A 57671-nucleotide genomic window follows, 5' to 3' on the forward strand; every position below is an offset into this window, starting at 1 on the left:
GTGTTCCACCAAGTGATTCCGGGTGCCAACATGGGCTTCTGGTACCACTTCGGTATTCTGTTTGAAGCGCTGTTTATCCTTACCGCGCTGGATGCAGGTACCCGTGCTGGACGCTTTATGATGCAAGACCTGTTGGGGAATTTCTTACCTTTCCTGAAGAAAACCGACTCACTGGTTGCTGGTATTGTCGGTACCGCAGGTTGTGTTGGCTTGTGGGGTTACCTGTTGTATCAAGGTGTGGTGGATCCACTGGGCGGCGTTAAGAGCCTGTGGCCGCTGTTCGGCATCTCTAACCAGATGTTGGCTACCGTGGCGTTGGTCTTGGGTACTGTAGTGCTGATCAAGATGAAGCGTGCCAAGTATATTTGGGTTACGGTGATCCCTGCAGCCTGGTTGCTGATCGTTACTACTTATGCGCTGGGTCTGAAACTGTTCAGTGATAATCCAAAACTGGAAGGTTTCCTCTTCTTGGCTAAAGAGTACAAGCGCAAAATCGCCGAAGGTGGCGCTGACCTGACGGTAAAACAGATTGCCGATATGAACCATATCGTGATAAACAACTACACCAACGCGGGCTTGAGCATTCTGTTCCTGTTGGTGGTTTACAGTATCTTGGTTTATGGCATCAAAACCGCCATCGCGGCGCACAAAAATCCGAACCGTACCGACCAGGAAACGCCTTATGTGCCGATCCCAGAAGGTGGCGTGAAAATTTCTTCGCACCACTGATAATGATTTAAACGATACCCGATAGCATAAACATTAATTACGCCCCGTTTGTCCTGACCGCCATGGTTAGGGTAAATGGGGTATCATCAATGCGTCGGGTATTTTTTGTGGAGCTAACTCATGTTCGGAAACCTCGGCCAGGCGGGTAAATATCTCGGCCAGGCAGCACGTATGTTAATTGGTGTGCCTGACTACGATACCTACGTCCAGCATATGAAAGACAACCACCCAGACAAGCCGGCGATGACCTATGAGGAGTTCTTCCGTGAACGCCAAGATGCTCGCTACGGGGGTGATGGCAAAGGCGGTATGCGCTGCTGCTAACCCAGTGAGTCAAAAGGACCCATCATGAAACCCATCGCAGTCACCATCCTGACTGGTTTTTTAGGCGCGGGTAAAACTACCCTGTTACGCCACATTCTCAATGAAAATCACGGTTACCAAATTGCGGTTATCGAAAATGAATTCGGTGAAGTGCCGATTGATAACGCACTGATTGGCGACCGCGCCAGCCGCATTACCACACTGAGCAACGGTTGTATCTGCTGCAGTAAAGCCAACGAACTGGCAGATGCCCTGCTGGATCTGCTTGATGGTGTTGACCAAGGCAAATTGACGTTTGACCGGCTGATCATTGAATGCACCGGCATGGCCGACCCAGGGCCGATCACCCAAACGTTCTTCTCGCACCCGGTTATCTGTCAACGCTTCCTGTTAGATGGCATTATCACGCTGGTGGATGCAGTACATGCTGATCAGCAGCTTAACCAGTTCACTATTTCACAAGCGCAAGTCGGCTATGCAGACCGCATTCTGCTGACCAAAACCGATGTAGCGACAGATAACGACGCACTGATCCAGCGCTTACAGTTAATGAACGCCCGTGCGCCTATTTATAAAGCCACCCACGGTGACATTGACCTCAGCCTACTGTTCGACATTGAAGGTTTTGTGCTAAATGACAAACTTAATGTCACCCCGCCGACCCCACTGTTCCGCCGTATTCCGCAACCACAAAACAATATTCAATCGATTGTGGTGTATCACCAACAACCCCTGGAGCTGATGCAGGTCTCCGAGGTGATGGAAGGTCTACTGCTCAAATTCGCCGATAATCTGCTGCGCTATAAAGGCATTTTGTCGATCAAAGATGAACCACGCCGCCTGCTATTTCAGGGCGTGCAACGTCTGTATAACGCGGATTGGGATCGTGAGTGGTTACCGGAAGAAGAGCGTAAAAGCACGCTGGTGTTTATCGGTATCGATTTGCCGGAAGAAGAGATCCGTGCCGGATTTGCCGCACTGGAGTGACCCTATTGATTATGTGTTGTTAACCAACCGTCCTGCTTGATCAGACTTAAGAATAACCTCGCCTTATCACAGGCTAGCTGTTGTCTCTCCGGTACTTTATAGTCGCCAAAGGTAACCACCCCATTGACTACCGGAGAGACCTATGGTGACAGCGATATCCATCAAACTTGACGATGACCTGAAAAATCGCCTCCAACACTTGGCCAAATCTCGTCGCCGTTCTGCGCATTGGCTGATGCGCGAGGCGATTACACAATATGTTGAGCGTGAAGAGAAACGCGAAACCTATTTACGTGATGCACACAATGCCTGGGACGAATACCAGAGAACAGGCCTTCACCTCACCCAGGAAGAGGCCGACAATTGGCTGGCACAATTGGAGGCAGGTCAGGATGTGGAGCCGCCGGAATGCCACCACTGAACTGGACACCGCAAGCGCTGGCTGGTCATAAATAACAGAACCGTCGGATAAGACAAGCCGTTGTACTCGGTATCTACAACAATAAAAAAAATATATAGTTTGTTCTCTTCTGATAAATTTTAAAGGACGCTAAGTTTTGAAATACGCATCGGTGCCGTTAAACCAAAACCAAAATGGTTGGCTGAAAGAAAACACCTTGCCGAGCGCCTTCCCTCCGCTGATTGGTGATGCAGAAGCAGACTGGGTGGTGGTCGGTTCAGGCTTTGCGGGTGTCTCATTTGCCAGAAGGTTGGCCAGTCATCGCCCTGAACTGAAAATTATCGTTATCGATGCTGATTGTGCCGCTGAAAGCTCATCCGCCAGAAATTCAGGGTTTATTATTGGCCTCCCCCATAATATCGGCAGTTCAACCGCCGAACTTAAAAAAGCCCAATCTTATCGTTCCTTATTACAAGAAGGGATCAATCAATTAACTTCCTTGATTGAGCAACAGGGCATCGAGTGTGAATGGGAAAACGTCGGTAAATATCACTGCCAGGTTGATAGCAGCAATGAGCGGATATTGCAGGAATATACCGATAATCTCGATATGATGGATGAGCCTTACCAAGTATTGGTTCAAGAGGAGCTCCAGCAAAAATTAGGCAGCCGTTTTTATCATAAAGGGATCTACACCCCGAGTTCGATCCTGGTTAACCCCGCCAGCTTGATTATCGGTTTAGCCAATAACCTGCCAGAAAATGTGACTGTTTATAACCATACCCCGGTGATGCAGATCCGCCATGGTAAGGTGAAGCAGGTGGTGACGCCCTATGGCAGCATAAGAACCGCCAATATCATGCTGGCGACCAACGCCCTTTCCAGAGAACTGTCCCCGGTCACCAGCAAACAGGCAGCCATGGCGACATTTGCCAGTATCACCGCACCTTTAACCCCGGAGCAACGGCAAAAGCTGCCAGAAATGGGCAGTTGGGGGCTAACACCGGTGAACGCCATTGCCGGGGCAACATTGCGTTATACCCAGGACCACCGCTTCCTGATTCGCCAACATGTGGTTCCGGCGTTAAATGGCCGCATCACCGCCGCGCAAACCTATCAAGCCACCCTGATGCACAAAAAAATATTCAATAAGGTTTACCCGCAACTGACAGAGGTACCGCTGATTCGTACCTGGTCTGGCACCATTAGCGTCACCAGAAATGGCGCACCGGTTTGGGGAGAACTGCGAAAAGGCATATACACCGCTGGCGGCTGTAACGGGGCTGGGGTCTCTAAGCAAACCATCGCCGGCACACTCTTGGCTGATTATGCACTGGGGCATGACCACCCACTGATTGGTGCCATGCAAGAGCTGGGTAAAGCCAACTATCTGCCACCTTCACCGGTGTTGGATATCGCTATTGCGGCATCCCTGCTCAAAGAAAGAGTTTTGGGGCGCAAGGAAATTTGATTATAATCCCCGCAAGCTACAGCACACTATGCTATAGCTTGAGTAATAAAGACCGTACAATTAAAGGATTATATTAATGAGTGAATCACCTAAAGCTGCAGATATTCTCTATTCAGATTATATTAATTCATTGTCTCCTGATGTCAAAACTCATGTTGATGAGTTGCAAGTGATGATAAAAAACTCATCCAGAGATTATTATAATGAGCTTGGTGAGTGCTTGTTTTTTATAACGGATAGCCACCCTCACTACGAAGATGTGAAAGAGGTTTTTTATGATGCCTTTGTAAACTTATACACCAAAAACCCCTTATCACCACAAGAAATCCCGTTATTATTTATTGGGTTCCATGCTCTAAATCAAATTAGCCGCAAGAGATATCCATTAGGTTTCCTGTTAACTGACCAAGCTATCTATACACAAGACGATTTTAGCGTTTTCAAAGATAGCGCCCCAATCCCGAGATTTAATGCACTCCCGGCAAAGCATGATGATATCGCGATTTTTGTTGATATGCTTATTGGGAAGTTTAACCGTTGGAAAGACTGGGAGAATTTAGAGTTAAGTGCAGGAAAAATCATCAAGCCGAACGTTAGATTGGCTTTAATTAAGATGCTGGAAATGCTTCTTGATTATCACAGTAAAAACAATACATTACTGGAACATTCAGTTAAAGAAATTGAGCCTGCCGAATTTATTAAGAGTAGAAATCTGGAAGGTACGCTATTATTGGGTGACGACGCCACTGCAAGCAAAAAAATCAACAAAGTTATAAAGAAATTTAAAATCCCCACGGATGAAAAAATCAAGCTGGCACTGGTAGACTTTCCTTTCTTTGGCGGCCCCTATGGCATGGCTTTTACTGACAGCGCATTATATACAAAAGATTTACTAGAAGACCCAGTCAGAATACCTTTTGATAAAACAAGTCGACGTGACTTGTCTTATTACAACCAACAAAAAGGGTTGCGTTATAATAACGACCAAGAACTCTTTATCCCGGTGTATATTAAAGAGGGCATTAAAGATGATCTATTAGATTTATTGCGCCAGGAGATTAATAAAGTAGCGCGCTAATACCAAGCTTATAATACGATTAAGCGCCTTTCCAGTTACCTCGAATACGACTTAATAGCGCATAAAGGTAACTGGTTTTTTAAGCAACAACAGAGTAACAATTAACTCAGCGCTTTCGCCTTGAGCTGTAAGTACTCACTCTCGGTAATCACACCGTCATCCCACAGTTTCTTGGCATCAGTAATCTGCTCTGCTGGCGACTTCCCTGCCACTTCACGGATATAGTCATTGGTGGCAGAAACAGAACGTTGCACTTGCGCACGATGGCGCTCTGCCATGCCTTTGCCACGGGTAATCAGATAAACCAGTGACGTTAACAGTGGGACGAACAGCAACGGGATAATCCATGCGGCTTTAGCATAGCCGTTCAATTCATGATCACGGAAAAGATCAGAGACAATCTGGAAAATGATAAACAGATAAGCAATAAAAAAGAACAGTGAAAACGATGTAACCAGTATGTCCCAAAGGGTAAATAAATGTTCTGTCATCATAGCTCCTTACAGCTAGTAGGATAAAATCACAGCATCTTGATAGTTGATCGTTTTAATTATATGTCATATAAGCATTTTTTTCCATGTTAAGCCTTGGCAAGCAACACTATTGCCACGGCTACGGACACTGCCCATGGGGTTTTAACCCACAGTTCCCCCCCATACGATAGAAGATCAAATAGTATATAATTCATTAATTTACTGATTATTAAGAATTTTATTATATTAAGATGAATACAATATGAGGAACATCGCCTCAGCGATGAAATTAGCATCAGCGAAAACCTATCCAATGATTTTTGTCATTTTCCTGATTAACGGAATGTTGCGGGGGAACACACTGTGCTAGGATAATTTGCCACTATTTTGGGCACTGACGATCACTCTAACAGGATGTTCTTATGCATATAAATAATAGAAAGATTTTTGTCACCCTGGCAGCAACCTTATTCGCGGTAAGCAGCTATGCTGCTACGCCAAAATCAGTGGCTATCGTCTCCATCGTTGATCACCCGGCATTGAATGCCACGCGCGATGGTGTCATTGATGAACTCAAAGCCTCGGGTTATGACCAGGATAAAGTCAAGGTTGAATTCCAGAGTGCCCAAGGAAATATGGCCACCGCCGGGCAGATTGCCCGTAAGTTTATCGGTGACAAGCCCGATGCCATCGTAGCTATTTCCACCCCTGCCGCCCAGTCAGTGGTTGCCGCCACCAAAACCATTCCTGTGGTGTTTACTACCGTAACTGATCCCGTTGCCGCCAAACTGGTCAGCAGTTGGAAGCCCAGCGGCACCAACGTTACCGGGGTTTCAGACAGCCTTGCTATTGGTCCGCAAGTTGACTTGATGTTAAAAGTTAAACCCGATGCCAAACGAGTGGGAATGGTATTCAGCCCGGGTGAAGTCAATTCAACCGTGGTGGTCAAAGAGCTAAAAGAGGAGTTAGCCAAGCGCGGCATGACTCTCGTTGAAGCACCCGCCGCTCGTACCGTAGATGTGGCCCCAGCAGCCAAAAGCCTGGTGGGTAAAGTGGATGTGATTTATACCAATACCGATAATAATGTTATTTCTACCTACGAATCGCTGGTTGCGGTGGCGAATCAAGCCAAGATCCCGTTGATCGCCGGGGACAATAGCGTTGCCAAACGTGGTGCGGCGGCGGCGCTCGGGATGAGCTATTACGACCTGGGCCGGCAAACCGGTAAAGTCGTGGTGCGCCTGTTAAATGGCGAAAAGCCCGGCACCATCGCCCCTGAAGTTGGTAATAAACTCAGCTTGAGTGTCAACCCAGCAGCAGCGGCGAAACAAGGTGTCACACTACCTGCAGAATTAGTGCAATCAGCACAGGAAGTGATCAAGTAACTTTCTACGTTGATGGTTATTTTATACCCACACCCCCCCCAATTGCTGCGACCATAGCGGCACAGGGGGGAACTCCGGTATTTTACTAGGGATGGCCCACCCCATTGGGTGGGGTAAGGTTTTATGAGGTTTGCATGTCGTTAATTTCCCTGATGGGAGCATTGGAGATCGGTTTGATCTTTGCGCTGGTTGCGCTGGGAGTGTTGATTTCCTTTCGTTTGCTCGACTTTCCCGATTTAACCGCGGATGGTAGTTTCCCCTTAGGCGGAGCCGTTGCCGCCGTGATGATAGTCAGTGGTTTCAACCCTTGGTTAGCATGTGGGTTAGCGGCAATCGCTGGGGCTGGGGCGGGTTGTCTCACTGCTTGGCTGCATGTGCGGCTCGGCATCCTGCAACTGTTGGCCAGTATTCTGGTGATGATTGCCCTGTACTCCATCAATCTACGTATTATGGGCGCTCCTAATCTGGCCCTTATTGGCTTACCGAGTGTTTTCACCCCCTTTATCAGCACGGTTGAAGATAATGCCTGGCTGATTCAACCGCTCCTGCTACTGGTGATTGTTATCGTGGTTAAGCTGGCGCTGGATGCGTTTCTGTCATCGGAAGTCGGCCTTGCTCTGCGTGCTACTGGGGCAAACCCTCGCATGGCGCGCGCACAGGGGATTGCCACTGGCCGTTTGACGGTAATCGGCATGGCGCTTTCTAATGCGTTGATTGCCCTGGCAGGAGCACTGTATGTGCAAACTCAAGGCGGTGCGGATATCTCGATGGGGATCGGCACCATTGTCGTGGGTCTGGCTGCGGTGATCATCGGTGAAACACTGTTACCCGCGCGTAGCCTTTACCTGATCACCTTGGCAACCTTGCTGGGCGCACTGCTATACCGCCTGATGATTGCTCTGGCCTTGAACGCCGACTTTATTGGCCTGCAAGCCCAAGATTTAAACCTGATCACCGCCGTATTGGTCACGCTGGCACTGATCCTGCCGAAGTTAAAACAAAAACTAAAAAGCAAGCAAGGAAGACGATCATCATGATGCGTGCCGAACAGTTATTTAAAACCTTTAACCCCGGTACCCCACTGGAGAACCCGGTATTACGCGGTCTCTCTCTGAGCATTGAAACCGGGCAATTTGTTACGGTGATTGGTAGCAACGGTGCTGGGAAATCAACGCTGCTCAATGCGATCAGCGGTGATGTGACCCCCGACCACGGTAATCTGTTTATTGGCGAGCAGGATGTCACTACTATGCCAGCCTGGCGTCGTGCAGGTATGGTCGCCCGAGTATTTCAGGATCCGCTGGCGGGTACCTGTGAGGGGCTGAGTATTGAAGAGAACCTGGCACTGGCACTGCAGCGCGGTCAGCCTCGCGGGTTTCGACATGCCGTTAAAAACCAGCAACGGCAGTTGTTCCGCGACAAACTGGCTACGCTGGAACTGGGGTTGGAAAACCGCTTAGGTGACCATATGGGCTTGCTCTCGGGGGGGCAACGGCAAGCGGTCAGTTTGTTAATGGCATCATTGCAACCCTCTAAATTACTGCTGTTAGATGAGCATACGGCGGCGCTCGACCCTAAAACGGCTGCCTTTGTTTTGGCACTCACTGACCGTATCGTTGCCGAGCAACAACTGACGGTGCTTATGGTGACCCACTCCATGCGCCAGGCCTTGGATCACGGCCATCGAACCGTGATGCTACACCAAGGGCGAGTAGTACTGGATGTTAGCGGTAAGCAGCGGGAAAACCTGCAAGTTACCGACCTACTGGCCATGTTTGAAAAAACACGCGGTGAAAAACTGGACGATGACGGCTTACTGCTAAGCTAGGTGGGATGCAGGGACAAGCTCATGCGTGATTCTGCCATTAAGCGTAACCTGTCGCTCGAAAACTCGGGGGCTAACAGGATCACCATTGGCTTTGTCCCGCCACGCAGCCTGTTGCTTTCTGATGGTTACCACACCTGAAAACAACAGCCTGACTAAATTCGCCGTGATACTTTGTCGCTCCGCCATCTGAAAACCGGCAACAAGATCGATAGGGACATATCGAAAGGCACATAGAGAGCCCGGCGGCGAGTCCATACCTGACCAGACTGAGGATCATAATCGGTAGGTAATGTGATCCCTTCCGACTTAAAGGCACGAATACCACATGATTGCGCCGTCATAACACCACGACGCACATGGTCGTGGTGCCCAATCACTGCACAAGTGCCAAGATTGGCGGCACCTTGCGCTAGTACCACGGCCTGCTGAACCACACCCAAAGTACTCAGATACTCAATCTTCCCTGCCGGGGTAAGTTTCGGCTCAATGGAAACCACGTTGGCTAATTGATACTTATTTTCCAAAAAGCGGGCGATTTCCCACTGCGCATAGATGGGGACCGGTTGCTGACTATAGAGTTCATAAACCGCCTCCGCTAATTGTTCGTTAATCGGCCCAGGATCAGCCAGAGCTTCCTGTTCAACAGGTAAAACGCTATTGCCACTGTTGGCGTTGGGGCGATTGCCAAACGATAACGCCAGAATGGAAGTCACTTCATGGATAGGACATTCTTTGGGTTGCGAAATCAAACAGATACCAAAAATCATTGTTGCCGCCTGCTGTGCCAGTACATCATCATCCAATTCAAGCGCAAGTTTATGCTGCGTTGCTGTCAACGCAGTAGCGACAATAGCACCAACACCATAAGAACAGAAAGTCTGCGAGTCATCGACATCCTGATTATGAACCAGATTAATCAACGCTAACGAATTTGAGTTGCATGTAAGTGACAAGCCCAGTCTAGGTAGATCGCAAAATGAATACCGAACCCAGCCCCGACACCGTGGGCTCATTGCACTACCTGCCTCTGGATGCTATCAAGAAAGGCCAAGTGTTAACGATACAGGCCTTTTCACTAGGTCAACCGAGGGACAATAATGAACCGGACTCAAGCCCAGCAATTACTGCAAACTGCACTTGCCAATCCCACTGCTGAATTTCGTGATGGACAATGGGAAGCCATCGATGCTCTGGTTAACCAGCATCAAAAACTATTAGTCGTACAGCGTACAGGATGGGGTAAAAGCTCAGTTTATTTTATCAGCACCAGAATTTTCCGTAACCGAGGAATGGGGCCAACTATCATTGTTTCCCCTTTGTTGGCGTTAATGCGTAACCAGGTTGAGTCTGCTCAACGCTTGGGTTTAGTCGCTGAAACCATAAACTCAGCTAACACCGCTGATTGGCAGGCTATCACTCAACAGATCCTCAGTAATCAAATCGATTGCCTGTTGATCTCCCCTGAGCGACTGGCTAACGATGAGTTTATTGAAACTGTCTTGTCGCCGATTGCCGATCGCATTGCCTTAATGGTGATTGATGAAGCTCACTGTATTTCTGATTGGGGCCATGACTTCCGCCCTGACTACCGCCGTATTGTGAATATCCTGCGGCAATTGCCCGCCAATACACCGGTATTAGGGACCACAGCAACCGCAAATAACCGCGTAGTAGAAGATATTCAAACCCAGATTGGGGATATTCACATCCAGCGAGGAACGCTAACCCGGAAAAGCCTGGCTTTGCAAACCATGGTATTACCGGACCAGGCTTCACGCCTTGCTTGGTTAGCTCAAGTGATACCCACATTACCGGGGACCGGGATTGTCTACACGTTAACCGTTCGGGATGCTGAGCAGGTCGCCGCTTGGTTGAGAAATAATGCAATTGATGCCAAAGCCTATCACGGTAGCATTGAGGCCGAAGAGTTTGCCGATAGTAATACTTACCGTGAACATCTTGAAACTCAGCTCTTGCACAACAAGTTGAAAGTCTTGGTCGCGACGACCGCATTAGGGATGGGATATGACAAACCTGACCTCAGTTTTGTTATTCATTATCAAGCCCCTGGTTCTATTGTCGCTTACTATCAGCAGGTTGGTCGCGCAGGACGAGGCATTGATAACGCACTAGGTGTGCTGATGTCAGGGGGAGAAGATCAGAATATCCATGACTTTTTCAGGGATTCAGCCTTTCCTTCAGAATCACAAGTGAACGAAATTTTGCATCTGTTGGAAAACAGTGATGGCTTGTCACTCCGCGGTATCGAAGAGCAGTCTAACTTGCGACAAGGTCAGATTGAGAAAGTATTAAAGCTACTCAGTGTTGAAAACCCGGCTCCGGTTATAAAAGTCGCTAGCCAGTGGCGTAGAACCCCCGTGCGCTATGCGATGGATCATAATCGAATTGCCCACTTAACCAGTCAGCGAGAGCAGGAATGGGCTGAGGTACAGCATTATCTGACTTACCACGGCTGTAAAATGACCTACTTACAACAAGCATTAGATGACCATGCCCCAGCGGCCTGTGGAAGATGCGAGTCCTGCCTTGGGCACCCGGTTATCATTCAGGAAATTGACCCCGGCTTGGCCCATCGCGCAGGCATCTTCCTCAAACAGGCAGAAATCGTCATTCAACCCAAGGGACAGGTTGCACAATCCAATGCAGAATCGGCAAGAACCTTCCCGATTGATCAGTTTCCAAGACTACTTGGCGCACTGATAGCACAACCAGGCAGAGTACTTTCCCGCTGGGGAGATGCGGGCTGGGGGCGAACGGTAGCAGAAAACAAATTCTCAGGTTATTTTTCGGATGAATTGGTCGAAGCACTGGCGGAAATGATAATGCAAAGATGGCAACCTAATCCTGCCCCAACCTGGGTGTGCCATGTGCCTTCCTTAAGATATCCTGATTTAGTATCCTCGCTTGCACAACGATTAGCGTTGAGGATAGGGGTACCTTTTGTTGATGCGGTACGCAAAATTCGCGATAACCCACCCCAGCAAGAACAGCACAATCGTTTTCATCAATGCCATAATTTAGATGGCGTTTTTGAGATCACCCAATTTAACCGCAATCAGCCCGTTTTACTGGTTGATGACATCATCGATTCGGGTTGGACTCTTTCTGTTATAGCGGCATTATTACAGCGAGCAGGCAGTGGCGTAGTGTATCCTGTGGCACTGGCTTCATCCTCGGTAAGAAACTGATGAATTTATCACCCATCGCCCAAGCAACCTTACTGCTCACTAGCTATTTCGGCAACCTGGGTAGTGAAGATGCCAAACCCCTTACCAATGGAGAATGGGGTCGCTTCGCGCTATGGTTGAAAAACCAATCGTTATCCCCCGCTGATTTGCTAACCTCAACCGCTAAATCGCTGCTTAATGGCTGGAATGATGCGCAGATAAGTTCTGAGCGCATTTCACAACTGCTAAACCGCGGTCATAGTTTGGCATTAGCCATGGAGAAGTGGCAAAGAGCAGGCCTTTGGGTCATTACTCGTTCCGACGCAGAGTACCCGTGGCGTTTAAAAAAACGCTTAAAAAACAGCTGCCCTCCGGTACTCTTTGGGTGTGGTAACCAGTCTCTACTTAATGCCGGGGGCTTGGCCGTTATTGGCTCACGAAATGCTCCCACTGCAGACCTCTCTTTTACCGAACAAGTGGGGGTTATGGCCGCAGCAGAGGGTGTTGCTATTGTATCAGGGGGTGCCCGGGGCGTAGACGAAACCGCCATGTTAGCTGCCATGCGCCAGGGCGGTTCGGTGATTGGTATTCTGGCTGATAGTTTACTGAAAACGGCCACCAGTGCTAAATGGCGTAACGGGTTAATGAATAACCATCTGGCGCTGATTTCCCCATTTTATCCAGAGGCGAGCTTTAATGCAGCCAATGCCATGATGCGTAATAAATACATCTACTGCCTGGCGGATAGTGCATTGGTGATCCATGCGGGTAAAAAAGGGGGAACGCTTAATGGCGCCCAAGAAAACCTGAAAAACTGTTGGGTGCCCTTGTGGGTCAAACCAACAGATGACCGTGATGCCGCTAATGGAGACTTAGTGGCCAAAGGGGGGATTGAGTGTGAAGCGGATATTCAAAACCTCAATATTTCAGCTTTATTGTTAGCACAGTCACCCCCAGAAACGGCGCAATCAAAAGAAGATCAAATTGACCTGTTTTCTTAGTTAAAATCAGGCCGATGCACGCAGTGATTGCACTCAATTTATCGAGTTTTTACTCAGTGCAATAGCCACCGCACTCGCCACCGAACTACAGCAAGCAATCGAGATGGAGCAAGAAACGCGGGTAAAAACGCGGGTAGAAATGCGGGTAGAAACGCGGGTAGAAACCTCAGAGCAAATTTTGACTCTATTGCGTGCACAACCGCAATTATCACTGGCAGAGATTGCACAGCATCTTGGCCGTGCACCCAGTACCATTGAGCGTGCAGTGGCAAAATTAAAACTGCAGCATAAACTGACCTACCTTGGCTCAAAAAAAGACGGACATTGGCAAGTATTAGTGGATACCACCACGAAGCAATAGTCTGGTGGCAAGGCCAGATTCAATGCTTCAACCGCATGGTGGCATCACCGCGCTCCTCAGGCATTCCTCCCTCACACACATAACGAATCCCACTCTGAGTGGCTTGCTATCACTCCCTGTAGCGACAGAGAAGGCCAGCCCTCATCATAAATACAGCATGCGCAAGGCCGCCTGTCGTCTCCCTTCTTGGCACACTCGCGCTGACTCTTGCCCGGTGTTTCCAGATGATGCGTGCGCTGATCCTGTCACCCGGCAAATATTCGATTTACTCAACAAGGGCCGACGTTGTGCTCAAGCTCACTTTATAGCCAGAAAAAGAACTTCAACGTTTCACAATGCAACGTTTTATTGAGCCAAACGTTACATTGTGCAACGTTTTTTTTTACTGTTCGTCAGACAGTATGCAGGACGTATAGTCGGCAATACGCAGAGGTGCTGATACTCAAATGCACCTATCTTTAACCCATTGTTCAAAATTAAAACCTTCATACGGATAGGAATTAAAATGGCAGACCTAATTTTAAACGCAAAAGAGTCTTTTGTTCTGGATTCCATCCAAGGCTCACTGTATGCAGCACACAGAGAAAACCTCACATTATTAGACTTTAATAATAATATTAAAGTGGTTGCTCGTAACGACTGGAACAAAGACAAGGTTGCACTCATTTGCGGTGGTGGTTCAGGCCACGAGCCCGCACACGCCGGTTTTGTCGGCAAAGGGATGTTAACCGCAGCAGTATGCGGCGACCTGTTTGCTGCCCCCAGTGTAGATGCCGTTCTCAGCGCTATCCTGCATGTAACAGGTGATGCAGGTTGCCTGGTTATCATCAAAAACTATACCGGTGACCGTCTGAACTTTGGCCTGGCAGTCGAAAAAGCCAAAGAGATGGGGCGTAAAGTTGACCTGATTGTGGTGGGTGATGACATTTCTATCGCCGATAATCCTCAACCGCGCGGTATTGCAGGCACACTGTTCGTGCAAAAAGTGGCAGGGTATGTCGCTGAAAATGGCGGCTCGCTAGAACAAGTGAAACAAGCGGCGATTGACGCGCATAACAAAACAGCTTCTATTGGCGTCGCACTAACCAGTTGTTCACTACCAGGGGAAAGCAACGACCGTATCGCGCAAGGAAAGGCAGAACTTGGCTTAGGTATTCACGGTGAAGCGGGTATCGAAACCATTGACCTGCCAACCGCACGGGAATTGGTTTCAACCATGGTCAGCAAGCTTATCGCCGCCAAACCCGTCACCAATAACGCCATTCTGCTGAATAACTTGGGTGGGCTGTCGCCAATCGAGATGAATATCGTGACGAAAGAAGTCATGGAGTCTGCGCTGGGTCGGCAGGCGAAATTCATTGTTAGCGGTGCGCTGATGACCGCTATCGATATGAAAGGCTTCTCTATCTCCACCATTCAACTGACGGATGAAATCACTAAAGCGCTGACTGCGGAAGTAGAAACAGAGTCCTGGCCGGGTGCAGTGGCTCGCCGCGAAATCCCCGTGACCCGTTGTGAAAGCCTGATCGCCAAGAAGGCATTTGAGCCCTCTCACCACGAAGAAACAGCCCAGGTACTGCGCAAGGTCTGCCAATCGATTATCAATATTGAAGCGGAGCTCAACCACCTGGACTCCATCGTGGGTGATGGCGATACCGGTTCAACCTTTGCCGCAGGTGCCAGTAAAGTGCTCGCTCAGCTAGAAGCGAATCAGCTTCCACTGCAAGACAAATCGAAGCTAATGACCACCATTGCTGATTGCTTGACCTCAGTCATGGGCGGCTCTTCGGGTGTCTTACTTTCCATCATGTTTACCGCCGCAGGTCGTGACCATGAATTGAATGGTTCACTGCCAAAAGCACTGCAAGCCGGTTTAGGCCAGATGATGGCTTACGGCGGGGCGAAACCCGGTGATCGCACCATGATTGACGCGCTACACCCGGCGTTAGAGGCTTGGGTTAAAGAGGGCTTCTTAACAGCCATTGAAGCGGCGAAAGCAGGTGCGGAATCAACGGTTGAGATGACCAGTGCGAAAGCGGGTCGCTCATCTTACCTTAATAGTGACAGCCTATCAGGGACTAAAGATCCTGGCGCATATGCTATCGAAATCGTGTTTAGTCAATTCTAAACATAATTAAAAGACACCTCTCCAATAATAGCTGCACTCATGTTCCAGGGATAATGAGTGCTGAAATAAATCAATTTGTTTGAAAATTGATAAGGTGAAAAAATGAAGAACGGAAATCTAGGAAGATACTTGCAATTCGCACTGGTGATACTTGCTGCAGGTTCTATCTATCCACTTATCTACCTGAAAGCTCAGTATCAAGAAACGATATTGGAAGTATTTAACATGTCATTAACCCAAATGAACACGATTTATACGGTTCTTGGTTTGGTGTTTATTGTCGGTTATTTTCCAAGTGGTGTACTGAGTGACAAATTTTCCGCCAAAAACTTATTAGCACTCTCTTTGCTAGGAACAGCATTGGGTGGTTTCTGGTTTGCTCAAGTGCCAACATATGAGTACGTCGTGGTTATCTTTGCCATTTGGGGATTTTTCTCCGTCTTCACTTTCTGGAGTTCTCACATGAAAGTGGTGAAAATGCTCTCTTCCGATGATGAGGACGGGCGTTTCTTCGGTATCCTTGATGGCGGACGTGGCTTGGTAGAAGCCTTGCTGGCAAGTTTGGCCTTGGCAATTTTCACTGTTGTTCTGGGGAGCAGCATTGAAGTTACCGATAAGAGAGCCGCGCTAGTCTCCATTGTTTACATGTATTCAACCGTGCTTTTGGTGACGTCGATATTGGTGTTTTTCTTCGTTAAAGATGGCAGCAAAACAGCCAAGAAAGTAGAAAAAGAGCCGGGCAGCGAAGAGAGTGGCGTTAAGTTTTCTGACCTGGGAAAAGTATTTACCAATAAGTATATCTACCTACACGGCATCATCATTTTTGCTGGTTATACCGTGTTCTGGACCAGTTACTACTTTGGTGGGCACCTTCAGTCAAACTTGGGTATGACCCCTATCGGCGTCGGTTCCATCATGGTAGCGGTTTTGTGGATGCGTCCTTTTGGCGGCATTATTGGCGGCTTCCTGGCCGACAAAATTGGTAAAGAAGTCACTATTACCTGCTCACTGCTGGGTGGCTCTGCCTGTCTGATATTGATGGTTTTGTTACCAAAAACACTGCCTAGCATGGCAATTAGTGGATTGGTGATTCTGGCGGGTTTGTTTGTCTACATGATCCGTGGCACCTACTGGTCTCTATTGGGTCAATCAAAAATCGATATCGCCATTATGGGTACCGCCATCGGCGCAGTCTCATTTATCGGTTACCTACCGGATATCATGATCCCACTAATGAACAGTTACCTGTGGGATGTGTTCGGCAATGAAGGGGGTTACCAGGCCTATTTCTTAGTGAGTGCAGTAGTCGGTCTGTTTGGTGCCGTGATAGCCATGATTTACCGCAGATCACAAATTGCTGACAAAAAAAATGAGCAGGCACTGCAAAAAACTGGCGCTTAAGCTGAGCCTGTAAAGAATATGTAATTTAAAAGTAGTTTGACTTTTAATAGACAGGGTGGATTCTAAAGTGTTGCCAAGACACTTTTAGGGCCTGACTAACAAAACGTGGTTGGTATTTTATCAACCACCTGAAATAGTAAAGGAATAATGGTTATGTACAACAAAGACAAAAACCGCTTTGAAGTTAAACAAGGCGATAAAACAATGAAAGCAGTCGTTACCACCGGTAACGGTGGCTACGATAAATTAGTCTATATGGACGTTCCTGTTCCTGTGCTTGATCAAGGCGAAGTACTGGTCAAAGTTTTAGCTGCCGGTGTCAATAACACCGAAGTCAATACCCGCCTGGGCTGGTACTCATCAAAAGTAACGCAAAGCACCAATACACTCTCAGACGACGACCAAGAGAAGGCCGAGGCATCTGAAGAAAAAGATGGTGGCTGGAATGAAGAAACCCCCTTCCCATTTATTCAAGGTACCGACTGCTGTGGTGAAGTGGTCGAAGTGAAAGATGAGCAGTACAAACACCTGCTCGGCAAGCGTGTTCTCATCAGGCCTTGTATCCGCAGTGAAGGCTGGGACTCGATGGAAAATATCTGGATGGCGTCTGATTTCGATGGGGCGTTTGCTCAATATGTGAAAATTGAAGCCACAGAAGTGTTCCCAGTAGAGTGTGACTGGACAGATGCAGAGCTGGGCTCAATCCCTTGTTCATACGGCACATCAGAAAACATGGTTCAGCGCTCAGGGATTAAAGCCGGCGAACGCGTTCTGGTGGCGGGTGCTTCCGGTGGCGTAGGCTCAGCCGTTGTTCAATTAGCTAAACGCCGTGGTGCCTACGTTATTGGGCTGGCAGAAGGTGAAGCCAAAGTTGACCTGGTGAAATCCTATGGTGCCGATGAAGTCATCGTTTTTGGCAAAGACACATTCAAAGTGCTTGGCCATAAGTCAGTCGATGTCGTGGTTGATAACGTTGCTGGGCCTAACTTCCCTCAAATGATGAAGGTGCTCAAGCGCGGTGGCCGATTCGTTTCTTCAGGTGCGATTGCAGGCCCAATCGTTGAACTGGATATGCGCGATTTCTATCTGAAAGACTTGACGCTTATCGGTTGTACTTGTTGGGACGAGCCAGTATTCCCGAGCCTCATTTCTGCCATCGAAAATGGCGAAATCAAGCCGGCACTCGCCAAAACCTTCCCGCTAGAGAATATCGTTGAAGCGCAGCAAGAGTTCGCGCTTAAGAAACACGTGGGTAAATTTGTTCTGATTCCAAATCACGATGATATCTAACTGACTGGCACGCGCTAAGATAAAGATAACGCAGTGATCTCAACAACGTCATAACTACAATTGGTGCGCTTTACACAGACAGGTAAAGCGCCCGATTTAAAAATTATTGGCAAGGAATATTCCTATGAAATCTGACAGCATTTTTGAAAGAGTTCACCAAATAAAGCACGCTGAATTAACAAAAGAAAACTGGTTTGAAAAACAACCAGGAAAACAAATGAAGATTGGCTCTTGGGAGTTTATGTTAAACCAGCCATCCTCTTCATTCTGGGTATACTTCTTAGGTTTGCTCGTGACCGTTGCGGGTGTCAACTTCCTGGTCACCCAAGACGATCAACTATCAAGATATTGGTGGGGTATCTCACTGGTTCTTTGGGGTGTGGGCGCCATTATTGCAGGCACCAGTTATCAAGCATTAGGCTATGAGCTGAAATGCGCCAGACGAGAAACCTGTTCATGGACCACCTGGTGGGAAATTATTTACCTTATTTTCCAACAGTTAAGTATGAATGCCATGACGGTTGCCATTGCCTATTCATGTACCACCGGGATCTACCTGGAAATACTGATTTGGTACTCAATCGTGGTATCGATCATTTATCCTATTGTTGTTTTGTACGGCGCATTTAAACCTAAAAAATCGCTGATTACATTTGAATTTATGATACAGGTTTCACTGCCAAGCTTTATTTTGTTCTGTATCCTAAATTTGGTGCGTTACTTCATGCATGGCCACACCATGGATTTGGTTTTAATGGGTTCATGGGTACTTATCTACCTGTCTTGGTGGGGTTATGATAAATACTACAAAGCTGGCATTACCGACCTGCTCTGGAAAGGCGGCAAGTGGTTCTCTGAAAACGATGTACTGCACGTTATTTTAGTGATCTGGGGCTTCTATATGCTATTTGTGCTGCCACCTTTCATTAAAGATTATGCGAGTTTTGTGAATTAAAAAAGCAATCTAAAATCGGGTTTAGCCGTCATCAATGACATTTCGACAAACGGATAATGTTGATTGACGGCTAATACCAAAAAGGCAATACATTCGCAATTACAATAATTCTGCAGCACGACTTATCCAATCAACTCATATTTTAAGCCTATTTAATCATTCTTGGTCAATTTACCCAACTAATTAACAATGAGAGTTGTTATTAATTGGCTTTCCAAAAAAACAGGGGAACATATGAATAATATCTCCAGCAGGAGGACTGGCTCATGCAACATTTAACACCGCAGCCAATCCGTATGGACGATGTGCCGTTAAATCGTTTCCATATTAAGATCGCTAGCTTGACGTTTGGCGCTCACTTCACTGATGGTTATGTTCTAGGTGTCATTGGTTTTGCATTGGCACAAATTAAACCACAAATGGGGCTTTCACCGTTTTGGGAAGGGATGCTGGGCAGCTCGGCATTAATCGGGTTGTTTATCGGTAGCCTATTTCTTGGCTGGATCTCGGACTACCTGGGCCGCCAGAAAATCTTTAGCTTCAGCTTTGTCATTATTACCCTCGCTTCTGCCTTGCAGTTTTTTGCCACCACACCAGAACAGTTGTTCTTCTTGCGTGTCTTGGTGGGTATTGGCCTTGGGGGGGATTATGCCGTAGGCCATACCATGTTGGCAGAATTCGCCCCGCGCAAACATCGTGGGGTGTTACTGGGCTCGTTTAGCGTGATCTGGACGTTTGGCTATGTCGCTGCCGGTTTTATGGGCCATTTCCTGACAGAATTGGGGCCGGATACTTGGCGCTGGCTACTGGCCTCTTCGGCTGTGCCAGCATTGGTTATTTTACTGCTGCGTATTGGCACCCCAGAATCACCACGTTGGTTAATGGGTAAAGGCCGGAGTGAAGAGGCGTTGGCGGTGGTGCATAAGCATTTTGGTGCTAATGTCATCCTCAGTGATGAGGCGAAGGTGACGTCTAAACAGCGGTTTGCTTCACTGTTTGGCCCGAAATATCGTCGTCGTACTGCGTTTAATAGCCTGTTTTTTGTTTGTTTGGTGATCCCCTATTTCGCTATCTATACCTTCCTGCCGTCAATTCTCAATGTGATGGGTTTGGATAATAATTTCTCAACCGATTTGTTATTGAATGCATTGTTGGTTGTCGGTGCCGTATTAGGGATTGCGTTAACCATCATTTTTTCACGCCGTGGTTTCCTGATTGGTTCGTTTTTCTTCCTCGCAGCGTGTTTAGTGATGTTAGCCCTGATCCCCGCCCATCAAACCCTTGGGCTGATCATCACCTTTGCGAGTTTTACCCTGATCATGTCGGCGGTCAGTAACTTGGTAGGGATATTCCCCGCTGAAAGTTTCCCAACCGAAGTACGTTCGATGGGGGTCGGTTTTGCCACCTCAATGAGCCGTTTGGGCGCCGCTATCGGCACAGGCTTATTGCCACTGGCCGTTGTGCATTATGGTCTTGCCACCACCACCCTCATTTTGGCGCTGGTCTTAGTCTTTGGGGCCATTATCTCCATTGCCTGGGCACCAGAAACCAAAAATTTAACGTTGGTAGATGCGGCTCAAGGGGGCTAGTCTGCCCGTTACAGACTGACGCAACGGACGGTGAACATCTCACGTCTCTAATGCCAATTAGTGGAAACAGGGATAAACCTGTTTCCACTCAACGTGGGTTTCACCGGATGCCATTGACGCAATAAACTGCGGATATAGAACCCACAAAAAAGATAACCGTCAATTTTTTGTGGGCATAACACCCACCACTTTAATTAATCCTTATCATTACAAAAGCTCACTCAATAAGCATTACCCGATCGATAACGAACGATCGCCGTCCAGTCTGAAAGAGGCGTGACCGTTGCCAAATTTCACCACTGCCCCAGATAACAAGGCATCAAACTCCCACGGTGTTGGCTCAATACCCACCGACTGGAGAAAGGTGAGTACTTTCGCGTTTATCACATTCCCCTTGCCAATCAAGCAAAGCTTTTTGAACACCATCTGCCAGCTTCATTTTTTAAAAAAAACTCGCATTATCATAAACATCTCTATAGGCTGCTTGAAGCTATTGATAAGCAAGACGTTAGAATCTTAAGATACGGGATGAATAATGGAATATTGGCTTTGGACTGGTTTGTTGATTTTCATGTTTATTATCTACAAACAAATAAGTGCCTTATCTGAGTCAGTCAAATACATTCGTGAAGAGCTCACCAAGCTATCCAGTCAACGCCCCCAAACGTTGTCAACGCCTGAAGTGGCCCCTGATATTGCGGCCCAGGAAGAGCACCAATCCGCCAGTGCGCTAGAGGAAGAGCAAAACGTTGTCACCCTGCCAGACTTCCCCGCTACCGCATCCGATCCTTGGTCATCCGGTCGTCCAAACCACTGGGATTTCGTGCAACTGAAAAAGCAGGAGCAGATTGAAGCCATCGCTGCGGCCTATGCGGCAAAAGAGCAGAGTGAACAGAGTGCACAAACCACGCAGGCAGCAGAGGAGACTACTAGCAGCGAGGTGCTTCAACCACTGGATCAACCCCAAACTATCTCGCAGACCGTCAATGAAGAGCCAGCCCACATTCAACCGACTGTTCCGGTGCCGGACGTCTGGGTCAAGTTGGATAAAGTGCTGTTTTCACTCGATGCCGAAGAAAGTATCTGGAAACGTCTCGAACAAGAGTTTGCCGCCCGTTGGATGGTGTGGATCGGTGGTGTGATCATGGCCCTGGGCGTGATTTTCCTGCTGAAAGCGGGCAGCGAACGCGGGCTGTTCGGACCGACATTACGGATCTCCGTCGCTACCGTGTTGAGTCTACTGATGGTTGCTGGGGGTGAATTACTCCGGCGCTCTCGTTTTCAATTGCCGTTAGCGAATGCCCGTTACATTCCCGCCGCACTCAGTGGCGCGGGGATTATCGGCCTATTCGCCTCAATGCTGGCCGCTAAATATCTCTACGATATGTTCCCAATGCCTGTGCTGATGCTATTACTCAGCCTGACTTCGCTGCTAGCAATGGTACTGGCTTTATGGCAGGGGCCATTTATGGCCGCGTTAGGGCTCCTTGGGGCTTACACCGTGCCGTTATTTGTCTCAACCGGCAGTGGTAATGTCACCGGGCTATTGGCCTATGTGTTCCTGGTCAGTTTGGCCTCTATCGGACTGATGAGCCGGGTTTATCGCCGCTGGTTATGGCTGGGAGCAATGGCGGGCAACTATCTGTGGCTATTTATTTCTTTAACCATGGCCACCGAAGAACACCAGTTAGCGCGTTCATTGTTCCTGCTAGCAACCACTTACGGATTCCTTGCCTGGCCACACTTGGGGTGGTCACTCAAAAGCAAAATACGTTTCCGCAATAATGACTGGACGAACTGGCCCAACGCACTACTGGATCCCCTATTTACTGGGTTCATTGCGGCGTTCTCACTGTTTGCCTTAACGGTAGTCGAGAACTATTCATTACTGGCCTGGGCCACGCTGATTCTGTTCTCTATCAGCCTGCTATTGATCGCCAAACGCTCCCCGTCATTGGATCTGTTTGTCCCAGTGGTCGGGGTATTAGCCATTTCTCCCTTTGTTAACGCAGTCGCGCTCTTTACACCAGAAAGAGTCTGGGTCAGCTTATTAGGGGTGAGTCTATTAGCGCTAATATGCGGGATATATGGCATCTACCAGGTCACCAGACCGGTTTACCGTAAACTTTGGTGGGCGGCGTTGTCTGTACTGGTACCGATGTGTACCGTGGCAAGTACTTATTATGCTTGTCGCAATAACTTTGAGCCGTTCTGGGTTGAGTACTCTCTGCTGGCAGTTTGCCTGGTGATGTATATCGCCTGGAACATGTTCAGTGATTTGTACGCCCGCGCATCAGAGCTTCTGCGCTCAATCTACCAGATTGCCGCTCAACTGATGTTGGCCTTTGCACTATTCATCTGTTTCAGCCAGGTTACGCTCACCCTGTTGCTGGCGGCTCAACTGCTGTTACTGGTACTCTGGCAACGTTGGCGTCAGATTTCATTGCTGCCCTGGATTTTCAAGATACATGCCATGTTACTGCTGGCACGTTTATCACTGAACCCCTTTATTATTGACTATGCGTCGCCCTTGCATATCGCTTCCGTCACCATTCCCTGGACGCTATACGGTTTTGGCATTCCGATTCTCTGCCTGTGGTTGAGTTCACGTTTGCTTCCTACCCGGCGCGGTGACGATACCGCCAATTGGTTAGCGGCCAATGCCATTTACCTGCTGGCCTTATGGATTAATGTCGAGCTACGCCACTTGTTGCATGGCAGCTACCATCTTTCCCTGGATTTCGCCTCTCTTACTGATTGTGCATTGCATGGCGTCACCTTCGGCATCATGGCGTTGGCCTATGGTTATCGCGAACGGCTGGCGGATTCACTGCGTGATATCTACCGTTGGGCAGCCCAAGCCAGTGCTGTTCTGATGCTGCTCATGACAGCAGCCTGCCTGCTTGCCTTTAACCCATTGTGGTCAGCACAAAGTGTCGGTAGCCTGCCGTTGCTGAATATGGTCACCGTTGCCTATGCGATCCCAATGCTATTCATGTTGGTTGCGCTAAAATTCTGGCCAGATCAATGGTTAACAGTACAGCTAAAGCCTTATGTACTGGGCGTCACAGCTCTGCTGGGAATGGTGTTCATTACCTTAACGGTTCGCCAGTTGTGGCATGGTGCTCGGTTGGATAGCCCGGTGGTGTATAGCGGTGAACAATACAGCTACTCACTGGTGTGGATGCTGACGGCCATTGGCATGATGTACGGCGCAATACATTGGTCAAATGACAAGGTACGCCTCGCCTCGCTGGGGCTGCTGGCATTAACGATCGTCAAACTGTTCCTGTGGGATATGTCTGGCCTTGAAGGGCTTTATCGTTCCGCCTCATTCCTGGGCCTCGGCCTGTGTCTGGTGGCTGTCGGTTGGTTCTATCAGAAATTTGTCACCATGAAAATTGCTGAAGCCCCCACCGCTGAAGATACGGAGAGCACCGCCGGGCAAAATTAGCCTGCGCGGAAATAAGTGCCCCCCCAAGCCATTCAGGTTGCCAGATGGCAGCTTGAGTGCTTGGGGGGAGATAACCTGCGGTGTTGATCATCTCCCGCCCCCAACCGATTTTCCATTGAGTGAATCTTATTTTCGCATTTGTTTATTGACAACCGAACTTAAAGAAAATACCGCTGAAAAAAAGCAAATAAGGGCAATAAAGCAATAGAGCAATAGAGCAATAGAGCACAAACGGGAATGTCACACCGACTCCGGGGCAAGAGTGATTGAGCGCCCCTGATTTTTCGTTATAGTCATAACAACCAGTAAAATACATCTCATGTAATTGGCCGATTGTCCTGAAAAAAACCAAAGTGGCAAAAATAAATACCAATAATAGTATGACGGTTATTTTCCCTTGATTTTTATCATCAGGTCCATCTTGCTCTTCTGGTTCAGAGGCTATGGGCTCATCACCAAGTAGACTTTTTTGAGGATAAGCAGCTCTGTTTTTACGAATCAGCTTTCTTCTTCTTTGTTTTTTATTCAACGTATAGTTCCTTGACAATTGATATAGGAAACACCAAATTCGATCACTAAGCAACGGTCTCCCATATTGTGGAGCGGAAATTAAAGATTAATGCTGCCGTTAATCACCGTCACCGTTTGGCCACCAATCCAGATACCCTCTTCACGATACTGGACCGTTATACGTCCATAGCGTTGAATGGCAGTCCCTTGACGAGCATGATAATCATCCCGCGATCCGCGCGCAGCGAAATAATGCGCCAAGCATGCATTGGCACTACCAGTGACAGGGTCTTCTGTTAACGCCCCCTGCTCAACCATCAAACCCCGAACTTCAAATTGCTCAGCACCATCGTTACTTGGCCCGAAAGGCATCAGACCATTCACCTGCGCATGTTTCAGTAAACGCTCTAAGGCGCTCACATTGGGCTTAACATTTAACACGGCTTGCGCCGATATCATCGGCACTAACAGCCAGCGAATCCCCATATCGGCGATAGTCACCGCTTGTGCGGCATCCAATGCCTCTTGGTCAAATACAGTGCCAATCAACGCATCGTCAAATGGCGTGAGAACTACCTCTGGTGCCATAAACGCCAGCGCCCCTTGAGGATCGATCTTGATGGTAACCAGACCGACACCGCACTCTTGCACGATCTGACTCGCCGTTTGTGGTACCAACCCCGCTTCCAGCAGCGCATGGGCGGTACCCAACGTAGGGTGCCCGGCAAACGGCAACTCACCGTCAACGGTAAAAATACGCACCCGATAGTCGGCCTGTTTATCGGTCGGGGTTAACACGAAGGTCGTTTCTGATAAATGCGTCCAGCGGGCGATGGCCGCCATCTCGTCATCGCTTAATCCGTTGGCATCCAGAATAACTGCCAACGGATTGCCGCTAAAAGGCAATTGAGGGAAAACATCAACCTGCTTAAACGCCACTGTTCTGGTCATAACCCACTCGTTAGTTATATTTTGCCAAAGCGTGATTTTTCACCCCAAGGGCTCACTCGTTAAGCGGGCTAGTATATCACTTTGAGGAAAATTGCCCCGAATGGTGCTAGCTGAGCAAGTGAAGAAAAGAAACCAATCTCCCACCAGACTGAACAATGCTCTTCGTGGTACCCATAGCTCAAAATGGTATAGCTAAACGCTGTTATGTACGACGCCTATAATCACCATTTTCCCCTCCAGCAGAGGAATCTATTTCCCTTCTAATCTATTTCTGTGTTCCGGCTTGCCATAGGCGCGACCCGTTTCAGCATCAAGTGGATTAGCTTTAACCAGTATCCATCTGTTAATATCGTTTTTGGCATGTTGGGCTGTCGCGGCTAGTTTTTGGCGAAAGTCATTATACCAGTCCTTCATACCGCCTAATAATCCACCACGAAAGATCAACAGCCTCTAGGACAATATTTATTAAATACCTACCGATGAAACAGGAGTGCACGGAATGAAAAAATGTTGGTATGCGGTTTTGGGTTTAGTTGCATCAAGTGCGGTACAGGCGGCAAGCATTAATGTCCCCATTCATCAAGTCAGTGCCGAAGGAATAGGACAAAACATCGGCCAAATCACCATCAGTGAAACCCCTTATGGTTTGTTATTTACTCCACAGTTAACAGCGTTACAGCCAGGTGTTCGTGGATTTCATATTCATGAAAAAGGCAGTTGCGAACCCGCAATGAAAGACGGCAAAGCCGTTGCTGCTTTGGGGGCAGGTGGTCATTTTGATCCGGCGAAAACAGGCAAACACCTAGGCCCTTATGGTGATGGCCATCTGGGTGACTTGCCAGCACTCTATGTAGATGCCGATGGCTCATCCACCTATCCAGTGCTAGCGCCAAGATTGAAGCAGATTAATGAGGTAAATGGAAAAGCCATCATGGTGCATGCAGGTGGTGATAACCATTCCGACCATCCCAGTCCTCTTGGCGGTGGTGGAGCACGATTTGCTTGTGGTGTGATCAAAGCATAGTTACCTCCCTAGATTCTTAAAGCATAACCCCTGGACAACACCATGACAGGGGTTAACTATTTATCTCACTTTCCGATAAGCCAATACCTAAACCGTGCTGATGCTGTGTTGAGATCAACCGCTTGTGCTGCACTTGTCTTGTAATATCATCCATTCGATCGACTACGTGATGACGATTATAAAAGGAGACGTGCGACTTGCTTGACGCCTCGGATTATGTGACTTTAGTATGCTGATGAGTTAAATGGATTTTTTAATCACCTCCAAAGGGTTGATAATTGACATGACGTGGTACAAAAATAGAATTTTTCTCGGCGCTATTGTCCTCATAATCGGTATCAGCATTTATTTTATTGTCACAATAAGTGCAAACAGACCTGCTCATAGTAATACTGCGCCAGAAAAACAGGCGGCACTTACCGTTAATATCGAAGTCCCCCGACAACAGAATTTACCACGCCAAATCAACGCCAATGGTAATATTGCCCCCTGGCAGGAAGCGATTGTCAGTAGTGAGGCTGATGGGTTACGCCTGGCAGAAATTTACGTCAATGTTGGCGACCGCGTTGGTAAAGACCAACTTCTTGCGCGTTTTGACCCCGAAACAGTCGCCGCTGACCTTGCCCAAGCAGAGGCTGCTTTAGCTGAAGCTCTGGCGAATAAAGACGAAGCCAGCACGAATGCACAACGCGCACGCCAACTGAAGAATACCGGTGCACTCAGCGAATTGCAGATCGACCAATATCTCGCCGCCGATAAAACAGCACGTGCTCGCGTCCAACAAGCTAAAGCGCAAGTTCAATACCAGCGGTTGCGCATGGAAAAAACGCGCGTACTGGCCCCTGACGACGGCATTATCTCAGCGCGAAGCGCAACTGTTGGTCACGTCGCCAACCGTGGCAACGAGTTATTCCGGCTGATCCGTCAAGAGCGCCTGGAATGGCGCGCAGAACTGACCGCCGCAGAATTACCCCTCCTCAAACCGGGTATGAGTGCCGTATTGCGCACCACAGCAGGAACCGAGCTCACAGGCCGCATCCGCGCCCTGGCCCCTTCACTCGACCTGCAAACACGCAACGCCATCGTCTATGTCGATATCACCCCGACGCAGCAACAGCAGCTCGGGGTAAAAGCGGGTATGTTTGCCCAAGGGACGTTCCACGTCGGTGAAATATCAGCGCTTACCGTTTCACAATCTGCTCTCGTCTCACGGGAAGGGTTTCACTACCTTTTTGCTGTTAATGAAGCGGGCAACGTCAGCGAAATTAAAGTCGAGATCGGTCAGTTATATCAAGGGCGGTTTGAGATCCTCACCGGCCTGCAGCCTGATATGCGCATCGTTACCAGCGGTGCCAGTTTCCTCAATCACGGCGAAAGAGTGCGCGTTAACCCCCTCCCCACAGGGGAAACAGCACAATGAATCTCTCTACCTGGTCTATACGTAATCCCATCCCTGCGGCTATGTTGTTTGTGCTACTCACCGTCGCTGGGCTCATCAGTTTCCGTAGTATGAAGATCCAACAGTTTCCCGATATCGAGTTACCGATGGTCACCGTCAGCGCCGCCTTGCCGGGCGCTTCGCCGGAACAGTTGGAAAACGACGTGGCGCGCAAACTGGAGGACTCCGTGGCTTCCCTTCAGGGGCTAAAGCACATCTATACCAAGATCTCCGAAGGCGGCGTTATTATGACGCTGGAATTTCAACTGGAGAAACCGGTCCAGGAAGCGGTGGATGATACGCGTTCAGCAGTACAGGGTGTGCGCTCTGATCTCCCCAGCGATGTCCGTGATCCTGTGGTACAACGTGTCAATCTGTCTGGAACGCCTGTGCTGGTTTATGCGGTGCGCTCAGAACATTTGGACGAAGAAGCACTGTCATGGTTTGTGGATAACACCCTGGTGCGCAGCTTGCAGGCGATCCGCGGCGTCGGGGCCGTCAATCGAGTCGGGGGCGTCAATCGTCAGGTCCAGGTGCTGCTCGATCCATTAAAGCTAGAAAGTCTGGGGGTGAGCGCGGCACAAATCTCGCAACAATTGCGTTTAGTGCAACAGGATGCCCCCAGTGGACGCGCCGAGCTTGGCAATAGCGAACAGACTGTTCGCACCCTAGGAGGGCAACACTCCGCCAAAGAGATCGCTGCACTACAGATCCCGCTTATCGATGGGCGTTACGTTCGACTCGATCAACTCGCTACTGTCACCGACACTGTGGCTGAAGTCCGCTCTTCCGCCTTTGTTGACGGCAAGCCAGTTGTTGGATTTGAGATCGTGCGTAGCCGCGGGGAGAGCGAGGTAGAAGTTGGCGACGCTGTCGAAAAAGCGTTGGAAAAAATTAAGGCAGAATACCCGCATCTGATTATCACCCAAGCATTTGACTTCGTCAGCCCAGTCAAAGCGGAGTACAACTCATCACTCAATCTGCTGTATGAAGGCGCGTTGTTGGCGGTGTTGGTCGTTTGGTTTTTCCTGCGCGAATGGCGGGCTACTTTTATTTCGGCAGTGGCGCTGCCCATGTCAGTGATTCCGGCTTTTTTTGGTATGGCCTTGCTGGGGTTTTCTATCAATGTGATCAGTCTGCTGGCACTGTCGTTGGTGATCGGGGTTCTGGTTGATGACGCGATTGTCGAGATCGAAAACATCGTGCGCCACTTGCGCGGTGGTAAAACCCCCTATGAAGCTGCGATAGAAGCCGCCGATGAGATTGGCTTAGCGGTGATTGCAACCACGTTTACACTGATCGCCGTTTTCCTTCCTACGGCGTTTATGAGCGGTATTGCAGGCAAATTTTTCAAAGAGTTTGGTTGGACGGCGTCGATCGCCGTTTTTGCTTCGCTGGTCGTTGCGCGCATTCTTACGCCCATGATGGCCGCTTATATGCTCAAGCCCTTAGTGGCAAACGATCGCGATCCAGCCTGGCTCACCCACTATTTACGCATCGTCAACTGGTGTACTCATCATAAAGTCAAAACGCTGCTTTCTGTCGGGCTATTCTTTATTGCATCGCTGATGTTGATCCCCCTGCTACCTTCTGGATTTATGCCGCCGGATGATAACTCGCAAACTCAAGTGTCTGTTGAGCTGCCGCCAGGGTCGACCTTAACCCAGACTGAAGCGATGGCTGAACGGGCTCGTCAGTTGCTCAGTCAGGTACCTGAAATACGCAGCATCTATACCACTATTGGCGCCGGAAGTGCGGGAAGCGATCCCTTCTCCTCCTCCCTGGTGGAGCCGCGTAATGCGACCTTGACCATCCAACTCGTTTCGCGCGATGAGAGGGAGCGTAAACAACCTATTGAAGCTCGCATCCGCGATCTCTTAACGCAATTGCCCGGGGTGCGTACCAAAGTGGGCCTGGGTGCATCTGGAGAGAAATATATTCTGGTGCTAAGTGGTGAAGATCCGCGCAGTTTGATGTCCGCCCAACAGGCAGTGCTACGGGATTTGCGCACTATTCCGGGGTTGGGAAATATCGCCTCCACCGCCAGCCTGGTCCGGCCGGAAGTGGTCATTCGTCCTGACTTTGCCCGCGCAGCGGATCTGGGGGTCAGCAGTGCCGCTATCGGAGAAACACTGCGGGTCGCCACGTTGGGGGACTATGACATGTCGTTGCCAAAACTGAATTTGCCCGAAAGGCAACTGGACATCGTGGTGAAACTGGATGATGCAGCACGGCAAGATATAGAATCATTAAAACGTCTTATTATCCCCGGAACTAAAGGCCCGGTGATGCTCAGCCAAATTGCAGATATCTCGATTGCAAGCGGGCCTGCGGTGATCAACCGTTACGATCGCTCACGCAATATCAATCTGGAGATCGAACTTTCCAATGTTCCGTTAGGTACTGTGGTCAATGAGGTTAAAAAACTCCCCTCAATACAGAATTTGCCCGCTGGGGTGAAAGTGGTAGAAGTAGGCGATGCTGAAACCATGAGCGAACTCTTTGCCAGCTTTGGGTTGGCGATGCTGATCGGCATCCTCTGTATTTACATCGTGTTAGTGCTGCTGTTCAAACATTTCCTACACCCGGTGACCATCCTTGCCGCACTGCCTTTCTCTTTAGGGGGGGCCTTCGTCGGCCTGTTAGTCGCAGGGCAAAGCTTGTCAATGCCTTCACTGATTGGGTTGATTATGTTGATGGGGATTGCCACAAAAAACTCTATTCTGCTGGTGGAGTACGCTATTGTGGCGCGGCGCGGCAATGATGGCAGCGACGGGCGGCCAGTCGTGGCTGCCAAACCGCGCCAAGAGGCACTGATGGATGCCTGCCATAAACGGGCGCGCCCTATCATCATGACCACTGTTGCCATGGGGGCCGGTATGTTGCCCATTGCAATAGGGCTAGGCAATGCCGATCCCAGCTTCCGTTCACCAATGGCAATTGCCGTCATTGGCGGCTTGTTGACCTCAACCGTGCTGAGCCTACTGGTGATCCCGGCGATATTTTTATACGTTGATGACTTTAGCCAGTGGTGTTACCGCAAATTCACTAGAAAACCGTCTTAGCCAAGGTTAAAAGCGGGTCATTAAATGGCCCGCTCAGATCCAAGCGTTTCAATCCACTAACAGAACTAAAACCGACTCTAGCTTGTATTGATACCGGAGGGGTATTTATAGCCCCCCCCCAATGTGCGCCCATCATTGCCTTGTTCAGGGGGGGATTACCTCACGACATCATGTTTAAAAAATCACGTTTTGTCGACATATAGCTAGAACGTGTCGATGTCATCGACCTATTCCGGTCACATGTTTAAAAAAAATCAATTTATCGACATATTCTAAGATGTATAACCTAGGCTATCTCAACCCAACTACAACCATTCTCAAGGCTCCAACGAGGATACTGTGACCCTGCCCTCGTCTGCTAACTATTTGACTTGAATAATATATATCATTCGGAATACACTCATTAGCCACATTAATTCGCGGTAGGCAGTAGTGATACTTAACCAAGAAGCGCAATACATCAATACTGCCGATTTTACTGATGCGCTATTACTGGATACCTGGCTGCTCCCCTTGACGATTATCAATGGCCAATCAGTCACCATGAATGTGCTACTACACGAGTAGTGTATGGAGCGGGTTCAGCAGGTATAAGACAAGCTGACGCAGTAAGCGAAATTAAGGATTAAAACGGATGGGCATAGCAGACTACATCATTGAAAGCGGTAAATACGGTGCATACAACCACTACCAGCTCAGACTGAAAAAACTCAATCAGGAACGCCCGGATATTCAGATTTCAGTACTCAAATTCTCTGGTGTGGAAGCCCTCAGCCAAATCCTGCGTTATGAAATCGAGTTCACCAGTGCCACCCCCGATATTCCTGCCAGCCTGCTCATTAACTATTCCGCCGAACTGCTGATGTACCCCGATGGCAAACCGTTTCAGAAGCTGACGCCGCGTATTATTCCCGGCATTATCACCCAGTTCCGCCAATGCAACACCTCCGCCGATGAAACCCGTTACGTGGTGACACTGGAACACCGGTTGGCCCGGTTGACCCAAGGCAACAACAGTGCGGTGTACCTGAATGACAGCATCATCAGCATGACGGAAAACACCTTGCTGCGTTACAACATGGATCGCTTCGATTTTCGCTTCGCGCTGAATGAGCAGTATCCCCTCAAGCCGATGATGATCCAGTTTGGCGAAAGTGATTACACCCATATCGCTCGCCGCCTGGCAGATAGCGGCATCGCTTATTACTTTGAATACGATGAAGAGAATAACTGCGATGTCATGGTCCTGGCCGACCACTCTCGCGCCTGGGTAAAAGCACTGACTATTCCATACCGCCATCCTGCAGGATTGTTCGACGGTGGGCTGGAATCGGTCTGGGAGATGTCGGTCAACCGCAAAGCCATTCCAAAACAGGTGATGGTCAACGACGACTATTACCCCAATGCGCAAAGTGACATGAAAGCTATCGCGCAGACCAACCCCGACTACCCCGCCCTGGTGGCCGAAGATTACCGCTGGGGGGAGAATTACCCGGAGCCAGGCAAAGAGTACAGCAATGAGCCCGGGCAGGGTATGTGGTATGCCAAGCGTCGCCAGCAACGTTACCTGACTGAGCAAATCACCTTTGAGGGTAAATCCAACTGCATGATGTTGCGCCCAGGGATGGTGATCACCACCCCCGGCAAAACCTGGCCGGAAGCCCCCAACGGTTTGTTGATTGTCTCCACCGAGTCTAAAAACATTGCTCGTGATACCGCCTATCTCATCGCCTTTACTGCGGTGCCGCTTCAAATGCAGCAGCCCTATCGCCCACCATTACTGCCATGGCCAACGGTAAGCGGCACGCTGCCCGCGCGCATATCCAGTGCTCACCCGGATGAACCTTACGCCCATATCAACGCTGATGGCCTCTACCGGGTACAGTTTGGTTTTGACCGTACCGAATGGCAAAAAGGCTTTGAGAGCTGCTGGCTGCGCCTGGCCAAACCCTATGCTGGCGATACCTACGGTTTTCATATGCCGTTATTGGATGCCACCGGGGTGGCGATTGCCTTTGAAGGGGGGGATGTTGATAGACCCTACATCGCTTTTGCCCTGCACGACTCGCGTCACCCGGACCACGTTGCCCTGCCCAATCACAAACGCAACGTGATCAGAACACCTGCGCAAAATAAAATCAGGTTGGAAGATCAACGGGGTAAAGAGCACATCAAGATTTCCACGGTCCATTCGGGGAAAACCTGGCTCGGATTGGGGCACTTGGTAGACAGTGGCCGAAAACAGCGTGGCGAAGGGTTTGAGCTGCAAACCGGTGGTTGGGGCACCCTGCGTGCCGCCAAGGGGCTGTTTATCACCACCGATTTGCGTGGTGATGCGGCCGCCAAACAGCTGGATATGCAAGAGGCCAAACAGCAGTTAAAGGATGCCATCACACTCACCAGTTCCCTGCGTGATGCCGCAGAAGTCGCCAAAGCGGAACTGGCGGATTTGACCGCACAAAAGCAATTGCTGATGCAGGCCATTGATGAGATGAAGCAGGCCGCGGTATTGGTGAGTGCCCCAGCGGGGATTGCGCTGACCACACCGAAAACGCTGCAACTGAATGCGGAACAGAACCTCAGCTTCACCGCCCGTCAACAGGCAGATATTTCCGCCTTAAAACGCATCACCCTGGCAGCAGGGAAAACCATCAGCCTGTTTGCCCGCGAAGCCGGGATGAAACTGTTTGCCGCCAAAGGGCAGGTAGAGCTACAAGCACAAAGTGATGAAATGCACCTCTCCTCCCTCAAGGATATGACCATCAGCAGCCATGGGGGTAAAACCATAATTGCCGCTAAAGACGAACTGCTGCTGACCTGTGGCGGGGCTTTTATCCGCCTTAAAGGTGGCCAAATTGAGTATGGCAGCCCCGGTAACCAGACGGTCAAGGCCAGCAATTGGGTAGTCCAGGGGCCGGAAAACATGGATATCACCCACCCCACCTTCCCGCAAAGCATCCCGAAACAGGCGCTGCGCTTTCAGTTGGGCGGCTCCCCACAAAGCCCGGGCAAGGTGCGCGCCAACGAACCGTATAAACTGTATGCCAACGGCGCACTGGTGCAGCGGGGGCTAACGGATGCGGACGGTAATATCGAAATCGAACACCAGATCCCAACGCAGAAATACAAACTGGAACTGATCAGTGGTGAGCATTTTGATATCAATATGATCAATGAAGGGCAGGATAAACCAGAAGATCAATTGGCTCTTGACGGTTTCCGGGCAATTAACCCAGGGCAAACAGAAGACAACACAAAACTGGGTAACACCTGGCGAGACACATTCCATCAACTGCTCAATCCCTCACGGACTGAACCTAAAGAATAATCACGGGACATGAAGATGATCATACCTACCCCTCAGACCTGTAATGTCGTACCGGGCAAAACCACTCAGGCGAAGCATACCCTGCAATGGTTACCGGAAAATACCGAATACCCCCCTTGTGCCGCTGCCTACGCGCCCTTAATTAATGGTGAGAATGCATTTGGTGCCGTTGCCCGGGCCATAAAACAGGCCAAGAAAAGCCTTGATATCATTACCTGGGGCTTTCAGGCTTCAATGTATTTTGAACGCCATGGTAACGGGAAGATGATTGGTGAATTACTGGAAGATGCGGCTAAACGGGGAGTTCAAGTGCGGGTGCTGGTGTGGTTTTCCCAGACAGGGCAGATGCTTGACCCTAACTTCCCGGGTTGGGAAGCTTATCTGCCCGATGAGGCGCGCCACCAAGGGGGAACGTTTGAAACCCAAGACGAGATCTTTGCGCGTAATAAACGACGTATTGAACAACAAAATGTCACTCTGCTGGCTACTGGCAATAAGCTTGGTTACGAAAAACCAGAACAATACGAGTTCGATAAGTATTGGCACTACCGTGCTGCCAATGGCGATATCGGCAATCTCACTGTTCGCCATCGGCAACTCCATTGGATAGCCGATGCTACCAGCATCAAGTCGCGTTTGGCAGAACTCAGCCCTTACACGGTGAAAGATGATTCATCCATGATGCGTAAAGTAGCCTTGAAGCTGGGCGCGACCCACCATCAGAAAATGGTATTAGTGGATTATGAAGACCCGGACCTAGCGGTGGGTTTTATGATGGGGCACAATATGTTGTCTCAATATTGGGACACTGATCAGCACCTTGCGCAACAATCCACTTATGATCAGGGGCGCGATGGCCCAACCCCCTGGCAGGATATCTCTAGTTGTGTGTATGGCGAAGTGTTGAAGCATATGAATGACAACTTCGTACAGTCATGGGAAAAAGATACCGGTGACAGCACGCCAAAAAACCAACGTGCGGCGATCACCAAAGATATTTTTTACCCCACCGCACCACGGCTTGCAGCAATACAGGAACGCCTCTCATTGCCTATTCCCCTAAAGGCCACCATGGGGATTATCTGTCGCACGCAACCGCAGTATAAACGCTATGCGATCCTGAAAGCCTATATGGAAGGGATTAAGCTGGCGCGGAAGTATATCTATATTGAGAATCAGTATTTTCGTTTTCAAGAAATTGCCGAGGAGCTGAAAAAGACAGCCATAAAATTGGCTGAAGAGGGGCGTGACTGCGATAAACATGGCTATCTGTATCTGTTTGTGGCGACCAACAGCACCGATAAACCAGAAAAAAAGGAGTACCCCTCCAATGAGGTCGGCGGCTATCAAACCTACAAAATGCTGGATATCCTGGGCCGGGCTGATCTAGTACCTAATTATGCCAAGAAAGACAAAAAGTCAATATTGCCGATTAAGGCCCAAAATATTCCGGGTCTAAAAACACAGATTTGTACGTTGGTTTCAGCAAATTCACCTGCAGAACATTGGGTGCCAGTGTATATACATAGCAAAATGATGATGGTGGATGACACTTTACTGATCCAAGGCTCTGCCAATATCAATTTACGCAGTATGGCATTTGATAGTGAAATTGCCATTGCGCTGCAAGATACCGACCAATCCAATATTATTCCAGTGATGCGTAGAGAAATATGGACGTTACATACCAAAGGGTTAGGTGTGGGGGATGATCCCAGTGATGTATTTGATAAATGGGGAGATATTATTTCAGTAAATAAAAAACGCAAAGGAGCTAAAAATTCATCACCATATGCTCCATTAATTGAATTTCATGATGGTAATGAAAAACTACAACGTTTGGATTAACAAGATGATAAACAGTAGAAATAACTATATTTTTATCATGCTAATAGTAGGTTTATTTAGCGCGTGTGCGACTAATGGGGCGAATAAAATGAGTAATCTCAGTAAAGAAGAAAAGCTGGCTTTCACCTGTACCCAAGAGGCCACCCACTTGCCGCCACTCGATCCGCAGGCTGATATCTGGTTTAAACAGGCACGGGCATTAGAAAAGGCTGATGGGCCAAAGAATTATACTGTTATTGGAGCGCTATACCGCCAAGCTATGGCTAAAGACCACTATAAGGCCATGCGTAACTTGCAAGATCTCCTGCTTGAAGGATTAGTACCCCCAGCAGCCGGGAAAACTGCTGGCGAAGAAGCAGTCGAGATTGTTGAACAGATGATCAAACTCAATATTCCCGCGGGCTATTATGCAATGGGCTACTATCTGGAGAATGGCTATGGAGTTGAAGTAGATAAAATGGCCTCCCTGGCTTATTTCCGTAAAGCAGCGGATTTGGGGAGTCCCGAGGGACAATATGCGATAGGAAAGCTATTTTTGACACAGGTTTTATCTGATGGACAGGATAATCCGACTTATCGTCCTGATATTGGTAAAAAAATGCTCGAATGCTCAATTAACCAAGGATTTAACCGTGCTGCGGAAGAACTTGCTGAGCATTATATGGTCGTTGATAAAAACTATCCTATGGCAGTAAAGTATTTTCACATATCAGCAAAACTTGGTGGTAGAGGTGCACGCTGGTTAAATGAAGCATTTAAAAATCCTTCCCCTGACAACTTATATTATTTGGCTCTACCGCCAGACCAGGAAAGATCTCATCGTTATAAATTGATTGCAGAGGAAATAAAAAAAACCCCCTCTGCCCGCTTCCCGGATATTGATAAAATTGTTCCGCTGCCCCCGGCCCCATTGCCGGAGTGGGATGGTACATTTGAATATAAAAAGCAGCAGCAACAATAAGGGCAAATGGAATGAATAGTATTCAGTGCCAACGAATAACAACAAGGAGAGCCTTATTCTTGGTACTGGGTGTCGCCTGCCTGATGGGGTGTAGCCAGCAAACCTCTGCTGAATTCAAGCAGGTGGATCAGAGCAAAGAACAAAAGCTGGCTTTTACTTGCACCCAGGAAGCCGATCATTTACCGCCACGGGAACCCCAGGCCGAACAGTGGTTTAAACGGGCACGGGCAATGGAAAAAGCCAATGGCCCGAAAGATTTTGCCACTATTGGCGCACTGTATCGCCAAGCCGGGGCCAAAGACCACCCGATGGCGTTACGCAACTTACAAAACCTGATCCGTACCGGTTTGGTGGCACCACTGCCGGGGAAACGCCCTTCAGAAGAAGTGATCGAAATTGTTGAGCATATGATCAAACTGAATATTCCCGCAGGCTACTACGCAATGGGGGTCTATTTAGAACGGGGTTACGGAGTTGAAGCCGATAAAATGGCCTCTCTAGCTTATTTCCGCAAGGCGGCGGATTTAGGGAGCCCTGAGGGACAGAATGTGATTGGAGATCTATTTTTGTCGCAACGATTACCGGATGAACAAGATAATCCAGCTTATCGTCCTGATATCGGTAAGAAAATGTTGGACTGTGCATCAAATCAAGGTAATGCAGATGCTGCAATGAATATTGCTGGTCACTATAAAATTGCTGAAAAAAATTATCTAATGGCTTTAAAATACTATCAACTTGCTGCAAAAGCTGGTGGTAGAGGAGCATATCGATTAAGTGAAGCATTTAAGAACCCGGCACCCAGTAACTTATATTATTTGGCTCTACCGCCAGATCAGGAAAGATCCCATCGCTACAAAATGATTGCCGACGAAATTGATAGTAACCCCTCAGCCCGTTTCCCGGATATTGATAAAATTGTTCCGCTGCCCCCGGCCCCATTGCCGGAGTGGGATGGCACTTTTGAATATAACAAGGATAGTAAATGAACATTTATGTCGTTATTGCTTTAGCTTTCTTCTCGACTCCATTCGTAGTGATTGCTCTTTGTTTATTTATTGCTTTGTTCTTCGTAAAAAAAGACACCCATAAGAAAATAATAAAAAGGTTATTATTCATTGACCTGTTTGCATACATTATTGGCCTTGTTTGTTTTTTAAACAGCTAAGAGGTTTTATGTTCTCATCCATTCGGCTAGGCAACAAAACAAACCCAGATAGTGAACTGAGCACGGTTTCTAATCCCAGACCTAGGGAACATTCCGCACTCACGGGTGATAATAATCAGTCCAATAAGGGATTTACCATGTCGTTGATACAGAAGCTAAAATTTACCGCCAAGTGTTTTTTGCCTTTATCACTATTGGCTATCTTATCCAGCAGTGCTTATGCCAGTGATGACCTGTATCCATTAGTGAAGATAGGGAGGAAGCATGAACCCTATCAGTTAATAAAAAATGGCGTGGTGGTTGATGGGAAGCTGACTGGTGAGGATGGTATCATTTACACCAATGCACATGATGAAAAAAAAGAGGAATATTGGATAGTCACAATGCTAAATGACCACTTCGCTATCAGTTTTAATAAAGAAGGCAACGCAACCTATTTTCGCTTCCCATCACTTGATACCGGCACTAGTATTCAAAAAAGTTACGACACCAACTATACAAATAATAATTATCTTTATTTAAAGACGTATGGCAAGGAGGGGGCATTTAAAAAAGAACCTTACTGGATAGTTGACAACCAAAAAGTGACAGAGTCCGGTATCAGCGATGACACGGGGTATTTTTACTCTAGAAAACTACTGTCTAATCAACGAGATCAACCTTTTATCGTTTTACTGTGCTCTGGGGCGGCATTTTCGGTCGAAAAAGCCAAGGCTGATGACAAAATGTTTTCATTAAGTAGTCATTTTAAAGTCAGTTACGCACAGGATCAGGCAGTTAAACTTAGCCCAGAAATGGTCAAACAATGTAATCAAAGTGAACTGATTAAGTATGCCAATGAAGCGGGTCAATTTAATCATGGGCTTCCCTTGTTGATGATCGGTGTTGGTGAAGGGCCCACGCCTGATGAACAGAAAGCGGCTACTGAACGACAAATAGCGACAGACAATAAACAGGCCGATGATGAACAAAAAGCCTACGACCGTGGTGAAACCCATTTTTCATCTAAGACTGAAATTGCCCCTACCGGTAAGTGCCCAGCGGATTTGTTGGGAACATTTGGTATTCCTGCCAACTTACCAAATAAGAATGTGATTGAAATAGCCCATGATGTTTTTTTCTCCGCAGCTACCCAACCAGGCGATAAAGCCTTTAAAATTTATCAAGATGGCAAAAATTACTATCGCCAAGGGATGAAAAGCGGCACGATTTCACCAATAAATATCAAATCAGGCAAGGCAGAAAAAACGACCGTTATTGATGTATTTTGGCGGGACTCGCCAATTTGTATCGCGGATACTGGCGATGGGAGGTATATCTATCAAGTTGATTACAGGAATATCTCGAATGAGTACCTCGAGGAATTCCGTAGCTATCTGACTCAGTTGTGGGGCATTGAACCCTCACTGGATGATCTAAAGAATGTACATTACTTTTTTGCCTATTCTGTTTCAGAGGTTGGTGTTGGAGGTTACAGTCTGGTGATCCCCCTACAACGTATTTCACTGTAAAACTGAATTTATGGGCAGGTAAACTGCCCATAATGAATAGTCTTAAAACGCAATGCAGCTGCACATTGAGGTTGTCAGCCTGACCACCGCAGGTAAGAATGCAATATGAATTGGATAACCTCGCCACTGATAGCTGTACCTTTCGCGCTCAGGCACAGCGACTGCGACTATTCCTGAACGTCATAACGCTAGCCATGCTGCTCTTGGCCAGCATCAGCAAAAGCGATGTGTTAGCCGAATTGCGTCAACCGCAATTCGGTAACCACGAAAATTATCGCCTAAATATTGCCCGTTATATCAATAATGTCGATGTTGACCAGATACGGCGACGGGTTTTGAGCGATAATCATCAACAATATTAATATGCTATCGAGAAAAGAAACAGGATATTTGATGCGTGCATTGGTTCGATTGGGTGACAAAACAGACCACGGTGGCGAGGTGATCACCGCATCCGGCCCGCAGGTGTATGGCAAGAAAGTCGCTTTGGTGGGTGATAAAGTGCAGTGTCCACAAGATGGACATGGCGTAAACGCCATCTTGCCCGGCCAAACCCGTATTCATATCGGTAACAAACAGGCCGCCCTCCATGGGTTTAAAACCGAGTGTGGTTGCACATTGATTGCCAGCCTGAGCAATGCGGGTGAGAACTGAAGATGAATTGGACCGTTCCCCCACTGCTTGACTCGCCAACCCCTACCGCACCCCATGCCCTACGCTGGGGAATTGCCCTGCTCATCATGCTGGTTGGCGGTTTTTTCCTGGCGGTCTACCTGCTCTCGCCTGAAGAGTTACGCGACAAACAACAGTTGCTGTTAATGGCGTTAGGGACTCCCCTGCTCCTCTGGTGCCTGTTGCTGGGTGGCAGGCTGGTGGTCTATGGCTTGCAAAGTGCCCGAGTCAATGCCCGCAATCAGCTCTGCGCCCAACGGCGTGCACAATGGAAACATTGGGCCAACCAACGGCTGAATCTACTGGCATGGGGCCGCCAGACCACCTTGGGGCCAAAGGACCACGCCATGATGATGAGTGAACAGCCGCCAGTCAATCAAGGTAATCGCCTCGCCTTCACTGAGTTTGCCAGTTTACCCCTGTGGGAAAGCCGTTCACAGTTGATTGCCCGTTTGTTGCAGCCAGTGAGTGAGTTCGTTCAGGCTCATCCCGGCACGCCCCCCCTGAAGGTGTTGTGGCAAGTTGCCCCCTCCGCCATCAATGAGCTGGACTGGCCTCAATTGCTGGAGCAGGAAGCCCAGCGGTTAGCATTGCCCTTAGCCACCATTGCCCCTTTTGAGCCGCACGATTTTACCGAATGGTTGCTCACCGCCTACGACCAGCCATTGGATGGTCTGCTGTGCTTGCTGTTTATTGATGTTTCCGATACGTCACCCGCCAGTGAAGAAGCAGCGTCGTTATTGCTGGCCTCCGATGCGCTCTGCCAGCAAGAGAAACTCCCCACCACAACCCGCTTGTTGCGCCCGTTGTTGACCCCGGCTAGCACACTGCCTCAGGCCATGGAACAGTTATGTGGGCAACAGTGCCCCTCAGCCAAGTTAAGTGCTGGTTGGCAGGCTGCACTACCTGGCACATTGCAAGAGAAAATATCGTTGGCCTGCGCTGAACTGAACATCAAGTTTTCTGCCCGGCAATGCTTTGATACTGACAGTGCCCTGGGTGTTCCCGGCATTGCTCGCTATGCCACACAGGTCACGCTGGCGGCTGAACGCAAAGGTGATAACCTGCTGTTCACCGCGCATCAAGGGCAATGCTTGCTACAACAATTACGCCATTCTTCAGGTAGTTTGTCATGATAGGTCTGCTGGTCGTCCTGATAGTCATTGGCATCATGACGTTTTCTTCGCCGTATTTTTTGCCCCCGTCGCTGGCTTTTAACCCGGGTCAATCAACCCTTCTCGGGTATCTGCTTATCAGCGCCGTCTTGGTAGTCATCTATCTGCTGGTTGTCTGGTGGTATCGTCGCCGTTCCCCCAAGGAGCTGGACCGCGAGGGGATGGTAGCCCCACCAGCGCTGTTGAATGGCAATGAAGCGCCGCCAATAGTAATACGGGACTTCTCGCCAATGGCACGTCTGCTGCGTGGCCGCTACGGCTACCGCTGGCGGCGTAAAACACCGTGGTTGCTGGTCATGGGCGAGGTGGCAGAGGTCGAACAGGTCAGCCCAGGGCTCACCGAGCAGGGCTGGTTGCTGGTCGGCCACGTCCTGTTGCTGTGGGGGGGACCACTGGCCAGCGGCGGTCATGCACATGACTTGCAGGCGCTGCGCCGGTTGCGTCGCCATCGCCCGGTAGATGCGTTGATTTGGGTCAGCCAGGCCGCACAATACCGCCAGCCCGCCTATGCCGATGCGGTTTGTCGTGGCTATGAACAGGTTAGCCACCTGTTGCACTGGGCCGCCCCAGTCTATCTGCTTGACCTGCGCCAACTGCGCTGGCCACAGCCGGAACGCCCGGAACAGTTGGTCGGAGTGATGCACCATCAACGTCTGACGCTCGAGTCTCTGGCCTCGCGCATTGAGGCCCTGATCCCGGTAGTTCGTGCGCAGGGTATGGCACAGATTAATGCCAAGCTGGACCATACGTTTTTGCTGCAGTTGTGTAACGACCTGCAACCCGGCCCGGTGGCATCGGTTGAGGTTTTCTCGCCGCTGCTTGCCGGGGTTGACCCGTTGCCGTTATATGGTATCGCCTTCTCACCCCCACTGAGCCCACACAACTACACCCCACATGAACAGGCAGGTTCCCCTTTCTGGGGTGAACTGGCCCGGCAGATTGTGCGCCAGGCAGGTCGCCCCGTAGGTATCACGGCCCCCGTTGTGGCTCGGTGGAGTGCCGCTGCGGTGATGGTCATGTTCACCCTGGGCCTGATGGTGTCGGGGGCCAGCAATTACCGGCTGGTCACGCAGGGAGCCGAGCTGATACAGCAGGCCGAGTCCGCGCCCTCAGTTCCTCTGTTATTCGCATTGCAACAACCGCTGGAGACCTTGCTGGTACAGCAGCAACAGGGTACACCGCTGTACCGTCGCTTTGGCCTGGATGTCACCGACAGGCTACTACCGGCACTGTGGCCAGCCTACACTCAGCTCGCCCAACGGTTTATTGTACAACCCGCGCAGCAACAACTGGTCAGCGGGTTGGGCTCCGCCCAGCCAAGCTATGATGGCCTGAAAACCTACCTGATGCTGGCACTTCCGGCGCATACTGCCGACCACGACGACCAACGCTATTTTAGCCAACAGATGACGGCGCTGTTGCCCACTGTCACCCCCACGGCAGTCACTTTCTTTACGACTCAATTTGCCCAGCACCCGGAGTGGAAAATCACCCCAGACAGTGCCAAGGTAGCCCTAGCCCGGAACACATTACTGCGCAATATGAGCGGCGCGGAAGCCGAGGCACAGCTCTATCAGACACTGTTGGCCCGTGCCACACGCAACTTCGGTAATCTCGCCTTGCCACAGTTACTGGATGGGCTAGAGGCTGATGGCATGTTCTCGCTGGATGCCGAAGTCCCCGGCAGCTTTACTCGCCAGGCGTATGAGGGAGCGGTATCCCCGGCAATTGCAACCCTGGTGGCCAGCCGTCAGGAACAGGTTGGTTGGGTACTGGTTGAACCGGGCCAGACGGTGGAGGAGTCACTGTCACCCCGTGCGCTCGGTGCCCGCTTGACGGCTCGCTACTTCACCGACTACGGCGTGGCGTGGCAGAAAACCCTTAACCAGTTGAAAGCACAGCCATCTGACAACAGAGAAAAGCAACTGACGCTGGCGGCGGACATCAACCGTTCACCGCAGATGGCCTTAATGAAACAGTTGGCCTGGCAAGGGCTGGCTGGCAGCCCGAACGAAAAACAGAATGAGGTGAACCCAGCCCTGTTACCGGTGTTCGGTGGGATAGTGGCGATGGTCTCTGGCCGGGGAGCAGACAAGGGGCTTACCCTCTCGACCTGGCGTTCACAGGTCACCAGCCTGCGTGACCGAATGCGTAACCTCTCGGCGGCCACCGGCGGCGAGGCAGCGTTATCGCAATCTGTTTTCCGCGGGACGCAGGTGGATAGCCGGATTGCAGAACTGCCCGCTCGCCTGCGTACCCAACTCGGTAACGGCTGGCAACCCATGGCTCAGGCGCTGTTTCTCGCCCCGCTGGATCAGACCTGGGAAGGGGTGATGGCTGGCGGTATCAAGGGGATGCAAGTACAGTGGCAGCAAGAGATTGCAGCCCCATGGCAACAAGCCTTTGACCAGACGTTTCCGTTTGCCGACAGCAAGCAAGAAGCCTCACTGGCCCTGCTCAATGAGTTTATCAACCCGCAAACCGGCAAGATTGCCCGTTTTATCCACCAATACCTTGAAGGGGTCCTGGAGTATAAGAATGACCAATGGCAAGTGGCCGATAAACTGCCGCCGGGGATGAAGGTCAGCCCGCAGTTTTTAACCCAGTTGAACCACCTGAACCGTTTGGGCCATACCCTCTATGGCGGCAAATGGGGGGTTAACTTCCAGTTGCAGGCCAATGCCGTGCGGGATGTGGTCAAAACCGAGTTGAACATCGACGGGCAACGGGTGGTTTATTTCAATCAAATGCCACTTTGGGAAGATATTCAGTGGCCAGGGGAAACCTACCGCCCTGGCGCATCAATCATCTGGACCAGTACCCAGGCCGGGGCGCAGTTGTATTTTGACGCCCCTGGCACCTGGGCGTTTTTCCGCCTGTTGAAAAAAGCCAAAATCACCCGGGTGGACGATACGCACTATCAGTTGACCTGGGTAACTGACGACGGCCAGCCGCTCAGTTACCAGATGGCATTTACCGCCGGGCACGACCCGCTGAGCTTGTTGTCCCTCAATGGGTTCCGTTTTCCCCGGCAGATTTTCCTTTAACGCAGAGAGCGACATGGCAGACGAATTTTTACGCTATTTTGACGGCGAAATGCGCTACCTGCGCGAAGCGGGTTTGGAATTTGCTGACGAGTTTCCCCTGCTTGGGCGTGCATTGGGTTTGGACGACAGCGCAGTGCCGCGTGATGAGTCGGTAGAGCGACTGTTTCAGGGCTTTGCCCTGCTGATGAGCCGGTTGCGCCAAAAGATTGACGACGACGTACCGGAACTGACCGAGCCGTTGTTGGCGCATCTGCTGCCAGTGGTCAATCGCACACTGCCTTCCACCGCCGTTGTTGAACTGACCCCGGCCACCCCGGCACTGCATGTGCGCGAAGAGATTTTGCCTGCCGAAAGCGAACTGTTCACCCAACCGCTAGGGGAAAAAAAGCAACGTTGCCCCTATCGCACCACCCGTGCGCTGGTTGTGCACCCGTTCACCTTGGAAAGCGTTACGCTGTTTACCCAACCGGAAGGGCAACAGGGGCTGCGGCTGCGCTTTACCCTGCCCGAGCTGGCGGAGGCCCGCCCCGAAGAATGGCGCAACATCAGCCTGTATCTCAACGGTGACCGGGTGTTGCAGTCAATGCTCTATCTGGCCCTCAGCCGCCAGGTGCAACAGGTGCAGGTGCGTTTCGGGCAAAGCGCCACCGAACTGATACCGGTGGATGCGCGGTTTGTGCCGCGCTGGCAAAACGAACCGGATGCCAGCCTGTGGCCAGAAAGTGACAGCCCGGCCCTGTGTGGTGAAATCCGCCCGTGGCTGGAGTATTTCACCCATCCACAGCGCTATTTCTTTATGCAGTTGCATGGGCTGGAAAACCTGACCTTTCCGCCAGAGACCACCGCCTTTGATGTAGAGGTGATGCTGAGTGAGCACTGGCCCGATGATTTAGCGGTGCCGCCTGATGCGCTGCGCATGCATTGTGTCCCGGTGATTAACCTGTTTCGGCTACTGGCCCAACCGTTGACGGTCAACACGGTGGTTAATGACTACCGTCTGCGCCCCCACCGGCTCAGTGATGGGCATACCGAGATTTATGCCGTGAACGAGGTGTCTCAAGTAACCGATGACAACACCGAGTTTGGCTATGTACCTTACCGCCATTTCCGCCAAAAAGGCGGGATGCTGAAATACGACAGCGAGTGGCCGGAACGTTATTACCATACCCGTATGCAGCGCGGTCCCTCGGGCCTGAACGATACGGTGCTGATGCTCGGTGGCCGTATCCATGAACAGCAGGTGAACCTGAAGATGCGGCTGAACCTGACCTGCACCAACGGTGCCTATCCCCGCCGGATATTACAGGACAGCGTATTTGATGGTGAGATGACCCTTGGCAATCTGGAACTGCACTGCGCCACGCGCACCCGGCCAAGTATGCCGTACTACCCGCCCAGCACCGAACTCTATCAGTGGCAGGTGATGTCTCTGTTGCACCCGCAGGCCATCGCCAGCCTGATGGAAACCGACGCCTTGCGCCATACACTGCGCCTGCTGGACTGGACCAATGACCCGGACAACGCGCGCCGAATCACCGGGATTGCGCACGTGGCCTATCAGCAGACTCACTATCCGGGGCAAGGCAAACACGGTGTGGCTATCAACCTCACGCTAGATGAAACCTGCTTTTTTGGTCGGGGAGATGCGCTGTTGTTCTGCGAAATCCTTGAGCAGTTTTATACCCAGTACGCCGATACCCGCCGCTTTACCCAACTAACGGTGACGCTCCACCCGTCCGGGATAGCGTGGTCATGGCCTGAACGACACATCAAGCGGATATTGTTCTGATGAAACCTGACGACACTCACCAGTACGACAACAATCTGCCTGAATTCTGGCGCGACAGTGACGGCACTGACCGCACATCAGCGTTCAACTTCTACCGTTTTTGCCAGTTGATTGAACATCAGTTGGCCAGCAAAACGCCCATCGGCAGCACCTTCACCCCGCAGGATGATGCAGTGCGCTTCCGCCCGCATCCGGGGATGGGCTTTCCCACCGGTGAACTCAAAGCGGTGGAGACTGACCCGGAACATCCGCACAAACCGCCGACAGTGCGGACCACCTTTATGGGGCTGTATGGCGTCGATTCACCGCTCCCGACCCACTATATCGACGACATTGCCCAGCGGCGCGACGGTCATGAAGGGCAGGAAGCGTTTTTAGACATTTTCAACCACCGGATGATGACGCAATTTTACCGCATCTGGCGTAAGTACAACTACCCGGCCACCTTTGAGCCCGGCGGTACCGACAAAACCTCGCGCAGCCTGATGGCGCTAAGTGGTATCACCCACAGCGGTTCAACCCCTACCTCACGCCTGCTGGCCATTCTGCAACCGTTGGTGCACACCACCCGTACCGCCGAGGGGATTGCCAGTGTGATCAACACCCAGGCACCGCATACCCAGGTGACGATTGAGCCGCATCAGGTCACCTTAATGCCCGTCGGCGAACAGGTGACGTTCTCCCTCTCGCAGTCGCAAACATTGGGGGATTACCTGGTGTTGGGCTCAGAGACCGCCGAGGTGAACTACCGTATCGGTGTGAGCATGTATACCGAAGACCCGGAGGAAGCCAGAGGCTGGTTGCCAGGTGGGCAACTGCGTGAAGATGTTTTCACCCTGCTGCGGATGTATCTGGGCTGTGACTACGATGCCAGCCTGACCCTGAGCATCCCTACCCACCTTGCGCCATTACCGCGCCTGGGGGATGAATCACTGTTGGCGGGTTACAACCTGGTACTGGGGTTGTGTGAAGATAATCTGGCGGAGATGCCCCAACAGGTCACCATGGATCTGGGGCGGATACGCGACAAAAACGGATGACCATGACTGAACCGCTGACCCATCGCTTTTTACCCCGCGAGTTGCATCCCGCAGTGGATGCGCTGTTGGCGTATCTGACCGAAGGGCCTTTTGCACCACCAGAGAAATGCCCCTGGTGTGGCAGCCTGCATTTTAACGGTGGTGGAAACCAACAGCAGCGTTACTGGTGCAAGGAGTGCCAGCGCTCCTTTTTCCCCACCAGTGGTACGCCATTTTCCAACTGCCGCCATCCTGAGAAATGGGCGATTTATGCCCGCTATCGACTGGCGGGGTATATCTATCTGCAAGCCAGCCAACTCAGTGGATTAACGACTTATAGCGGGTTACACCGGGAAGCGGTAATCACACAAATCCTGTCTGACCGTTGGCCGCAACTACTACCTTGGTGGCAAGGACAACAGCATCAAACCCAGTGTGAAAATCCGTTGCGAACCACCCCCTTTACCAGTAAGGAAGAAGCCTGGGCACACCATAACCATGAGTACGTTCAATGCCTAGAGTGCGGGAAAATGTTCTCTTTCCTGGCAACGCACCTGCGCAGAGCACACGGCATCTCGGCGCAAGCCTACCGGGAAAAATGGCAAATCATGAAGCAAATCCCCTTGGCGGGTTTTGCCAACCGCCGTGGTCATTTCACCGCTATTACAGAAAAAATAAAGCGTGGTGAAGTAGATCCCCTGGCTTTAGCTACCTCCATGCAGGCAGCCAACAAACAGAAAGGCAGAAAAAAGCCATTCAATACCGCTTATATCGCTCAACAACATGGTGAACGACTCAAATCGCAAAAACTGTGGGAGATTTCCCCGGCAATTAAAATGGTAGACGAGGCCACACAACGAGCCGCCGCATCACGCATGCAGCACCGCCGCCAGACAGGTGAACCTGTGCAGGCGATTGCCGATGAATTCGGGGTAGCGAAACAGACGCTGTATGTTTGGGTGAAGCGTTGGGCTGAGGCGGAGACAAGTGGGCAGTAACAGATTGATGGTGTAAGGAACTCAGGGCATTAAAGCCATAAGTGATTAAAATCACTCACCATTTGATGACTGCTCTGCCTAGAGGACGAATTGTTTCTCTTATTTACGATGCTATTCCTGTAACCGACCACATTGTTGCCGCATACCATCAAAAATACATTCCGCAAGCTCTAGTGGAAACGACTCTGGTAGCAACGCAGATACACGTTCAATAACCTCAGGTGTTCTGGATATAATTTCATCCATCATGGATTCAACCTGTAATCTGCCCAAGCCGGTTAATGCACCCTGCTTGATCCAATGCCGCCGTTGAATTCTATACAACTGGTAATAATTACTGCTACCACGGACTGCCATTGCCAGTTTGCACTTCTGCCAAGAAATCTGGTTATTACCAGAACCAATGACTGGCCATGCCGATAAAACATCATACAGAGGCGTAAGGTGATAACGACCTTTCGGCTCAATAGCGATACTGAAATTTTTGGCATGCCCATCCGTGGCCGCTATCAGCCAGAAAATAATTTGCGCCATAAAGAACAACGCTTTGTCCCGTTCAGCCCGGTCTGAATGACTCAGTATATCCATAATATCGGAAATACCCGGCCCACCATCAGACTGGTATTTACGGAGTGGAGAAACCCCCAGAGCCTGACACATATCCTCTTGTGGCAAGCGAACGATCCATTGCCGATCCCCCGACCATCTCCTGTCAAAACGCTCAACAACCAATGCCTTTTGCTCTTCAAACTGCGCAATCCGCGTTTTTGCTACAGGGAGCCCATATTCCTCAAGGATCAAAGAACATAACCATTCATTTTCAACCGAGGTACTCATATTCGTTTTCATATTACCAACCAGCCCGAGTGGTAACTTGAAAATATGCGTCGTTGGCGTGCTACCTTCTGGCAAACACCATTGTTCTTCATGCCACAGTAAAGCCGTTTTTTCTTGCGCTCCGGCAATTGATAAGCGCAAATCGTCAGTATCGTCCTGCCGACCGGGTAACAAAGCTGCCGTGGTATTACGCAATCTTGTAGCTATCTCTGCATCAGAAAGCGGACGATAGTTTATGGAGAATAAATCTGTCGGTTCTTCATCAACATTCAATAACTGTATCGCACCAACACAATCTCTTCCCAACTCAGCCAACAGATCAAAAGGATCAAGGCTTGCTGCCTGGTAACGCATGGCTAAACGCCTGCGAATACCTTCGCTGTCAGGCAATAAATTATCAAAATAGTCGCGTACCACGTTGCCGCGCCAAAGCTGATTGCCGGGAGTGAAAAGCAAAGAGAGCGATAAAGGTCTGCCCTGTTCATCAGCAATCCATTCCGGGAGGTATTGCAGACGATCTTCGCCTTTGACCTTTTCCCAGAATCCAACCTGGATCCCATTCATCCATAGAGCTAAACGCTGTTGTGTACGACGCATATCATCACCATTTTTCCCGTCGGGCGGGGGAATCTATTGGTTTTTCTGCCTCTTCCATTGTTGAAGATGACGCAGATAACAGCCCTCTTGGTTCAGAAGAGAGCACCACTTCAACCCCCAGTAAAGTAAGCACCTTAAACAAACGCTCAATACTGGCGCTTCCAGGGTTTGCTTCCAGACGGGCATAGGTTTGCTGTGTGACACCTAACCTTTCAGACACTTCTTTTTGCGTCAACCCATTCGCCTTGCGAAAGCCAATCAGCAATGGACGCAACTGATTCAAGGTTTTCAACGGATAAACAGTATTCATAATGCACTTACCATTGTTTTAGACGCTTATACATACTATAGGCTGTTTTTGAATAATACACCCTATAAGCTGTAAAGCAATAAAACAGCCTATAGGCTGTAAAGATGGAGTGACTTAATAAATTTGCTCACGGCTTAACAGACAGTAATTGATTGATAGAAGGCACGGGTTTCATGTTTAGAAGGGGGGTGACAACTATGCTGACACTGAGGGGGACAAGGCCGCATAAGTAATCCAACAGCACAACATCACGTTGCTGGCTACCCATTCGCACGCCACAGACTCAAACGTATGTTCCAGCGTTATCGCAAAAGGAATGGAATTGAATTTTATTTCCTATAAAACAATAAGATATGGATGTTAATGGAAGATTTCAGCCATAAAAAAAGCCACCCTAAGGTAGCTTGATTTCATACTAATGGTGCGAAGGCCGGACTCGCACTAAATAACAACAACTTGATATTTATATTAAAAATATAAATTATGGAAAAAATGACCACCAAAATGACCCCCGGGATAAATTAACTAATCATAATTGATTGAAAATGAAAAAAAATATAAAATTCTCATACTATCTATTTTTATAAAATCTATCCCAAGAAAAATGGATTACCATCCCTTCAATTTAAAGATGCGCCCCTGATCACCTTCGTCATGCAGCGTTAAGACAACCTCATCAGGGCTAAATACTGCCCCACTACCTTCTAAACGCACTGGCAAATCAGAATCGATTAATGTTATCACTGGTTGCAACCCTAATTCTGCATAACGATGCACAACCATCAACAGGTTCTCTTTCTTACGATCATCCAGCGACTCTAATACCCCGTCATGATAAACAAAGCGCGGGAACTTCTCATTCAGATGAGCTCTTAGCACTGCCATATCGAAGGCAACGCACAGCAACTTGCGATAGGTGTGTCCTAAATCTGCACTGGTAGCATTGCCCGAACCATCGAGAATTTCGGCTTTAAACTCCAAATGACCTAACTGATTAGGGGCCACGCTCAACAGTGCCTTGCGATCAATGACTTCCTCAACAATCTCGCTGAAGAAAACCCGGATCGTGGAGAAAAGGCTTTCTTGATCGGAATTCTGCCGCTCCACATCTGCTTCAATCTTCACCTGTAAATGACTACATTCTTCCGTCAATGACCGAATTTCCGTACGCAATTCCTGTAAACGATGCAAATACCCTCGCTGATGTTCCAGTGATGTTATGTCGGCGCGCAGTATCACCATTTCATCCGAGAGTTGTTTATATTTGTTGAAAACATCCGTTCCGCTGAGAAAGGAAAGCATTTCCGAACGTTTTTTACCCAAAGTGTTCAGTTCTGCATTTACTCGCCTCATTTCACTCTCGATCTCCGTGAACTCCTCCTGAAGATAGCTGCGGCGTTCCTCAGTGATTGCCCGATTGAAAGCAATCAACTGCTGGAAATCTTTCTTGATTTGTCCTTGAAATAGAATACCGGCCTCGCCAAACAATCGCTGCGCTTCATCGGGGCTGAACAAGATTTGATCCTCTTGCAACGATGCCTGCACTTTTTTCTTGTTCAGACTTAAAGAGTAGCGTTCAGCGTTTAGTGCAGCAATGCGTTCATCGACTTCATCAACCACCTTTTTGGTATAGTCCTTGTCTTGCGCACGAAAATCAAAAGCATCGAGCAAAGCTTGCTTTTTCCTCGCATCCTTCTGTTTTAAAAGAAGAATCCCTTCAATCTTACTTATATCCTCTACTGAACCCCCTAATTCCTTTCTGATAGTTTGCACAGTATCTTGCTGCTTGGACAGCTCCTGCTCCTTCGCATAATGGTCGGCAATAAGCTTTGCATCAAAGCCCAGTAAGTGGGCAAGGAATGGCTTCCAGTCAGCATGTTTGGAAGCGAATTTGCGCAATTGAAATACCTCGCGGAAATCTTCCTGCGACCGCAGCAGATAACCCAGCACTTTACGATATGACCAAGGCTTGAACGCACGCCAGTCGAGCAAACCATCAAGCAGTTCGCGCGCACGTTCAAAAGGAACGTCGTGATGGTCCCATTCTGCAAGCGACAAAGCCGATAAATCCTGATGACCCGCCTCATGTCGCTTGAAAGCGATCTTCGTAGCCTGCTCTACACTGCGCCGAATCGTGATAAAAGAGCCATCTCCCAGTTCAATTTCTAGAAAAAAGACGAACTCCTTAAACAAATCAAAATGCTTAAAAAGAAAGAAGTTGGGATCTTTGCCTGACAGAAAACCGAAGTCCAGAAGACGTCCCAGCGTGGTCTTGCCAAGATTGTGGGTGTCTTTATTTCGATTCTCTGGCAGGCGAATTTCAGCCATGATGACGTTAAGACCAGGGACAAAATCCACAGGGTCAAACGCATCCGGCTTGTTAGAATAAAGTTTAGATAGCTTCATTTGGCCCCACATATTCTACTGCGTCCGTCTTAGGACGATATTCAACAAGCCCCATCAGATAGAGAAAATTAAGCGCTGGCAAGAAAAGTACATCTCCACCTACGACATTTTTCTTTGCAAACTTCCGCAGCACATCGTATTCATCGACGCGGCGATCCTTCAGTCTCGACAAGAGCAGTAGAGACACGTTGATGACAGTACGATCAGGATGCGAGTGTTTAGTCGGCCGCAACATTTGCTACCTCCCCAATGTCACAGTTCCAATACATGTAAAAAAGAACAGCCCGCGTCAGCCGTTTGTGAGCATGCTGCCGAAGAACCGGGTCGCGGTTGAACAACAGATCTACCAAATACTCCATGACTTCATCGAAGGTCTGGTACTCCTTGCGTTTAGCAATGATCTTAAACTGAAACTCATCAACCACTGATTCATACATGTGAAGCAGTTCAATATTCTCCGGCGCCGCAAGGAAAGTACGAATCTGTGTAGTTTCCTTCAGATACTTACGCCGCTGTGCCTTCGCATATTCGGCAGTCATGTTGTTTAGAGCGTTCTTTTCCTCGTAGGACACGCGTTCAGTCGGCGGATCATCAAGCAATAAAGTCAGGCTATCCTTTTGCCGCGCAAGCGCCTGGACAACTTCAGCAAGGTCATCAGGACTGACAATCAACGGAGAGTCCACTGCATCCAAATTTGCCTCTTGGGCCACATCAGGGAACCGCTTCATCCAAAGTTCCAACTGCTCTAGGCCGCAAAGAAAGATCGACTCTGCCGCAATACCACATTGTGCTGCTATGTAGTCACGAATTTCCGTTTCGGAATTACCAGTGAGTCGACGATTCGAAAACAGCATGTAGTGATCAAGCTGCTTGGCTTCGCGCAGTTTTTTGATGCGAGGGACCTCTTTACCAATCACTGTGTTACTGCTTGATGTACTGTAAAAATCCAATTCCGAAAAGCTGCGATTGTATCCGTTGGTGTGTTTAGCCTGTATAATCACTGTACCCACCCAAGGGATTGCTTTGCTAGGGTGCAATTCCGCTGTACCAATAAATTTCGCATCACGCCCACCATCAGGCCCTTTCGCGAATCCTTGAACAGCTATACCGAGTAATCGTTGGCACAATAGCACGATCAACACCTCGAACTGATCGTCACTCAAATCCTCATAAGCAAACTTCATTCTCCCTTGACTCCTAGTACACAATCGCTTCACGCAACCGAAATGCATGCTAAGTGAATTTGCCGCGCAGGTTGCACCACTATCTCCACATGCTGACCCATTGATACCAGTGCCTGCATCAGGCGTTCCAATGAAATATTCTGTAATTTGTAGTGACGTATCTGCGACACTTTAGGCTGCGTCATACCAGTGATTTCTGCAGCCTCAATCTGACTCAGACCACGCTGAGCGATTAACTCATTGAACTTAATGGCAAGCGAAACTTTGATTGATAATTCCTTTGTATCGCTAGTGACGAAATTTTGTAACATGATATCAGTGCGTTGATAATCATCACTACGTATCATCGTTTATCTCCGACTCCCACTCAGTAAACAAACACAGCTTACTCCAAAGCTGGCAACAGCATAATAACACCGAGCTTTGGTTTTTTTTGGGGGACGTACAACATACATACCTTTAACTACCCTAAACAATTCTAGTCGCAATGGAGTGCGACAACTTGAATTATGACAATTATATACGTCAATCAGCTACTCTTTGCCATCTTAGAGTAACTGAGTCATTGCAGCGCAAAGAGTTTCTGCTTCAGCTACCATACCCGTTCAGATATAAATTTTAAAGAATTAGATTATTGCGACAGTAACATGGAGATTTTGATTTCAGACCAAGACTTTCATAAGAATTGAGCTGTAGTGTGACTTTTCTCTGGACTCAAAGCACTTGAAGTCAGTAACGCTTTGTCGTAATTTGACCTGCGTAACCACGCTGTCAACGACAGCAGCCAATGTTTCCGGTATCGGGATGATACGAGTGATCTGCGAGAAACGCCTTCGGGTGATCACAATGCCAAAGTCATAAGGAATGGAGTGTGGTCTGAGACTGACGCTTTCGGGCGACCACCAAAAAGCTACCTATACCTGAAAGGAAGCCCTCTAAGAGCGGTAACCCCCCTGAACCTTTGAAAGCGGGGATCGCAGCCAATGCGATGAAGGTAATTCTTATCCAACGAAATGGCTAGCAACCAGCATTTCCCCACCAACCAGTATTGCCAACTGAGGATACTGTGATTGGCCTTCAACCAAGTGACAACTAGCCATTATCAGGCAACGGCTTTCTAAGCCCCAGACCTGCTAAAGCGCCACCATCATCACATCCTTAACTTGGGTTGCCCCGCTGCAATCCAGGTTATCTATACCCAAAATCTCTAGCGTCTGATAAACGCTGCTGGCTGCGCTCTGCTATGCCGAAAGGCATCTGCTAGTGCCTGCCCTGCTGCGCTTGGTATGTGGCGTCACTTTTACTTGTGAAAGTGACGCCACTGCACGGACCCACTTCAGCCTTAGAGATACGCAACTTCCCACAACAGTCATGCATCTGACACACATGTTCTACGTCGAGCTGACCACTTTTTACAGGAGAATTGAACCGATACCGAGGCAGGCCAACAAACCTGAGGGGATAACCTGCATTGCAGGAGGCTGCACAGAGTGCATTACCGATGCCCCGCCATACCTCAACTGCTGCTCGCTCTGGCGCACAGGTATCGTTCTAGGCAGATCATATTAAGTTTCTGCCATTTAACCCATGCGCCAGAGAAATGCAGCTTGTTGATATTGTGAGAAGTTTGCTATGAGTAAATTAAGCCGTGAAATGAAAATGCTGGCGAAGCAAGTCGGCGGCAGCTTTAAAACCGTGCATGATCGTACCCGTATCATGGACAAGTTTTGCCGTCACCTGCTTGCACTCAATATCCAGGTCCGTGATGTTCAACATCTAAAATCCAGGCATATCGAAAGCTATATTGCCACTCGCCAATCGACTGGTATCGCTATCCGTTCCCTTCATAACGAAATGTCGGCACTGCGCACAGTGTTTCGGCTAGCAGGTAGGGAAAAACTGGTCACATCTGAGCGTCTGACGAATAAAACCCTGGGATTAAGCGGAGCAAGCCGCGCAGGCACTAAGTTCGCAATCCCGGAAGATCGCTTCCAAACCGTACTACAGAGCGCAAAACAGCATGACAAAGGGCTGGCTTGTGCTCTTCAACTTGCCCGGTTGCTGGGGCTACGTTCCCAAGAGGCGGTGCAATGTGCCCGCTCACTGAAAACATGGGAAAAACAGCTTGAACGCAATCAATCAACGCTCACCGTTGTTTTTGGTACTAAAGGTGGCAGGCCTCGTGAAACAAGGGTCATCGACTGTAACGCAGTACAGCAGGCGGTCAAAGATGCTCTGCTGGTAGCAGAAACACGCAACGGCAAGTTGATCGATAAACCTGATTTAAAAACCGCCATGAACTTTTGGCGTTCGCATACCGCACGCTTAGGGCTCACTGGCCATTATTCTCCGCACAGTCTGCGTTATGCATGGGCGCAGGACGCTATTCATTACTACCTATCAGCAGGATTCTCCCGCAGTGAAGCCAGGGCACTCACGTCAATGGATCTTGGCCACGGTGATGGCCGGGGGCGCTACGTTGAGCGCGTTTACAGCAGGAAGGAGGTCTAATCATGAAAGATATCAAGTTGCTGCGCTTAACGGATGTGATGCAAAAAACCGGATTTAAGAAATCATGGATTTACCTTTTGATCAATCAAGGCAGTTTTCCTCCAGCGGTCAAAATTGGCTCCCGCTCTGTGGCATGGGTGGAAAGCGAAATAAACGAATGGATCGCTGAACGTATCAACAAACGCGAGGAGACGCGCAAATGATACATTCTTATTTTTTTCTGGCAGGCCATTTACGATATAATGCTGATGCTGCGGCAAAATCCGCAGCCGGAATTGGCGTTCCGAATCCCCTAACGGTCCTCAAATATGCACACAGAGTGTATTTGGGGAATGCTCGTACACACCTGTTGTCTATGGTAGTCCGGGCAGGGCTTCCGAAAGGAAGGCCGGTATCCGTTGGGGCCGGTACGCCAACCCTGTTCGGGCTACCACCCAATGGGCTTGGCGTCTCTGGTGGTAGCGTCAAAAATACCCCAACGGAGGCGGCCCCATGGCTAGTACCCTTCCTTTTTTATACCTGCAATTCTTCATTTCTTCTGCGGGGGTGCATCATGTATGACCCCACACCACTTACGCTGAAAGAACTCGCCGATCAATGCCGGGCGTTAGCTTATGCCATTATCGAACTGAGTAATCCCCTCGCTAAAGAACTGCTGACATTTATCCTGTGGGAGCGGCTCAACCAGTTGAATCAATCACTAGAAGCGGAGGTGCCTAGCGATGAGTAAATTTATCTCGGATATCACAGCTCAATACCGCTACCACTGGCCGTCTGTTCTTGCTGCTCTGAATATCTCGATTCTATCTGGAGGAAAGCACGGTCCTTGCCCTGCCTGTGGTGGAAAAGATCGTTTCCGTTTTGACGATAAACAAGGCCGGGGGACTTGGTTCTGTAATCAATGTGGTCATGGTGATGGGCTCGATCTAGTCGCTCTGGTAAAGCAATGCGATCTGTCAGCCGCTGCAAAACTGGTGTCGAATCTGGCATTATCAGCCCCCACCGCGCCAGCCAGGGAAAAAGCGGTAAACCGCTTACCCCCTCTGGAAAAAATCCAGCATATGCTGGCCCATGCAAACCGAGGTGAAAGCGCGTATCTGAAAGCCAAAGGACTATCCGCCATTCTGCCCTGCCTGAGTGCACAACAAAAAATGCGCATCAGCGGCGTTACATTCAATGAGGGTAGCCTTCTGTTAACGCTGCATCGTGTTTCCGGTGATCTCACTGGTGCACAGTTAATTAACGCCAGCAGGGAGAAACGGCTAATGCCAGGCTCCCAG

The 57671-nt window shown here is 49.4% G+C and carries 48 protein-coding genes and 1 pseudogene (2 of these 49 running past the window's edge); 38 read left to right on the plus strand and 11 right to left on the minus strand.

Going from position 1 to position 57671, the window contains the following annotated elements; genetic code table 11:
- From AC2A06_RS06115 to AC2A06_RS06140, 6 genes are all read left to right on the plus strand, one after another.
- Positions 1-729 carry the 3' end of a carbon starvation CstA family protein gene (locus AC2A06_RS06115; protein WP_484379698.1) on the plus strand. The gene continues 1425 nt to the left of window position 1, outside the view, so 729 of the gene's 2154 nt are visible here — the last part of the coding sequence; its start codon lies beyond the left edge, outside the window; it ends in the stop codon at positions 727-729.
- 120 nt (positions 730-849) lie between these two features.
- Positions 850-1053, plus strand: coding sequence for a YbdD/YjiX family protein (locus AC2A06_RS06120; protein WP_023489837.1), 204 nt, complete (start codon positions 850-852; stop codon positions 1051-1053).
- Positions 1054-1077: 24 nt separating this feature from the next.
- Entirely contained in the window at positions 1078-2040 is a 963-nt protein-coding gene (gene yjiA, locus AC2A06_RS06125) for a GTPase (RefSeq protein WP_023489836.1), read from the plus strand.
- Positions 2041-2182: 142 nt separating this feature from the next.
- A complete protein-coding gene (locus tag AC2A06_RS06130; RefSeq protein WP_484379699.1) occupies positions 2183-2461 on the plus strand; it encodes a CopG family ribbon-helix-helix protein in 279 nt (92 codons plus the stop codon).
- A 136-nt stretch (positions 2462-2597) separates the two neighbouring features.
- A complete protein-coding gene (locus AC2A06_RS06135) occupies positions 2598-3911 on the plus strand; it encodes an NAD(P)/FAD-dependent oxidoreductase (RefSeq protein WP_484379700.1) in 1314 nt (437 codons plus the stop codon).
- Positions 3912-3987: 76 nt separating this feature from the next.
- Positions 3988-4989, plus strand: a complete 1002-nt coding sequence (locus AC2A06_RS06140; protein WP_484379701.1) for a hypothetical protein — start codon at positions 3988-3990, stop codon at positions 4987-4989.
- Between the two features lie 101 nt (positions 4990-5090).
- Here AC2A06_RS06140 and AC2A06_RS06145 read toward each other — a convergent pair whose 3' ends face one another.
- Positions 5091-5480: an SHOCT domain-containing protein gene (locus tag AC2A06_RS06145; protein ID WP_484379702.1), complete on the minus strand. Its 390-nt coding sequence runs from the start codon at positions 5478-5480 to the stop codon at positions 5091-5093.
- Between the two features lie 404 nt (positions 5481-5884).
- Here AC2A06_RS06145 and AC2A06_RS06150 point away from each other — a divergent pair, with 404 nt between their 5' ends.
- The 3 genes from AC2A06_RS06150 (at position 5885) to AC2A06_RS06160 (ending at position 8675) form a co-directional block, all read left to right on the plus strand.
- On the plus strand, positions 5885-6847 hold the full coding sequence (locus AC2A06_RS06150) for an ABC transporter substrate-binding protein (protein ID WP_484379703.1): 963 nt from the start codon (positions 5885-5887) through the stop codon (positions 6845-6847).
- A gap of 134 nt (positions 6848-6981) precedes the next feature.
- Positions 6982-7884 carry an ABC transporter permease gene (locus tag AC2A06_RS06155; protein ID WP_473196825.1) on the plus strand — a complete coding sequence of 301 codons (903 nt, stop codon included), beginning with the start codon at positions 6982-6984 and terminating at the stop codon, positions 7882-7884.
- Positions 7881-8675: an ABC transporter ATP-binding protein gene (locus tag AC2A06_RS06160; protein WP_473196824.1), complete on the plus strand. Its 795-nt coding sequence runs from the start codon at positions 7881-7883 to the stop codon at positions 8673-8675. The genes AC2A06_RS06155 and AC2A06_RS06160 overlap by 4 nt, the downstream gene beginning before the upstream one ends.
- 152 nt (positions 8676-8827) lie before the next feature.
- On the opposite strand, the gene AC2A06_RS06165 is transcribed toward AC2A06_RS06160, so the two are convergent.
- Entirely contained in the window at positions 8828-9628 is an 801-nt protein-coding gene (locus AC2A06_RS06165; protein WP_484379704.1) for a hypothetical protein, read from the minus strand.
- A 144-nt stretch (positions 9629-9772) separates the two neighbouring features.
- Here AC2A06_RS06165 and AC2A06_RS06170 point away from each other — a divergent pair, with 144 nt between their 5' ends.
- The 8 genes from AC2A06_RS06170 (at position 9773) to AC2A06_RS06205 (ending at position 20588) form a co-directional block, all read left to right on the plus strand.
- Complete coding sequence (locus tag AC2A06_RS06170) at positions 9773-11884, plus strand: RecQ family ATP-dependent DNA helicase (protein ID WP_484379705.1); 2112 nt, start codon at positions 9773-9775, stop codon at positions 11882-11884.
- Positions 11884-12864 (plus strand): DNA-processing protein DprA, encoded by a 981-nt coding sequence (locus AC2A06_RS06175; protein WP_484379706.1) that lies wholly within the window; start codon positions 11884-11886, stop codon positions 12862-12864. The genes AC2A06_RS06170 and AC2A06_RS06175 overlap by 1 nt, the downstream gene beginning before the upstream one ends.
- Before the next feature lie 103 nt (positions 12865-12967).
- The gene (locus AC2A06_RS06180; RefSeq protein WP_484379707.1) at positions 12968-13225 is read left to right on the plus strand and encodes a helix-turn-helix domain-containing protein; all 258 of its coding nucleotides are present in this window, start codon (positions 12968-12970) and stop codon (positions 13223-13225) included.
- 505 nt (positions 13226-13730) lie between these two features.
- Complete coding sequence (locus tag AC2A06_RS06185) at positions 13731-15353, plus strand: dihydroxyacetone kinase subunit DhaK (protein ID WP_484379708.1); 1623 nt, start codon at positions 13731-13733, stop codon at positions 15351-15353.
- Between the two features lie 102 nt (positions 15354-15455).
- Positions 15456-16754, plus strand: a complete 1299-nt coding sequence (locus AC2A06_RS06190; RefSeq protein ID WP_484379709.1) for an MFS transporter — start codon at positions 15456-15458, stop codon at positions 16752-16754.
- A gap of 153 nt (positions 16755-16907) precedes the next feature.
- Positions 16908-18044 (plus strand): alcohol dehydrogenase family protein, encoded by a 1137-nt coding sequence (locus AC2A06_RS06195; protein WP_023491585.1) that lies wholly within the window; start codon positions 16908-16910, stop codon positions 18042-18044.
- A 124-nt stretch (positions 18045-18168) separates the two neighbouring features.
- Entirely contained in the window at positions 18169-18999 is an 831-nt protein-coding gene (locus AC2A06_RS06200; protein ID WP_037386595.1) for a hypothetical protein, read from the plus strand.
- 266 nt (positions 19000-19265) lie between these two features.
- The gene (locus AC2A06_RS06205; RefSeq protein ID WP_484379710.1) at positions 19266-20588 is read left to right on the plus strand and encodes an MFS transporter; all 1323 of its coding nucleotides are present in this window, start codon (positions 19266-19268) and stop codon (positions 20586-20588) included.
- 231 nt (positions 20589-20819) lie between these two features.
- Here the strand turns inward: AC2A06_RS06205 and AC2A06_RS06210 are convergent, their stop codons facing one another.
- On the minus strand, positions 20820-20975 hold the full coding sequence (locus AC2A06_RS06210; RefSeq protein ID WP_484379711.1) for a hypothetical protein: 156 nt from the start codon (positions 20973-20975) through the stop codon (positions 20820-20822).
- Positions 20976-21123: 148 nt separating this feature from the next.
- On the opposite strand from AC2A06_RS06210, the gene AC2A06_RS06215 reads away from it, so the two are divergent.
- Entirely contained in the window at positions 21124-24042 is a 2919-nt protein-coding gene (locus AC2A06_RS06215; RefSeq protein ID WP_484379712.1) for a DUF2339 domain-containing protein, read from the plus strand.
- 142 nt (positions 24043-24184) lie between these two features.
- Here the strand turns inward: AC2A06_RS06215 and AC2A06_RS06220 are convergent, their stop codons facing one another.
- Together AC2A06_RS06220 and AC2A06_RS06225 are read right to left on the minus strand one after the other, a co-directional pair.
- Positions 24185-24571 carry a hypothetical protein gene (locus AC2A06_RS06220; protein ID WP_484379713.1) on the minus strand — a complete coding sequence of 129 codons (387 nt, stop codon included), beginning with the start codon at positions 24569-24571 and terminating at the stop codon, positions 24185-24187.
- Between the two features lie 80 nt (positions 24572-24651).
- The gene (locus AC2A06_RS06225; RefSeq protein ID WP_484379714.1) at positions 24652-25503 is read right to left on the minus strand and encodes a PhzF family phenazine biosynthesis protein; all 852 of its coding nucleotides are present in this window, start codon (positions 25501-25503) and stop codon (positions 24652-24654) included.
- A gap of 499 nt (positions 25504-26002) precedes the next feature.
- On the opposite strand from AC2A06_RS06225, the gene sodC reads away from it, so the two are divergent.
- The 16 genes from sodC to AC2A06_RS06305 all read left to right on the plus strand — a co-directional run bounded on the left by sodC (position 26003) and on the right by AC2A06_RS06305 (position 48546).
- Positions 26003-26527 carry a superoxide dismutase family protein gene (gene sodC / locus AC2A06_RS06230; RefSeq protein WP_023490590.1) on the plus strand — a complete coding sequence of 175 codons (525 nt, stop codon included), beginning with the start codon at positions 26003-26005 and terminating at the stop codon, positions 26525-26527.
- 283 nt (positions 26528-26810) lie between these two features.
- A complete protein-coding gene (locus AC2A06_RS06235) occupies positions 26811-27947 on the plus strand; it encodes an efflux RND transporter periplasmic adaptor subunit (RefSeq protein WP_484379715.1) in 1137 nt (378 codons plus the stop codon).
- On the plus strand, positions 27944-31030 hold the full coding sequence (locus AC2A06_RS06240; RefSeq protein ID WP_484379716.1) for an efflux RND transporter permease subunit: 3087 nt from the start codon (positions 27944-27946) through the stop codon (positions 31028-31030). Before AC2A06_RS06235 ends, AC2A06_RS06240 begins: the two co-directional genes overlap by 4 nt.
- Before the next feature lie 432 nt (positions 31031-31462).
- The gene (locus tag AC2A06_RS06245; protein ID WP_484379717.1) at positions 31463-31597 is read left to right on the plus strand and encodes a hypothetical protein; all 135 of its coding nucleotides are present in this window, start codon (positions 31463-31465) and stop codon (positions 31595-31597) included.
- A gap of 67 nt (positions 31598-31664) precedes the next feature.
- Entirely contained in the window at positions 31665-34358 is a 2694-nt protein-coding gene (locus AC2A06_RS06250) for a type VI secretion system Vgr family protein (RefSeq protein WP_484379718.1), read from the plus strand.
- 15 nt (positions 34359-34373) lie between these two features.
- Positions 34374-36206 carry a phospholipase D-like domain-containing protein gene (locus tag AC2A06_RS06255; RefSeq protein WP_484379719.1) on the plus strand — a complete coding sequence of 611 codons (1833 nt, stop codon included), beginning with the start codon at positions 34374-34376 and terminating at the stop codon, positions 36204-36206.
- Positions 36207-36294: 88 nt separating this feature from the next.
- Positions 36295-37167 carry an SEL1-like repeat protein gene (locus tag AC2A06_RS06260; protein ID WP_484379720.1) on the plus strand — a complete coding sequence of 291 codons (873 nt, stop codon included), beginning with the start codon at positions 36295-36297 and terminating at the stop codon, positions 37165-37167.
- An 11-nt stretch (positions 37168-37178) separates the two neighbouring features.
- The gene (locus AC2A06_RS06265) at positions 37179-38156 is read left to right on the plus strand and encodes an SEL1-like repeat protein (protein WP_484379721.1); all 978 of its coding nucleotides are present in this window, start codon (positions 37179-37181) and stop codon (positions 38154-38156) included.
- A 187-nt stretch (positions 38157-38343) separates the two neighbouring features.
- Positions 38344-39846, plus strand: coding sequence for a hypothetical protein (locus AC2A06_RS06270; RefSeq protein WP_484379722.1), 1503 nt, complete (start codon positions 38344-38346; stop codon positions 39844-39846).
- 98 nt (positions 39847-39944) lie between these two features.
- A complete protein-coding gene (locus AC2A06_RS06275) occupies positions 39945-40208 on the plus strand; it encodes a hypothetical protein (RefSeq protein WP_484379723.1) in 264 nt (87 codons plus the stop codon).
- Between the two features lie 31 nt (positions 40209-40239).
- Positions 40240-40500 carry a PAAR domain-containing protein gene (locus AC2A06_RS06280; RefSeq protein WP_484379724.1) on the plus strand — a complete coding sequence of 87 codons (261 nt, stop codon included), beginning with the start codon at positions 40240-40242 and terminating at the stop codon, positions 40498-40500.
- Between the two features lie 2 nt (positions 40501-40502).
- Entirely contained in the window at positions 40503-41654 is a 1152-nt protein-coding gene (locus tag AC2A06_RS06285; protein ID WP_484379725.1) for a hypothetical protein, read from the plus strand.
- Entirely contained in the window at positions 41651-44740 is a 3090-nt protein-coding gene (locus tag AC2A06_RS06290) for an ImcF-related family protein (RefSeq protein WP_484379726.1), read from the plus strand. The genes AC2A06_RS06285 and AC2A06_RS06290 overlap by 4 nt, the downstream gene beginning before the upstream one ends.
- Positions 44741-44753: 13 nt before the next feature.
- On the plus strand, positions 44754-46529 hold the full coding sequence (gene tssF, locus AC2A06_RS06295; RefSeq protein WP_484379727.1) for a type VI secretion system baseplate subunit TssF: 1776 nt from the start codon (positions 44754-44756) through the stop codon (positions 46527-46529).
- Entirely contained in the window at positions 46529-47569 is a 1041-nt protein-coding gene (tssG, locus tag AC2A06_RS06300) for a type VI secretion system baseplate subunit TssG (protein ID WP_484379728.1), read from the plus strand. Before tssF ends, tssG begins: the two co-directional genes overlap by 1 nt.
- A gap of 2 nt (positions 47570-47571) precedes the next feature.
- Positions 47572-48546 (plus strand): MucR family transcriptional regulator, encoded by a 975-nt coding sequence (locus tag AC2A06_RS06305; RefSeq protein ID WP_484379729.1) that lies wholly within the window; start codon positions 47572-47574, stop codon positions 48544-48546.
- A gap of 111 nt (positions 48547-48657) precedes the next feature.
- On the opposite strand, the gene AC2A06_RS06310 is transcribed toward AC2A06_RS06305, so the two are convergent.
- From AC2A06_RS06310 to AC2A06_RS06335, 6 genes are all read right to left on the minus strand, one after another.
- Positions 48658-49980, minus strand: coding sequence for a type II toxin-antitoxin system HipA family toxin (locus AC2A06_RS06310; protein ID WP_484379730.1), 1323 nt, complete (start codon positions 49978-49980; stop codon positions 48658-48660).
- Positions 49981-49984: 4 nt separating this feature from the next.
- On the minus strand, positions 49985-50290 hold the full coding sequence (locus tag AC2A06_RS06315; protein WP_037384594.1) for a helix-turn-helix transcriptional regulator: 306 nt from the start codon (positions 50288-50290) through the stop codon (positions 49985-49987).
- A 609-nt stretch (positions 50291-50899) separates the two neighbouring features.
- On the minus strand, positions 50900-52696 hold the full coding sequence (locus tag AC2A06_RS06320) for a DUF2326 domain-containing protein (RefSeq protein WP_484379731.1): 1797 nt from the start codon (positions 52694-52696) through the stop codon (positions 50900-50902).
- Positions 52683-52931, minus strand: coding sequence for an ABC-three component system middle component 8 (locus tag AC2A06_RS06325; RefSeq protein ID WP_484379732.1), 249 nt, complete (start codon positions 52929-52931; stop codon positions 52683-52685). The genes AC2A06_RS06320 and AC2A06_RS06325 overlap by 14 nt, the downstream gene beginning before the upstream one ends.
- Positions 52915-53880 (minus strand): ABC-three component system protein, encoded by a 966-nt coding sequence (locus AC2A06_RS06330; RefSeq protein WP_484379733.1) that lies wholly within the window; start codon positions 53878-53880, stop codon positions 52915-52917. The genes AC2A06_RS06325 and AC2A06_RS06330 overlap by 17 nt, the downstream gene beginning before the upstream one ends.
- A gap of 29 nt (positions 53881-53909) precedes the next feature.
- The gene (locus tag AC2A06_RS06335; RefSeq protein ID WP_484379734.1) at positions 53910-54227 is read right to left on the minus strand and encodes a helix-turn-helix domain-containing protein; all 318 of its coding nucleotides are present in this window, start codon (positions 54225-54227) and stop codon (positions 53910-53912) included.
- Positions 54228-55512: 1285 nt separating this feature from the next.
- Between AC2A06_RS06335 and AC2A06_RS06340 the strand changes: the two genes are divergently transcribed.
- The 4 genes and pseudogenes from AC2A06_RS06340 to AC2A06_RS06355 form a co-directional block, all read left to right on the plus strand.
- Positions 55513-56391, plus strand: a complete 879-nt coding sequence (locus tag AC2A06_RS06340) for an integrase domain-containing protein (protein WP_484379735.1) — start codon at positions 55513-55515, stop codon at positions 56389-56391.
- A 2-nt stretch (positions 56392-56393) separates the two neighbouring features.
- Entirely contained in the window at positions 56394-56594 is a 201-nt protein-coding gene (locus tag AC2A06_RS06345; protein ID WP_484379736.1) for a helix-turn-helix transcriptional regulator, read from the plus strand.
- A complete protein-coding gene (locus AC2A06_RS06350) occupies positions 56591-57121 on the plus strand; it encodes an ash family protein (RefSeq protein ID WP_484379737.1) in 531 nt (176 codons plus the stop codon). Before AC2A06_RS06345 ends, AC2A06_RS06350 begins: the two co-directional genes overlap by 4 nt.
- A pseudogene (locus tag AC2A06_RS06355) lies at positions 57114-57671 on the plus strand (primase-helicase zinc-binding domain-containing protein); its annotated part runs 327 nt beyond the window's last position; the annotation flags it as partial. The gene AC2A06_RS06350 and the pseudogene AC2A06_RS06355, both read left to right, overlap by 8 nt.

The sequence above is a fragment of the Serratia sp. HNCC26DJ244 genome (assembly GCF_057180565.1).

Coding starts and splice junctions, on each gene's coding strand:
- AC2A06_RS06120 (WP_023489837.1), top strand. CDS start 850: ATGTTCGGAAACCTCGGCCAGGCGGGTAAATATCTCGGCCAGGCAGCA.
- yjiA (WP_023489836.1), top strand. CDS start 1,078: ATGAAACCCATCGCAGTCACCATCCTGACTGGTTTTTTAGGCGCGGGT.
- AC2A06_RS06130 (WP_484379699.1), top strand. CDS start 2,183: ATGGTGACAGCGATATCCATCAAACTTGACGATGACCTGAAAAATCGC.
- AC2A06_RS06140 (WP_484379701.1), top strand. CDS start 3,988: ATGAGTGAATCACCTAAAGCTGCAGATATTCTCTATTCAGATTATATT.
- AC2A06_RS06145 (WP_484379702.1), bottom strand. CDS start 5,480: ATGACAGAACATTTATTTACCCTTTGGGACATACTGGTTACATCGTTT.
- AC2A06_RS06150 (WP_484379703.1), top strand. CDS start 5,885: ATGCATATAAATAATAGAAAGATTTTTGTCACCCTGGCAGCAACCTTA.
- AC2A06_RS06155 (WP_473196825.1), top strand. CDS start 6,982: ATGTCGTTAATTTCCCTGATGGGAGCATTGGAGATCGGTTTGATCTTT.
- AC2A06_RS06160 (WP_473196824.1), top strand. CDS start 7,881: ATGATGCGTGCCGAACAGTTATTTAAAACCTTTAACCCCGGTACCCCA.
- AC2A06_RS06170 (WP_484379705.1), top strand. CDS start 9,773: ATGAACCGGACTCAAGCCCAGCAATTACTGCAAACTGCACTTGCCAAT.
- AC2A06_RS06175 (WP_484379706.1), top strand. CDS start 11,884: ATGAATTTATCACCCATCGCCCAAGCAACCTTACTGCTCACTAGCTAT.
- AC2A06_RS06180 (WP_484379707.1), top strand. CDS start 12,968: ATGGAGCAAGAAACGCGGGTAAAAACGCGGGTAGAAATGCGGGTAGAA.
- AC2A06_RS06185 (WP_484379708.1), top strand. CDS start 13,731: ATGGCAGACCTAATTTTAAACGCAAAAGAGTCTTTTGTTCTGGATTCC.
- AC2A06_RS06190 (WP_484379709.1), top strand. CDS start 15,456: ATGAAGAACGGAAATCTAGGAAGATACTTGCAATTCGCACTGGTGATA.
- AC2A06_RS06195 (WP_023491585.1), top strand. CDS start 16,908: ATGTACAACAAAGACAAAAACCGCTTTGAAGTTAAACAAGGCGATAAA.
- AC2A06_RS06200 (WP_037386595.1), top strand. CDS start 18,169: ATGAAATCTGACAGCATTTTTGAAAGAGTTCACCAAATAAAGCACGCT.
- AC2A06_RS06205 (WP_484379710.1), top strand. CDS start 19,266: ATGCAACATTTAACACCGCAGCCAATCCGTATGGACGATGTGCCGTTA.
- AC2A06_RS06215 (WP_484379712.1), top strand. CDS start 21,124: ATGGAATATTGGCTTTGGACTGGTTTGTTGATTTTCATGTTTATTATC.
- AC2A06_RS06225 (WP_484379714.1), bottom strand. CDS start 25,503: ATGACCAGAACAGTGGCGTTTAAGCAGGTTGATGTTTTCCCTCAATTG.
- sodC (WP_023490590.1), top strand. CDS start 26,003: ATGAAAAAATGTTGGTATGCGGTTTTGGGTTTAGTTGCATCAAGTGCG.
- AC2A06_RS06235 (WP_484379715.1), top strand. CDS start 26,811: ATGACGTGGTACAAAAATAGAATTTTTCTCGGCGCTATTGTCCTCATA.
- AC2A06_RS06240 (WP_484379716.1), top strand. CDS start 27,944: ATGAATCTCTCTACCTGGTCTATACGTAATCCCATCCCTGCGGCTATG.
- AC2A06_RS06250 (WP_484379718.1), top strand. CDS start 31,665: ATGGGCATAGCAGACTACATCATTGAAAGCGGTAAATACGGTGCATAC.
- AC2A06_RS06255 (WP_484379719.1), top strand. CDS start 34,374: ATGATCATACCTACCCCTCAGACCTGTAATGTCGTACCGGGCAAAACC.
- AC2A06_RS06260 (WP_484379720.1), top strand. CDS start 36,295: ATGAGTAATCTCAGTAAAGAAGAAAAGCTGGCTTTCACCTGTACCCAA.
- AC2A06_RS06265 (WP_484379721.1), top strand. CDS start 37,179: ATGAATAGTATTCAGTGCCAACGAATAACAACAAGGAGAGCCTTATTC.
- AC2A06_RS06270 (WP_484379722.1), top strand. CDS start 38,344: ATGTTCTCATCCATTCGGCTAGGCAACAAAACAAACCCAGATAGTGAA.
- AC2A06_RS06275 (WP_484379723.1), top strand. CDS start 39,945: ATGCAATATGAATTGGATAACCTCGCCACTGATAGCTGTACCTTTCGC.
- AC2A06_RS06280 (WP_484379724.1), top strand. CDS start 40,240: ATGCGTGCATTGGTTCGATTGGGTGACAAAACAGACCACGGTGGCGAG.
- AC2A06_RS06285 (WP_484379725.1), top strand. CDS start 40,503: ATGAATTGGACCGTTCCCCCACTGCTTGACTCGCCAACCCCTACCGCA.
- AC2A06_RS06290 (WP_484379726.1), top strand. CDS start 41,651: ATGATAGGTCTGCTGGTCGTCCTGATAGTCATTGGCATCATGACGTTT.
- tssF (WP_484379727.1), top strand. CDS start 44,754: ATGGCAGACGAATTTTTACGCTATTTTGACGGCGAAATGCGCTACCTG.
- tssG (WP_484379728.1), top strand. CDS start 46,529: ATGAAACCTGACGACACTCACCAGTACGACAACAATCTGCCTGAATTC.
- AC2A06_RS06305 (WP_484379729.1), top strand. CDS start 47,572: ATGACTGAACCGCTGACCCATCGCTTTTTACCCCGCGAGTTGCATCCC.
- AC2A06_RS06310 (WP_484379730.1), bottom strand. CDS start 49,980: ATGCGTCGTACACAACAGCGTTTAGCTCTATGGATGAATGGGATCCAG.
- AC2A06_RS06315 (WP_037384594.1), bottom strand. CDS start 50,290: ATGAATACTGTTTATCCGTTGAAAACCTTGAATCAGTTGCGTCCATTG.
- AC2A06_RS06320 (WP_484379731.1), bottom strand. CDS start 52,696: ATGAAGCTATCTAAACTTTATTCTAACAAGCCGGATGCGTTTGACCCT.
- AC2A06_RS06325 (WP_484379732.1), bottom strand. CDS start 52,931: ATGTTGCGGCCGACTAAACACTCGCATCCTGATCGTACTGTCATCAAC.
- AC2A06_RS06330 (WP_484379733.1), bottom strand. CDS start 53,880: ATGAAGTTTGCTTATGAGGATTTGAGTGACGATCAGTTCGAGGTGTTG.
- AC2A06_RS06335 (WP_484379734.1), bottom strand. CDS start 54,227: ATGATACGTAGTGATGATTATCAACGCACTGATATCATGTTACAAAAT.
- AC2A06_RS06340 (WP_484379735.1), top strand. CDS start 55,513: ATGAGTAAATTAAGCCGTGAAATGAAAATGCTGGCGAAGCAAGTCGGC.
- AC2A06_RS06345 (WP_484379736.1), top strand. CDS start 56,394: ATGAAAGATATCAAGTTGCTGCGCTTAACGGATGTGATGCAAAAAACC.
- AC2A06_RS06350 (WP_484379737.1), top strand. CDS start 56,591: ATGATACATTCTTATTTTTTTCTGGCAGGCCATTTACGATATAATGCT.